This window comes from Undibacterium sp. GW821-FHT11H02 (genome assembly GCF_058808015.1).
Window position 1 is genome coordinate 57,672 of the sequence record NZ_JBXARG010000010.1, and the last position, 57,671, is coordinate 115,342.

Here is a 57,671-nt window from a genome sequence, read left to right on the forward strand (position 1 = left end):
AATTGGCGCTACAACGTACGCAAGGTGGCGGTCAACTTTTAGATTTAGGAACTGGTTCAGGTGCCATAGCGATCGCCATCGCCGCACAAGACCAGCAAATCAAGGTCAGCGCCACCGACATCAGTCCTGCAGCATTAGCCATAGCCCGCTTTAATGCAAGGCAACTGCTGGCAGCAGATACGGCCATCGAATTTCACTTAAGTGATTGGTATAGCGCAATCCCTGCACAAAAATTTCACGCTATCGTCAGCAATCCGCCTTACATCGTCAAAGGCGATAGCCATTTAAATCAGGGTGATTTACGTTTTGAACCTATCGACGCACTGACCGATCATAGCGATGGCCTGTCTGCCTATCGCAAAATCATAGACGGTGCGCCAGCCTACCTGCACGCAAACGCCTGGCTGTTGATGGAGCACGGCTATGACCAAAGCGATGCGGTGCAAGCCTTATTAAAGGCGGCGGGATTTATCGAAGTACAAAGCTGGGCCGATCTGGCAGGGATTTTGCGGGTCAGCGGCGGACGCTTGGGCAATTAAGCATTCAGGAAGTAAGCGACATGGAAATTTCAAACGACAAAACCAAGCTAGACATCGCCCTCATCCATCAGTTCTTATCTGAACAGAGCACTTGGGCTCTCCAAATCCCCAGAGCTTTGGTGGAAACCTCGATTCAACACTCCCTGTGTTTTGGCGGCTATGAGGACGGTAAGCAAATCGCCTTTGCCCGCGTGGTGAGCGACTATGCGACTTTTGCTTATTTGATGGATGTATTCGTCTTACCCGAACACCAAGGTCGTGGCCTGAGCAGAGTTTTAGTGCAAAGCATCATGGATCATCCTCAGCTACAAGGCCTGCGACGCTTTATGTTAGCCAGCGCCAATGCGCGTGGTCTGTATCAAAAATGGGGATTTCAAGCACTAGGGAAGCCCGAGATCATGATGGAAATTAACCATCCAGACATTTACAAGAACTCTAACTAGTAACAATTTAAGGTTAAATTAAACATTTTTAAGTGACGTTAAGAAAAGTACACCTATTTTTACGAAATTATCGGGATAAAACCCTCACGACTACCCTTTTTTCTCATCTGTCAAGACTGGCACAAACGCTCAAATTGCGTATGATCACGGGCTGATTGACCTGCATGGGCTGACCTTCATTCAGCTTAACTCGGCTTAACTGAGCTTAACTGAGCAACAACCCTAGCGATCAGCTTATTCCACTTTGAATTTTCTATATTGATTATTACCACCTATGTTGCCTTCCATTGAACAACGTCTTGCCGTAGAACTTGCCGCCAAACCCGTACAAATTGCTGCCGCAGTGGCACTTTTGGACGAAGGCGCAACCGTGCCTTTCATTTCCCGCTACCGTAAAGAAGCCACGGGCGGCTTGGACGATACACAATTGCGTTTATTAGAAGAGCGTTTGCGTTACTTGCGCGAATTGGAAGACCGGCGCGCTGCGATTATTTCTTCGATTGAAGAGCAAGGCAAAATGACACCCGTTTTGCTCGATGCAATTCATCATGCCGAAGATAAAACTCGTTTAGAAGATTTGTATTTGCCCTACAAACAAAAGCGCCGTACTAAGGCGCAAATCGCAGTCGAAGCTGGTTTGCAGCCACTGGCTGATGCATTGTTAGCAGATCCGAATTTAGTACCAGAAACAGTGGCCGAGGCTTATCTAAAACCTGCCTTCTCCACCGCTAATGGTGACAATCCCGGTGTCGCTGATGTCAAGGCCGCTTTGGATGGCGCACGCCAAATCTTGATGGAACGATTCGCCGAAGACGCGACGCTACTGCACGCTATCCGCGAATATCTACTCGACCACGGCATCGTTGAAACGGCCGTCGTCGCCGGCAAAGAAGAAGCTGGTGCTAAGTTCAGTGACTACTTTGCCTACTCAGAAACCTTGGGCACTATCCCTTCGCATCGCGCATTAGCGATCTTCCGTGGTCGTCGCGAAGAATTTTTGACGGTCAACCTACGCCTTGATACCGAAGAAGAAAAACCAAAATGGGATGCGCCTTTAAATCCTTGCGAAAGTCGTATCGCCGCCCATTTTGGTGTCAGTAATAAAGGTCGTGCCGCTGACAAATGGTTGAGCGATACCGTGCGTTGGGCCTGGCGCGTCAAAGTCTTCATGCATCTCGATACCGAACTCATGACGAATCTGCGTGAGACCGCCGAAGTCGAAGCAATTAATGTCTTTGCCCGCAATCTGAAAGCACTGTTACTCGCAGCGCCTGCGGGACCACGCGCTACCATGGGTCTCGATCCGGGATTGCGCACAGGCGTCAAGGTCGCGATAGTCGACGCGACTGGCAAAGTGGTGGAATATGCGACCATTTACCCGCATCAACCACGTAATGATTGGGACGGCTCTTTACATGTGTTGGCACAATTGGCTGCGAAACATAATGTCTCACTGATCTCTATCGGCAACGGTACGGCCTCACGCGAAACCGACAAACTGGCGCAAGATTTAATCAAGCTCAAACCAGAATTAAAACTGACCAAGATCGTGGTCTCGGAAGCGGGCGCTTCTGTCTATTCGGCCTCCGAATTTGCCTCGAAAGAATTACCTGATTTAGACGTCACTATCCGCGGCGCGGTCTCTATTGCGCGCCGCTTGCAAGACCCTTTGGCTGAGCTGGTGAAGATCGATCCCAAATCTATCGGCGTTGGTCAGTATCAGCATGACGTGAGCCAATCTCAATTGGCGCGCTCGCTCGATGCCGTCGTCGAGGATTGCGTGAATGCGGTCGGCGTTGACGTCAACACGGCGTCCGCGCCTTTGTTAGCACGCGTCTCTGGTTTATCGAGCAGCGTGGCGCAAAGCATAGTCAATTATCGCGATGCGAAGGGCATGTTTAAGTCACGTTCTGAATTACGCTCGGTACCACGCCTGGGTGATAAAACTTTTGAACAAGCGGCAGGTTTCTTGCGTGTCATGGGTGGCGACAATCCACTCGATGCGTCTGCGGTGCATCCCGAATCCTACCCACTGGTAGAAAAGATTCTGGCCGATATCAAGAAAGATGTGAAATCGATTATCGGAGACACCGGTTTGCTAAAAGCGATCAGTCCCGCCAAATACGCTGACGATAAATTTGGTATACCAACGATCTCAGATATTTTGAAAGAGTTAGAAAAACCGGGTCGCGATCCGCGTCCCGAATTCACCACCGCCACCTTTAAAGACGGCGTCGAAGAGATCAGAGATTTACGACCAGACATGATCTTAGAAGGCGTGATTACCAATGTGGCCGCATTCGGCGCCTTTGTTGATATCGGTGTGCATCAAGATGGCTTGGTGCATATTTCAGCGCTCTCGAATACTTTCGTTAAAGATCCACACACCGTCGTTAAAGCCGGCCAAGTGGTCAAAGTCAAAGTATTAGAAGTCGATGAAAAACGTAAGCGTATTGCATTGACCATGCGACTGACCGATTCCGCACCAGTAGCGGGGAGCAAGCCTGAGCAGCGCGCCGATCGTGATGATGCTAAGCGCTTGAATCAACACCGCAATCAGAGTCAACAGGCTGCGCCTGTGAATAGTGCGATGGCATCGGCATTTGCCAAGCTACGTTCTTAGGCTTAAGCTTAATTGACAAAAAGTAGGGCAAGCAGAATCTATACTGCTTGCCCTGTTTTTTTAATGGTGGGAAAACTTTTCCAAATCAGGTACTGGCGTAAAAATGTCCATGAAAACAATGCGGCAACCAATACGGTAAGTGCGCCAGCGCGACCGGCCCCGCCGCCAGATTCTGGGCGTCAAATACACTAGCAAAACTGGTTTGTCGCGGAATATCAAATCCCACGCCGACTAACCAGGCGTCGCCTTCTTTAGTCGAACCAGCTTTTGGTACCACAACATGTTCCTCCAGACGGCAATTGGCACCAAAACTAAAGCTATCTGTCTTGCCACTCTCAACATCCAAACGCATCACACCATTGAGCGCATTATTCATCGCATTTTCCACGGCAATCGGATAATAAATGTAGCGATTTCTTTGACCGACCACACGCGGATCAACGCGCGGAAATTCTAAGTTTTCACGGCGCTCGGTCAAGCTGGCTTTATTTCTATTCAGATCGATTTGTAAAAATGCAGGACTCGATGGTTCAGACACGACATCTTCGCCGCGCATGATTTTAGGCATCCAGGTATGGAAATTATCCAGATTGTCACTCTTCACAAAGTCGACATGAATCACATTATTTTCCTCCCAGGCATTTCCAAAATGGAACACCATCAAGGCAGGTATTTCTAAAATTCGAAAACGACTAAAATCGGCTTTCTCAACGATCATAATCTTGACCGATTCATTCGCCTTCCATTCCATCGCATCGACCATACTCTTGCCAGAACGAACGGCATCCATGTTTAAACTAATGGGCGAAAACAAAAAGATCATATGCTTTTGCGAAATAGCAAAATCATGCACCATGGCGCTAGTAGGCGCATTCATGATGTGATGTTTCAGCAATTTACCTTGTGGTGAAAAATGATACAAAACGATTTTTCCCATGATGGTGCCGAAATTCCATAAACTACCATCGGCTTCGATCTTAGGATGAGCGGAGAATGGCATACCAGCTAACTCGGGTGCCCAGTTCACGATACCTTGGGTTTCTAAACTTTGTGCATCCATCGCATGCGCCGAGCCACCTTCCCACAAGGCCAGCAGACGGCCATCCATACGAATAATATTGGTATTCGCGGTATTCATCGTGTCTGATGAGCGCATAGGAATCTTGGGCTTGATCGCGGTACCAAAGGCGGGCACCAAAAATTCACCGGCCTGTTGTTCCGCGGCGAATTTTTTAGTGCGTACAAAACGTGCCTGATGTGACACACCCTTATCACCAAAACGCCACGCATGTACCAAGCCATCGCCATCGAACCAGTGATGATAACGTTGTCCACCACGTTCAAACAAACCCGGGCCATTTCGATAAAAATCGCCGCGCAAATCAACCGGTAGCTTGCCCTCTATCCAAGCGGCATCACAGCTAATATCTTGGCCTTGAAATCCACGCAGGCAAGTCAGTTTAGGATTCGCTTTAAACAATTCGGGAGCGCGGCGATAATTCGTGCTGACAGCATCCGATTGTTGTGCCCAAGCAGCTACTGAGGCCGAAGATGCTGCCGATGCTGCCGATGCTGCCGTTGCTGCCGTTGCTGCCGTTACGCCTATGGATTGTAGGAAGTGGCGACGATTCATGGCGACCCTCCTTAGTTCACACGCACGCTAATGCTGTGCGGTGCTGGCGTCAAAGTGATTTTGGCACTATCGAAAGATGGTGGTCCAAAGTTTCCCGTAGCATCATTACTAAAACCATACGGTTCGGTTGGCATGCCGATAGGGTTGCTATCGAGGCGACCATTACTATTCAGATCATGTACCGCAGAAATCGCGTAGTCGCCATCGGGCAAACCATCAAACTGCACCACCACTTTATTACCGTTAGCAGTGACTTTCTTACTAATAAGCGCCTGCCTTAACCATTGTCCTTTTTGATTAAAGACTGCCACCATGACCTCGCCTTTGTTTTCGGTGATGCCATGCACTTCCACTTTTAAGTCGCCGGCCTGAGCCGCACCGCTTACCAGTGCAGAACATAAAGCCGCAAAACTAATGAATGTCGCTACGATTTTCATAAAACCTCCTGATTGATTGAGTAGGTCTGCATCGTAATCAATGCTTTTTGCGCTGAGTGTTTTTTGCGACGAAGCTGGAGCTTTTTGGCGTCAGTGGTATTTGCAAGACGCGAAATTTTGGACCTGTGAGAAATCATTTCCGCAATTTTTTATGGCATTTAGGCAATGCCATAAAAGCCATACAATGTATCCACCAGAGCTAGTTCTTCTGCCATCGCAGGGTTTCCGCAGTTTCCTTTATAATGGCGGCCATCGATCTATCTTTTAAGGAAATATCATGAGCGACGTTCAAACTTGGATTAAAGAAACCGTAACCACTAACCCTGTTGTACTGTTCATGAAGGGCACAGCACAATTTCCACAATGTGGCTTCTCCGGTCGTGCGATTCAATTATTAAAGGCCAGCGGTGCAGACAATCTGGTCACGATCAACGTCTTGGAAGACCCAGTCGTACGCCAAGGCATCAAAGACTATGCTAACTGGCCTACGATTCCCCAGTTGTATATCAACGGCGAATTCATAGGCGGCTCAGACATCATGAATGAAATGTTTGAAAGCGGCGAATTGCAAGCCCTGATCAAAGGCTAAGCACATTAGCCTATGAGCACGCCACTTGCACCGAAACGAATTATCGTCGCCATTACTGGTGCCACGGGTGCTATCTATGGCGTGCGCCTGCTCCAGCATTTACAAAACCTGCCTGGCATACAAAGTCATCTATTGATTTCGGATGCCGGGGTTTTGAATATTCATCAAGAATTAGATTTAAAACGCAAAGACGTAGAAGCGATGGCGCACGTCGTGCATGCCGTGCGCGATGTAGGAGCAACCATCGCCAGCGGCTCGTTTCAGTCAGATGGCATGGTGATTGCGCCCTGCTCCATGAAGACCTTAGCAGCAGTCGCACACGGCTTCGCCGACAATTTAATCACACGCGCTGCCGATGTGGTTTTGAAAGAACGCCGCCGCTTAGTATTAATGGTCAGAGAAACGCCGTTCAATCTGGCGCACCTGCGCAATATGACTGCCGTAACCGAAATGGGCGGCATCATCTTCCCACCGCTCCCGAATTTCTATCATCGACCTGCCACGATAGAAGAAATGGTTGATCACAGTCTAGCCAGAGTGCTGGACTTGTTCAGCATAGAACACCAACTCGCACCACGCTGGGCTGGCTTAAAAGGCGATAGCTAAGCCACTACTCGCGTAGACATTCACGTGAGTCAAAGAGCCGCAAGTGCTATTAACTGTCGCCCCTGCACAGGCACAGTTTTTCCGGAATAATTTTCTAAATAAATTAGTTTTCAAACTTCCTTCTCCCGCCAGCGGGAGAAGGGCCGGGGATGAGGGATTGTCAGATCTGGGAAACATTTTTAAATCCATAGAACCCATGAATGCGCCAATTTTTGTTTTATTTTTTGCCATCCAAGCACTTTGCTATCCCTGAACCACTCTCATCCTAGCCCGCTTATTGGAGAGGGCATATGCACACCCAGCAAAGCTGCCCGTGTCACAGGCGACTGCAATTGATCCAACCACCATTGCAAAGCCCGCCCTTGCTGTGACTTAGTTGACTGACGCCAGACATAATAGCTTTGCACGCGCTGCTGCGCCCTTTCGACTTTTTTCTCGACCAAACGACCGGTATCAATATAAGACTGCGCAACACAAGTCGGCAAAAATCCCACACCCAAACCACGCACTTGCGCATCCAGTTTCGCCGATAAATCGGCGACCGTAAACACATCTTGTCCGTTCAATAAACCTATAGACATGCTGGCACCACGCTGCACGCTATCCGCAATCGCCACTGCCCGATGCGCACGTATGGTTTGATCCGACAAAGGCTCACGCGCTTGTGCCAAAGCATGATGCGGTGCCACCGCAAACGCAAAATACACACTACCCAAAAGCTCGCGTTGCAAACCACCTTTGGCATGTGCATCCATCACCGCACCTATGGATAAATCGGCCTGCCCAGAAATCAAAGCTTCCAAAGTACCGGATAAAGTTTCCGCCCGCAGTTTCAGTTTAGTCGGTGGATTCAGTTTAAAAAATTCCTCACACAATTCCATCACCGTACTGCGATCAATAATGCTATCAATCGCAATCGTCAATTGCGGCTCCCAACCAGTCGCCACCCGCTTCACGCGATTCGCAATTGCATCCACTTCCAGCAACAAATTCTGCCCCTCACGCAACAACTCCGCACCGGCCTCAGTCAAGCGCGCCTGCCGCGAACTACGATCAAACAGCAAAACATCGAGCGCATCTTCAATCTGTCGAACTCTATAAGTCAGCGCACTAGGCACCATATTCAAACTACGCGCCGCTGCCGCAAAACTGCCGGTTTCGGCGATCACCTGTAGCATGGATAAGGAAGCTGGCGTTAAGACGTCGCGTGGGGTGCTTGTGTTCATGTTGATCGGTTTGATTCGAATTATTTGAATGATGCCATTGAAAGTTTGCGGTGGATAGGTTTTGTTTTGTCGTCGACGAGGCTGAAGCAATTGGCGATAGGGTAACAAGCAAATCAGCGCTTCCTTCTTAATTTGTTACACCTAGAATTTTAAATAGCTCAAGGAGAGAAACGAGATTCCAAGCTGCTTCTCATGAACGCAAAAATCTTCGTTGTTATTTCTTTACGTATATGTTAACTTTGGTTGCATTCACTTTAAAACAGGTTGAACATCATGCTTCGCTGGTCACGCAAGTATTTAGTTATTCCAACAGCGATAGGTATCGGAAATTTCTTCCTTGTAGCTTGGTTATTGCAACGAAATATAATTTGCTTTTACCATCCGAAGCAATGCGGTCTCTATCTATTAGCGGAGGAAAATATTTTTGTAATACTTTCATTTCCGACGATATATTTTTACTCCGGTATTTTCAACTGATTTTGAGGCTTTATTATTCAACGCGTTTTTGTGGGGATTAGCTACTTTTGCAGTCATACTTTTTTGGCCTAAATTTTCGGGCAGGCTGACGATATTCAGGCTGCAATTCAAACCGAGGAAAAACGATTTTTAAATTGATACGTGCCACGGAAACAAAATTTCGTGCACGTCCGCAGCACAACTCAAAGTTCAACTTTACAACATGCATGACACAGAAAACGATGATGTAGTGATTAGTGCCACCGATTACTTGATGTTGGTTCAACTTCTTTCTTGCAAATTTCAGTCGAAATTATCACTTATGGCTTCACTAGTTGGGGCGGGTGTCGCGGCATACGCTGCGAGATCATTTGGCATGCAAAGCGACGGTACGATGATGATAGGAATTTTTGTGGGATTTGTACTTGGAGCATTGATTGACTTAATACGACTTCGAATTCGCGTAGCAAAGGCATTAGCACTTGTGATGAAGAACAAAAATGATGCTTAACTTGGCATGAAACATCAGATGAATATAGCACTTGAAATTGCGGAGAACAAATGGGCATTCTATATTTAATAAAGAAGAACAATGAGTTCATTTCATTTTGCTCTTGTGAAGAGGGTCTAGTCGGTGATCCAGGTCAATTAGATTGCCCCTGGTGCGGTTGTGGCTGGTTGTTTTCTTGCACGAAATGTAGAAAAGCATTTTCTTTCGCTATAGCCGTTGAAATTGACAAAACATGGGAAGAAATAGCAAGCGAAGATCTTTATAGTTACAGTAAAAGACAAGCTACGCATGAAGAAATATCAGAATGGGTAGAAGCGATGAAGGCTATGCAAGGTGAAATTGAACTTGGAAGGACTTATGTTTATCTTGACGGTGTTTTCATACCAGCTGACGAAGAAAATTTTTCTATGGAAGGTTGTTACGCCAAACATGAATTTGAGCATGTGCCGCAGATAGCTGCTCTTAAGAACTCAGAAATAGAAAAGCAGGTTTTATCGAACCCAGAGTACTGGCGTAAAAACCAAATTTAACAAATCATATGGGCGGGTACAAACCACGCCAATTGGTCGTAAATATTCTTTTTTGAATGATAAAAAACTTTTTTATGTACGATCAATCGTTTAATCTCAGAAGAAACATAGTAGGGTCGCAACCTTAGCGATATTTCCTAAATTTTAGGATCACCCTCCACACGGTAACCAGTCAAACTTATGACCACCGACCACCACATCGATTTAGAAAAACGCCTTATAGCCAAGGCTTTGTATGAACTAAGAGTTCTGCTCGCGGGTCACCTAGAAACTGAAGATAAGAGTCCGGTGGCCGATGCGGCTTGGCTCGCCTATGCGTTACATAATCAAGCACTGTCAGTACTAGACGGGCACGCGTTTGATATTACTCAAGCATTAAGAACTGTTGACAAGCTTGAGTCTAGATTAGGGGCAAAGTGTGTTCAACAGTTTCGGCAGATTGTGCTCAATGAAGCATTGCAATATCTTTCTGGCGGAAACACGACCAATCTATAATTTCAAATAGCAATCCCTCCACCAAACTAAGGAAATCAAATGAAACGAGTCACTGGCATAGGCGGTATCTTTTTTAAGGCTAAAGATGCGCCCGCAATGCACGCTTGGTACAAAAAGCACTTGGGTATTGATGTTCAAGCTTGGGGCGGTGCTGCCTTTGATTGGACAGATGAGGATGGCAAACCAGTGGCGGGTACGACTGCTTGGTCTATTAATCCGCAAGAAAGCGATTACTTTGCGCCTAGCTCTGCGCCTTTTATGATCAACTATCGGGTGCAAGACTTGCATGCTTTGGTTCAGCTGTTGAAGGAAGAAGGCTGTAATGTACTCGATAAAATTGACGAGTCTGAGTACGGCAAGTTTGCCTGGGTGATCGATCCGGAAGGAAATAAGGTCGAGCTGTGGGAACCGCCAAAAGAGTAATGAAATAAATAAGCAATTTATGTGGCTATTTAGCCTTCGACGAAAACAGCTAAAACCTCTCAACACAGGTAAGCAGTATGCTGCGGCCAGAGGGCATGAAGAAAATCTTAAGCAGAAAAAAATAAGTCTTGTTTTCTCGCTTTTTTCTTTGTCTCTGTGTCTCAGTGTCTCAGTGTTGAGAGGTTTTTTGTAGCCTGTATCAACAGGCGATTGAAATCTTAAACACTTCCACTGCGGCGTGCATCCAAGCTCCAGCCGCCAGCGCCAAACGCTGCTAATGCCATCAAGCCACCCGCTACTGCTATGTTTTTAAAGAATAATAATTGCGTTACATAAGCTTGGTCCGTCGGTACTGCCCAATACGCATGAAAAATGAACGATGCGACTAGCGTGAAGAAGGCTAAAGCGAGCGCTGCGAAGCGTGTGCCTAAACCGATGATCAGTGCAATGCCACCCGCGATCTCGAGTATCAAAGCGGCAGCCGCGGCCAGCGTTGGTGCAGGCAAGCCGACAGAAGTGATATAGCCTACTGTGCCTTCAAAGCCAGTAAGTTTGGCGATGCCTGCTGGTAAAAATAAGGCGGCAAGCAATAAGCGGGCGACGAGTGAGAATGAATTTTGTAATTGCGTAAACATGGTGAATTCCTTTTTGATTAATAAAGTACTTCTTGTTTGTTAGTGACACTTTTTTGGGGGGCTTAATCTGGTGATGCCCTAGAGGAAATGCCACTGCCATTAAGTTAAAGCTGCAAGATCAAACACTAAAACTTCTGCATCTTGGCCATGACGCAAGGTCAGATGGCTTTCGTTTTCTATTCGTAAGGCATCACCACCACTCAAGCGTTGCCCGTTCACTTCCAACTCACCACGTATCAAATGGACATAGGCTTTACGAGCGGGATTGAGTGTCATTTCGGCTTGTTCATCGCCATCAAACAAACCTGCATACAAAGCGGCATCGGCTGTCATTGATACGGAATCACCCGCCCCGTCCGGAGAGGCAACTAGCGCCAATGCGCCGCGTTTGCTGGCGGGCGGTATGGTTTTTTGCTCGTAGCCTGGCTCTACGCCCTGGCGATTTGGCTGTATCCAGATTTGCAAAAAGTGCGTGTGCTGTCCTTCTGCGTGGTTGAACTCGCTGTGACGCACACCGGTACCAGCGCTCATACGTTGCACATCACCTGGTGGAATCGCTTTGATATGACCCATGCTATCTTTATGAGCTAGTTCGCCAGATAGGACGTAGCTGATAATTTCCATATCACGATGGCCATGGGTGCCAAAACCTGTGCCTGGAGCGATGCGGTCTTCGTTAATCACTAAGAGATTGCCCCAGCCTGTATGGTCGGGATCGTAGTAATTGGCGAATGAAAAGCTGTGCTGGCTTTTCAACCAGCCGTGATCGGCATGTCCGCGCTCTTGAGATTTTCTTAAAGTCAGCATTTCTCTCTCCTATTGAGTTAATCAAGGCATCCCGTTTTGTATCTGCGGCGTGATGCGATGAAAGAGATTATGCGGCTTTCATTCAGCGAAAGGGATGAACGGTTTTGATGACATCATTCAAAATTTTTGAATGAAGATAAAAATCCTATTGATTGGTTTTGTTTAATTGTATTTTTGCAGTAGCTTGACCACCTGATCGGCAGGCAAGGGTTTACTAAAGATATAACCCTGAAACTCATCACATCCTTGAGTCAATAGAAAATCGGATTGCGCCTGCGTTTCTACGCCTTCCGCGATAGTTTTAAAGCCTAGTCCCTTAGACATTTGGATGATGGCGGAGACAATTGCCCTATCGTCAGAATCGGTGGCGATATCACGGACGAAGGATTGATCAATTTTGAGCTTATAGACCTTGAATTTTTTCAAGTAACTAAGCGAAGAGTAACCGGTACCAAAATCATCAATCGCCAAGCGTATGCCTAGCGCGTGTAAATCATTCATCACTGCTATCGCATTGAGCGGATTATCAGTGGCGACGCTCTCGGTCAATTCGATTTCAAGAAATTCTGGCGGTATCGCGACTTCTGCTAAGACACTTGTCACCACGCCTTGCAAATTGGGATGACGGAATTGTATAGCCGATAAATTCACCGCCATGATGATAGGATGCAAGCCTGCTTCAATCCAAGCTTTAAGCTGCATCATCGCGGTCCTTAGCACCCAGGTACCGATAGGAATAATTTGTCCATTGCTTTCTGCCAGCGGGATAAATTCGGCCGGAGAAATCGAGCCTAGTTCGGGATGGGTCCAACGCAATAAGGCTTCAACGCCGATAATTTTTTTCCCGTCCATGGTCAGCTGCGGCTGATAGACTACTTGAAATTCGTTGCGTTCCAAGGCGTGATGCATGGCGCTTTCCAACAACAACATGCGGGTGGTACGAAGCTGCATTTCTTTGGCAAAAAAACGGAAATCATTGCGGCCATCTTGCTTGACTCTATTCATTGCCGCATCCGCACTTTGAAACAGACTTTCACCATCCGCGCCATCTTGCGGGAACATCGCCACACCTATCGATGGTGTTAAAACGATTTCATGACCTTCAAATAAAAACCCCTGCGAAACTTCTTCCAATACTTTACCTGCCATGCGCGCGACGTCATCCTCATTCACTTCTTCTAGCACCAAGGCAAACTCATCACCTGACACTCTCGCTACGGTGTCAGTATGTTTCACGATCTGCGCCAGCCGCTGCGCAATTTCTATTAACAAAGCATCGCCGGCGTTATGTCCCAAGGTTTCGTTGACGTGTTTAAACCTGTCTAGATTTAAGTACAGCAAAGCGAGACGAGAGCCTGAGCGTTGTGAGGCGGTCATGGCATGTTGCATGCGATCCATCATGAGCTGACGATTCGGTAATCCGGTCAGTAAATCGTAGTTGATTAATTTTTCTATGCGGCGCTCGGCTTCGATACGGGCGGTGATGTCAACCACCGATGCCATCACATAATTTCCATCCTGCGCGGTGATCGGGGTCAGACCAATTTCGACCCGAAACTCATCCCCATTGCGGCGCCGTGCAAACAACAGTCGCCCTTGTCCCATTGCTCGATCTGAAGGATTACTGATATAGCCTGAGAAATTACGTTGATGACTAGCGCGTGCGGCCTCGGGAATCAAATTATCCAGATGCAGTCCGACCATGCCACCCGCCTCATAATCAAACATCACTTCGGTTTGGGAGTTGGTTAAAACAATGATGCCTTGGGTGTTGACCATAATCATGGCATTCGGCGAAGCTTGCACCGCACTGCGGAAACGATCTTCTTCTAACTTTCGAGCGGTAATATCGGTGTGGGAACCGACCACGCGTTCCACTACACCATTCGCAGCTTTGATTCGTTCGCCACGCGAAAAGATCCAGCGATAACCGCCATCTTTGTGGCGGGCACGGAACTCATTCTCATAGACCTTCACATCAGGTGACTTAATAAAGGTCTGAAAAACATCAATCGCAGACTGACGGTCAGCTGGATGTAACAAAGCTATCCAAGTGTCGTAATGACCGGTCAGCTCATGCTCCTGATAACCTAATTGTTTCTTCCACACCGGCGACAGTGTCATCTCCATGGTCTGCAGATTTAAGTCCCACAATCCCGTATTAGAAGCTGCCACGGTCAGCTCTAAATTATGGCGTGATGCCTCCAGCTCTCGATAAGGACGTTCTATAGACTCGACCACCACGGCTCTATAGATCAAGACATAGGCGATCACTTTATACAGATGCCCAAGTACGTTATAAGCACCCGTTTTGGTGGTATATAAAGTGAAGAACAATTCGCCGATCGCCATCACGCAGACTGCACCCCAAATCAAAGGAATGTCCAGGACATGCCGTGACTTCAAGCGCTTCCATAAAATAATCGCGGTAACAATATTCAAGGCAATAATCAGGTATTCGAGATCCTTTTTCACGGTTGTCAAACCTGAACCTGGAATAAACCAAATCGGAAATAATTCTTGCCTTACGACCACCAGCCAGCTAAACAGCAGCGATAACAAGAGCATAGACAAAAACATCAAATATTTTTTGGCGCGGCTAGTCATGCGCTCAAATGACTGCAAGGCAAAAGTCAACAAACCCAAAGTCGCCATGAGTCGGGCTGCCATCCAAAAATTTAGATATTTATTGGTATCGTTTTCGGTAAAGAACTTTGCCATCCCGGGGTAGGACAGTGTGTGTGCAAAATCGAGTAGTGCGACCACAAAAAAGATGCTGGATAAAACGATCAGACTGTGCGGGTAATCATTTGAACGTGAATTCCAGGCCACGACAAAAACCATCATAGCAATAAAAATAGAAACGATTTCCATGGTCGAATGCAAGACCAGATAGTGTTCCATGCCGTAGTAATTTTCTGGCGTCGGTATCAGACAAAAAATAATTTGCACCGCAACCAGCAACGCTAACAAGCGCATCATTTGAGCCACGCCCTGCCGATGCGAATGATGAACCCCAAGTAGAATTCGCATCAGTATTGTCTTGCCTGAAGTCATTGCTTTACCTGTATTAAATTATTTTGCAATATGCACTGCGTCTTACTTCGACAAACTCACTGAGACGGTACGACCGCTCTGTCACGTCCACCAGTTTTTGCCTGATAGAGGAAATCATCGGCTTGTTTATAAGCCGCATCAAGCGTTATCCAATTATCGCTACAAATCATCGTCGCGCCTATAGAAATCGTCATAAAACCACAGGTATTTCCTACATGTGGCAATTGCAAATCCCGCACTGCCTGATTTAATTTTTCCATTAAAGCGCTGAGTTCTGCGAGATCTTTTAAAGGCATCAGCACCGCGAACTCTTCTCCGCCAACCCGGAATATCTGATCAGATCCGCGCCGCAATGCAGCCTTCATCGCCGCAGCCACCGCACGTAATGCTTTGTCGCCCTCCTGATGTCCGTAGTGATCATTATATTTCTTAAAAAAATCAATATCCATAATCGCCAAACCCATGCTCAAATGACGACGTTTGACCAGTTCAAACTGTTGCCGCGCAATCACATCAAAATAACGACGATTAAACAATCCGGTCAATCCATCCCTGATCGACAACTGGTGTATTTGACGACTCTTACGTGTCAGCAGAATGACAGCGACAAGCGTAATTGCTAGTACCAGCAAAGTAAGGATATGCCAACTGCGTCCCATCAAACTGCGCAGTAGCAAATCCGACTGATTCATATGCAATTCGAGTGTCCAAGGTGCACTTTTTAAAGCCAATTTAATGACGGTAAGTGCTTGCTCCTGACTAATTTCCTGATCCGATGTAGCCGCGATGATGGTGCCATGCGGATCCACCAGGCGTAGATGGGTATCAGAAATTGCTGTGGTGGATAATCTTCGTTGCAGACTCGACACCAACACATCTATGCTAAGGCTGCCACGAAATAAATGATCCTGATAGATAGCTTGAGTTACCGTTACAATATTGCCTTTGCCGGCGGCATCAGCATAGGGTTTACTCCAAAACACTTTACGTTGCGGATTCGCTTGAGGCGTAGCTAAGGCAAAATAATCTCGCTGCATTAAGTCTGGTTTGAAAAAAAATTGTTCCGAGCCACGATACGGAAAGATAAACATAAAACCACGCGCCGACGCATACTGAACCCAGGGCACGTCGCCACTGCGCTCACGAATCGCGCGCATCAAAGGCGTCAAACCTATCACCATCATCATTTCTTGAGCGACAGGATCGTTCTTATCAGGAATGGGCCCGAATCCGGTAAACCGACCCAAGTGTTCAAAGTTACCGAAATCGTTTGGCAAGACTGACTCATAGCCTTCATAGTCTTTGGTAGCTTGTAATCGCTGGATAGGATTCTCTACACCTACAGCACGACCGCTGAAATAACGTTCAGACACATACTTCATCGCGAGCAAGTTATAAATATGGATATCCAATTCATGATCCAATTCTTCTGCCAACAAGGTACCGCTTTTCTGTAGCTCTACTTTGGTCTCCGCGATCCCTTCGCTGACCCGGACATAAGTACCCCATATAGCGAGCAGAAAGCCTATCGAGAGTATCAGCAAAAAAATATTGCCGATTTGTTGACGCTGTCTATCGTTTAAAGAAATGAACATAGGATTTGATCGTTATAAAAACTAAGCACACCAACACACTGTACTTGCGCATCTCAGAATATTTAGCGAGGCGTAAGCCGATAGTCTGACTTTAAAGGCATTTTCTATTCAAGACCATTGCACTTTGGTGCAAAACAACAGCAGTTAGACTATCGACTGCTCAGACGGGACTTTTCCATCTCAGGCAAAAATATAAGCAAATAGACTTGCTGTTTTTTCAGTTACAGTAGCACCTCTACTTAAGGATGCTTAGATTGAAAATGCGTACCAGCGAAGCAATGGACCTGTAGGCTAAAATGTCTGGTCTACACACCCTGATAGCACTTTATTTCTCTATTCTTCTAGCGAGACTACTTGACTTCATATCCTGAACTTATTGATATTGTGTATTTATGGGTGGATGGTGCTGATCCCGCCTGGCATCACAAGCGGCAGCAAGCGATCACTCGCAAACAAGATTTTGACAGAGTTAATCTGGCAAAGCATGGTGATGTCGCGGGTCGCTATCGTGACAATCAAGAATTGAGATTTAATCTACGTGCCTTAGAAAAATTCTTCCCAGATCATGGTCATGTCTATCTCGTCACGGATGGACAGAAACCAGATTGGTTACAAGAGAGCTCAGGAATTACGTTGATCGATCACAGCAGTATTATTCCTGCGACCGCCTTACCTGTTTTCGATTCGGGTCATATCGAATCGTATTTGCATCACATACCTGGATTATCAGAACGATTTATCTATCTGAACGACGACGTATTTTTTGGCGCGCCTGTTAGGGCCTGTTAACATTTAAATCGGGAGATGCGTTCAAGCCAAAAGGTGGGATGGCAAGGCGTAGTTCGCCGCCGAGGCTGATGCCTCGGCAAGAGCTGCAACGCTGTCCATCGCGCCTTTTGGCTTGAACCCTTCGGGAATGGGTAAAACGGGCACATGGCGTTGTTGCAAGTCGCTTACAGTGCTCGCACTGCGGCGCGCCTTGACGCCTAGCCCTGTGCCCGTTTTTCCGCATTCGCACTCCCAATTTAAATGTTAACAGGCCCTAGTGTGGAGAACTGGTTTGGACAGCATGGTGTTGCTGTATTTAAGGAGCGAGAACAAGTCCCAGATTACAACACGCTACAGAAAGATGAGACAGCTTTGGTCAACGCCTCTATTTTATCCAAGCACTGGTTGCAGCAACGTTATCCGCTCTACCAACACGTGCATCGCATCTTTGCGCATGCACCGCGCCCTATGCTGAAAAGCGTTTTGTTAGAGTTAGAAAAAGAAGCACCCGACTTATTTGAACAAGTCAGGCAAACCGTGTTTCGCGATTGGCAGCGCCCACCTATCGTGCCCGATCTGGTGCCGCGCTGGATGTTACATCGTGGCCTCGCTGATTTACGAGAAATTGAGTATCACTACATCTGCAGTGGCGATAGCGACGCCGAACAACAATTTGCTGATTTAAGCGAACGTTTTGGTGAACTGGTGTTTTTCTGTATCAATGACACCAGCGATAATGCGGCATCGGATGATCCACAGCTATTACGAATTCGCGAGACTTTGCAGCGACTATTGCCTTTGCCTTCACGGTTTGAGACAGATGCCATAGGTTGGCGCTGAGCATAACGAAGCCCAACAATTTGAATTGAAACCGTCTTAAATTATTGGGCTTGGCATTTGTAGGGCGGGTGCAACCCGCGCCGCACGTAGGTCGGCTAGCGTTGTACCACGTGCTGGCGGCGCGGGTTGCACCCGCCTTACTTTTCGGTCTTTTCAACTACTCGAATCACACTAAATCAAAGCGGTCTGCATTCATGACTTTGTTCCAAGCGGCAATGAAATCATTCACAAATTTTTGCTGTGCATCGCTGCTTGCATAGACTTCCGCCAAGGCGCGTAATTGAGAATTGGAACCAAACACCAGATCAACCGTGGTGCCTGTCCATTTCACTTCACCATTGTGACGATCGCGGCCTTCGAGCACGCCCGCTGTATTCGATGGCTGCCACTTAGTGTTCATATCAAGCAGATTAACGAAGAAATCATTGCTCAAAGTTTCTGGACGCTGAGTGAAGACACCGTGCTGAGTCTTGCCCGTGTTCGCATTTAAAGCGCGCAAGCCCCCAACTAATACCGTCATTTCCGGCGCACTTAAATTGAGTAACTGCGCCTTATCAATCAAAAGCTCGGCCGCATGTTTTTCTAAACCTGCACGCACGTAGTTACGGAAGCCATCTGCTGCCGGCTCAAGAACTGCGAACGAATCAACATCAGTTTGCTCTTGCGATGCATCCATGCGACCTGGAGTAAAAGGAACTTGCACATCATGCCCTGCTTTTTTCGCTGCCGCTTCTATCGCTGCCGCACCCGCCAATACGATCAAATCAGCCAGAGAAATTTTCTTCCCACTGGTTTGCGCCGCATTAAACTCTTGTTGGATCGCTTCTAAGCTCGCCAATACTTTAGCTAGCTCCAATGGCTGATTCGCTTCCCAATCACGTTGCGGCGACAAACGGATACGCGCACCATTCGCGCCACCACGTTTATCGCTACCACGGAAGGTCGATGCAGATGACCATGCCGTGTTCACTAATTGCGCGATACTAAGACCTGATGCCAACAACTTTGCTTTCAATGTGGCGATATCATTGGCATCTACCAGCGCATGATTCAGCGCTGGAATCGGATCTTGCCAGATCAGTGTTTCGCTTGGCACCAAGGGTCCCAAGTAGCGCGCCACTGGTCCCATATCGCGATGGGTTAACTTGAACCAAGCGTGTGCAAATGCGTCGGCAAATTCGGCAGGATTTTGATGGAAACGACGCGCGATCTTTTCATACGCAGGATCAAAGCGTAGCGACAAATCAGCAGTCGTCATCATCGGTGGATGTTTCTTGCTCGGGTCGTGCGCATCAGGAATCAAGTGTTCAGGTTTGCAATCTTTCGCCACCCATTGTTTGGCACCCGCTGGGCTCTTAGTCAGTTCCCATTCGTAACCGAACAACATGTCAAAGTAGCCGTTATCCCAGGTCGTTGGATTTGGTTTCCAAGCCCCTTCAATTCCACTCGTGGTCGTATGTACGCCTTTGCCTGAGCCCAACTTATTAATCCAGCCTAAACCCTGCTCTTCTATCCCAGCTGCTTCTGGCTCTGGTCCAACCAACGATGGATCACCAGCCCCATGCGCCTTACCAAAAGTATGACCGCCAGCAACCAAGGCTACCGTTTCTTCATCATTCATCGCCATGCGTGCAAAGGTTTCGCGTACATCGCGACCAGACGCGACCGGATCAGGATTCCCATCAGGGCCTTCTGGATTCACATAGATTAAGCCCATTTGCACCGCTGCTAAGGGGTTCTCTAGTTCTCGCTTACCAGCGTCTGAACCGGCATAACGGCTATTCGCTTTGTCACTGGTTGCCAACCATTCGGTTTCTGAACCCCAGTAGATGTCTTCTTCAGGTTGATAAATATCCTCACGACCACCGGCGAAGCCAAAGGTCTTAAAGCCCATCGATTCGAGCGCCACGTTACCCGCTAAGATGAACAAATCTGCCCAGGAAATCTTGCGACCATATTTTTGCTTAATCGGCCATAACAAACGACGTGCTTTATCAAGATTGCCGTTATCTGGCCAGCTATTCAAAGGCGCAAAACGCTGATTACCTGTCCCTGCACCACCACGCCCATCAGATACCCGGTACGTACCGGCAGCATGCCATGCCATCCGTACCATCAACCCACCGTAGTGCCCCCAATCGGCTGGCCACCAGTCTTGCGAATCGGTCATCAATGCTTTGAGATCTTGCACCACCGCATTCAAATCTAGCGACTTGAATTCTTTCGCATAGTCAAAATCCTCATCCATAGGATTCGACTTAGGTGAGTGCTGATGCAAAATATTTAACTTGAGCTGATTCGGCCACCAAGTGGAATTAGTCGGCGCACCTGCCGCGACCGCATGTTTGGCGGCGCCATGGTGGAAAGGGCATTTTGCTTCGTTCGTCATATCAATCTCCTGGAATAGGTTAAAAACAAGCTCAACAGCAAGTTCAACAACAAGTTCAAAACTGCAATGGATTTGATTCTAGAGAGCAAAGATCGATAGATCAATGCAATTAAATTTATTGATTCGATAAATTTTAACTAAAAAGCGGTTGATGCTTCGCTCAGACAGCATAGTCCATGAACAAAATGTCCTAGGTGTGAAATATCAAGTCTCAGTGGAATTGGCTAAGGTCTGTTGAAAGATCACGCCAACTTAAGCGCGGCGTCGACCAAGTGCGTTTCATAAATCAAACGATGTTGAGCACTGAGCAACAAAAAGTGTTTGCCGCTGCAGCGTGCTAATAAGGCCATATCGAGTTTTTGTGCGACCATGTGCCCCATTTGCGTGGTGCCGGAGCGCGATAATAAAAATGGGATGCCCATTTGTGCGCCCTTAATTACCATCTCTGAAGTCAGACGCCCAGTGGTATAAAAAATTTTGTCACCGCCACTAAGCGCATCCAACCACATCAAACCGGCGATGGCATCGACGGCATTGTGCCGACCGACGTCTTCGATAAAGTACAACAATTCACCGCTATCTGAAAATAAAGCACAGCCATGCACCGAGCCTGCACGTTTGTAGACTGATTGCTGGGTACGTATGGTATCGACGATGCGATATAACACCGACTGTTTAAGTTTTGCTTCGGCTGGCAACACCAGGGTATCGACTTCATCCATCAAGCCGCCATACACCGAACCCTGACCGCAGCCTGTCGTGATCACTTTTTTGGCAGTGCGTTCTTGAATATCGGCGATGCCATGCCGTGTCACTACAGCCGCTGCATCAACAGACCAATCAACTTGGATAGAAACGATGTCGTCTAAGTTACGTACCAGTCGTTGATTGCGTAAATAACCGAGCACCAAGGCTTCAGGATTCGCGCCTAAAGTCATCAAGGTGACTAATTCACGTTTATCAACATAGATCGTTAACGGCCGCTCTGCCGGAATAGCAATCATAGAACTGCGCCCGCGCTCATCCATCACTTCGACATCGTGAGTGAGGTGGATGCTAGCGGAAGATAACAAGGGACTTTGCGCGCTATTCATTAAGTTGTCTTATGAATCTATGCAAGCAATTCAAGACCTTTTCTATCTATGAGATTTAATAATTTTAATGATGCGCCGTTTGGGTGTTTTTGGCCCTGCTCCCATTTTTGTACCGTTGATGGACTAGTATTCAAATAGGCAGCGAACACCGCTTGACTAGCCTTAAAACGCAAACGCAACTTCTTAATTTGTTCGGCGCTGTAATCTTGCACTGGCGTCAGGCACAGCGCATCAAATTCACGCATAGTCATCGCATCCATCGTACCTGCAGCATGCAAACCCTGTGCAGTGCCATGCAATACGTCCAATAACTTATCGTTTTTTGCCATGATTTACTCCCGTATCTATTTCAAGCAATTCTTGCGCAGTCTTTGCAAGCTCTAAGGCATAAGCGTCATACGCTAACAAATGTCTTGCTAAGAGTTTCAGGGCCTTCAATTCTTTGTCGTCAATATTGTCTTGTTGATTTTTCGCAAAACCGTATAAAAAGAAGGCCCTGTCTTTAAACTTAAAAGCAAGAATCGTTCTTAAGCCCGCACTTTTCCCGCGTCCCGCAATACCAACACGTTTCTTAACGACATTAGCGCCCAAATTTGCATCGATCAAACCTTGATCCAATTCGGCCACCGCATCAATTAGGACTAGATCCGAGATGCCCTCTTTTAGTGCCCAACGAGCAAACCACCTAGTCTTAAAAATTCGCATGCGTTTTCGGATCGTTTAGATTGGTTTATATCTGCTTAAATTGTAGCACTTAGTGCTATATTCGTACACCTCAATTATTGCTGCAATTTTGCCAGCACCTGTCCACCACCATAACTGCCCTGCACCGGCTCAGCGCCGCCGAGTATGAGCTTAATCGCGCAGTATTTAAACTCAGGAATTTTTCCATACGGATCGAGCGCGGCATTGGTGAGTTTATTGATCGCCGCTTCGTAGTAACAGAAAGGAACAAATACGGCACCGCGTGGCGAGCTGTCATCAGCGCGCGCATATAAGCTCACTTCGCCTCGACGTGAAGTAATTGTCACGATATCACCGGGCTGGGCGCCCATGTCTACCAAATCAAGCGGATGCACGAGTGCGACCGGATCAGGCTCAATCGCATCAAGCACGGTGGTACGGCGCGTCATACTGCCAGTATGCCAGTGTTCAAGTTGACGTCCGGTAATCAGCACCATCGGATATTCCGCATCGGGGCGTTCATTGGCTGGAATAATGTCCGCCGGGACAAATCGCGCACGTCCGGTCTCACGCGGGAACTCGTGGGTGAATACGACCGATTCCCCCGCATCGCCTTCATGTCGGCATGGATAAGTCACCGCATGTTCGCGCTCCAAACGCTCCCAGGTAATCCCAGCAATATTTGGCATGGTGTGACGCATTTCATCGAACACGGCGGCTACATTTGGATACTGCCAATCCAATCCAAGTTGTTGCGCCATTTGCTGAATGATCCACAAATCTTGTTTCGCTTGTCCCGGCGGATCTATGGCCTGACGTCCCATTTGCACTAAGCGATCTGTATTCGTGAAGCTACCCGTTTTTTCGGGGAAAGCAGAGGCTGGCAAAATCACGTCGGCTAAATACGCGGTCTCAGTCAAGAAAATATCTTGCACCACCAAATGATCAAGTGCGGCCAAGGATTCACGTGCATGATTCGCATCGGGGTCCGACATTGCTGGATTTTCCCCCATGATGTACATGCCATTGATTTCGCCACGCTTGATCGCATGCATAATCTCCACCACAGTCAAGCCCGGTTGCGGATCTAAAGTATCCGCTGACAATTGCCAAGCTTGTTCAAAGCGCGCACGTGCCGCCGCATTATCAACACGTTGATAGTCGGGATACATCATTGGTATCAAGCCCGCGTCAGATGCGCCTTGCACATTATTTTGCCCACGTAAAGGATGTAAGCCACTACCCGGCTTGCCGATCTGCCCTGTCATCAAAGCCAGTGCGATTAAGCAACGCGCATTGTCGGTGCCATGTACATGCTGCGACACGCCCATGCCCCACAAGATCATCGAGCCTTTTGAGGTCGCATATAAGCGTGCGACATCGCGGATAGTATCCGCGGCTATACCACAGATCGGTGCCATCAATTCTGGGCTGTAACCAGCCACATTTTTTTCTAATTCTGCGTAGCCTATGGTACGGCTATTGATGAAGTCTTTATCGACCAAATTTTCGTGCACGATCACATGCATCATAGCGTTGAGTAAGGCGACATCCGTATCCGGCTTAAACTGCAAATAGCGATGCGCCATGCGCGCCAAATCGGATTTGCGCGGGTCCATGACGACTAGCTTGGTACCATTTTCTATCGCATTTTTAATCCACGTAGCAGCAACCGGATGATTCACAGTCGGATTCGCACCGATCACGATAACGACTTCCGCTTTGGTGACATCCATCACGGGATTCGATACCGCGCCGGAACCTATGCCTTCTAACAAAGCCGTAACGGATGAGGCGTGACACAGGCGCGTGCAATGATCAACATTATTACTACCAAAGCCGACCCTCACCAATTTTTGAAATAAGTAAGCTTCTTCATTACTGCCTTTGGCAGAACCAAATCCGGCGAGCGCTTTTTTGCCCTTGGTATCGCGGATGTGCTTGAGTTTGCCGCCCGCCAAGGCGAGCGCCTCTTCCCAACTTGCTTCACGGAAGACCTCCATCACATGCGCGGGGTCCATCACAAAGTCACCGGTTCTCTTCGCTTCAGGGCGACGAATGAGCGGCACCGTTAACCGATGGGGGTGATGGGCATAATCAAATCCGTAGCGACCTTTCACACACAAACGTGCATGATTCGCCGGGCCATCGCGACCTTCTACAAACAGAATATGATTGTCTTTGACGTTGTAAGTAAGCTGACAGCCAACACCGCAATACGGACACACCGATTCCACTTGTTTATCGGGTACTGTCAAAGCCGCATCACGGGCTGGCATCAAAGCACCGGTAGGACATGCTTGCACACATTCGCCACATGCAACGCAAGTCGATGCCCCCATAGGGTCATCCATATCAAACACGATCTTCGCCGCATCACCGCGGAAAGCCATGCCGATCACATCATTCACTTGCTCATCGCGACAAGCGCGTAGGCAGCGCGTGCATTGTATGCAAGCATCGAGATTTACCGTGATCGCTGCATGCGAATTGTCTTGCGCAATTGGCTTGGCGGATGCAGCAAAGCGTGGTTTACCTACTTGCAATTTATCAGCCCATTGATCGACTTCATTGTGGCGGGTGTAACTGGTTTCTGGCATGTCGGCTTGCAGTAATTCCAGCACCATTTTTTGCGCATTAACTGCGCGTGGGCTATCGGTCACGACTTGCATACCGTTGGATGGATGACGGCAGCAGCTTGGTGCCAGCACGCGTTCGCCATTGATCTCTACCATACAAGCGCGGCAATTGCCGACGCTTTCCATGCCGGGGCGATAGCAGAGATGCGGAATCTCGACGCCTTCGCGTTTGGCGATCTCGATTAATAATTCATTGCTGCGTGCGGTGACTTCTTTGCCATTCAAACTGAAGTTCACGGTAGGAACATCCATCTGTGCCATCTGGCTACGGGTAATTGCATTCATGGTTTTATCACTCTTATGAAATTACTGATTGGCTTGGCGGAGTTCATGCGGAAAATACTTGACCACGCAATCGACAGGATTCGGAGCCGCTTGTCCCAAGCCGCAAATCGAAGCATCGCGCATCAGGGTCGAGAGCTCCGCTAACAAAGACAGATCCCACTGATCTTGCGCGATCAGTGCCGATGCTTTAGCTGTGCCGACCCGGCATGGCGTACATTGACCACAGGATTCGTGCTGGAAGAAATGCATTAAATTACGTGCCGCATTCACTGCACTATCACGCTCAGACAACACCACCACAGCAGCAGAACCAATGAAACATCCATACGGCTGCAAAGTATCAAAATCAAGTGGGATACTATTCAAGCTCGCGGGTAAAATGCCGCCAGACGCCCCCCCAGGTAAGTAGGCATAAAACACTTCGCCGTCTGCCATGCCACCGCAATATTCATCGATTAATTCTTGTATCGTAATGCCTGCTGGTGCCAATTTAACGCCAGGTTCGCGCACCCGTCCCGACACCGAAAATGAACGCAAACCCTTGCGACCATGACGCCCTTGCGCACTCAACCACGCACCACCTTTTTCTAGAATAGTGCGTACCCAGTACAAGGTTTCAAAATTATGTTCTAGTGTAGGCCGCCCGAATAAGCCAACTTGCGCCACATACGGTGGGCGCAAACGGGGAATGCCGCGCTTACCTTCGATCGACTCTATCATCGCCGATTCTTCACCGCAAATATAAGCACCAGCACCGCGTCGCAGATGGATCATCGGCAAATGCGCAATCGGCGGGCTTGCACGTAACGAGGCTAATTCTTGTTCTAAGATGGCGCGACCAGTATGGTATTCATCACGCAGATAAATATAGATATCCGCGATCCCAACCGCCCACGCGGCAATCAGCATGCCTTCCAGAAAACGATGCGGATCACTTTCCAAATAGAACCTATCTTTGAACGTGCCAGGTTCACCTTCATCAATATTGACCGCCATCAGGCGTGGCCCGGCTTCTGCACCGACGATGCGCCATTTGCGTCCGGCTGGAAAACCGGCACCGCCAAGGCCACGCAAGCCGGAGTCTTCCATGGTCTGCAATACGGTTTCCAATGCGCGTTTGCCGCTCGTGCATTCTTTCAACAGCGCATAACCACCTTGTGCCTGATAGGCGGCGTAATCTTGGTAACTAGCAACTTGTGCTGTCACCTGCCCGTTTTGCACCGCTGCTTCCACTTTGGCTAGATCTGCGTGCGCAATACCGTATTGCCCAACCACCACTGCCGGTGCTTGTTCGCAGCGGCCTATGCAAGGCGCAGCTAACACACGTACTTCGGTGCCGAGTATGGCGGGGAGTCGTTCTAATAAACTTTGCGCACCAGCCATTTCACACGACAAACTATTGCACACTCGAATCGTGAGAGGCGCTGGCATGGCATCGTTTTCTTTGACCACATCGAAATGATGATAGAAGGTGGCAACTTCATACACTTCGGTTTGCGCTAAGCGCAATTCTTGGGCGAGTGCCGCCAAATGCGCTGCAGATAAGGCTTTGTAGTGATCCTGAATTTTATGCAAATGCTCAATCAACAAATCGGCAGTACGTGGAGCATCGCCCAACAAAGCTCGCACCTCGGCTAAGGCTTGGGGATCAACTCGTCGTCCTTTCGGTGCTTCGCGCTTACGTTGTTTGCTGGGCCCTTGCATAGGCTGAGGCTGGACACGCATACTGTTAATGGTATTGATGGGGATTACCACTTTGTTCATCATTTCACCTGATCTTGAGTATTGCGAGCGTTTGTAGCAATCGCAAACATTTTTATAATGACCGCAAGTTTACACCAGCAACTGTCTTTCATCGTAGTGTACAAATTAGAGAATTTCCAAGCATTTGATGCGCTATGCAATCCTAACCTGCTGCATCAGCTCTATCAATTGCTGGCGCAACCAAGCGTTGGCGCTATCATTCTCGGCACTGGTATGCCAATAGAGATGCGCATCTATCGGTTGGGTTGCCAGCGGAAACGGATCAAGCCGATTCATAAATTGGGCATTCGCAATACTTGCATATTGTTCGGGCATGGTCAGTAACAAATCGGTTTCACTAACAACACGACAAGCGGCGAAATAGTGCTGGCAGCGCAAACTAATTTGGCGACGCAAGCCTTCGCGATTCAATTCAAAATCTTCCAGGCCCATACCTTGGCGACGCGAAGATACAAGCACATGCGCTTGCCGCAAATAGGTAGCAAGATCGAGTGCTGCGTTTTTCTTCTTCGGCATTTGTGGATGTCCCTTGCGCGACAACACAACTAAACGATCACGCGAAACGCGTTGCTGCCGGATATTACCTGCTAGCGGAATGGGTACATCTAACACCATGTCGAGATTACCGCTGCTTAATGCCGTTTCAATTTCCCGTCTATCTACCCGCACACTTGCGATACTGATACCTGGCGCTTGCTCGGCAATCCTTTTTAACAAGGGTGGCAAGATGGTGGCTTCAAACACGTCACGCAAACCCAAATGAAAACTACGCTGTGTCTGGGTAGGATTAAAATTTTGATCGGCTTGCAAACTCGCTTCAAATAGCTGCAAGCCCTGACGAACTTGCGTAATGATGCTGCGCGTAAATGGTGTCGGTACCATGACAGCACCCTGCCGTACAAATAAAGGGTCATCAAACATCGTTCGTAAACGAGCCAAAGCATGGCTGAGCGCTGGTTGACTGAGATGCAAAGTCTGACTAGCGCGCGTGATGTTGCCTTGACTATAAATCGCGTCAAGCACCACAAAGAGATTGAGGTCAGTTCTAGAGATATGCATGAAATGAATTATGGCACATTCAAATCATTCATTTGAATAATTGATAGCGAGATCGTATGCTGCTGCAACAAACTTTGCATTGGCTATTCATCTATACGAAAGCGCGCTATGAACTTTGCTCACTCCGACACCGCCACTAGCCTGATTGCGCGTATGCAGTCTTTCATGCAAGAACATGTCATTCCCGCCGAAAAAACCTACGCCGTCCAATTACGTGGTGGTGCGGATTGGACACGATGGCAACAACCGCCGGTGATGGAAGAATTGAAAGCAAAAGCACGAGCCGCTGGATTGTGGAATCTGTTTTTGCCAGAAGATGGTGCGCGTCTTTCCAATGTCGATTACGCACCTTTAGCGGAAATCACTGGTCGTTCCATGATTGCGCCCGAAGTCTTTAATTGCAACGCGCCGGATACCGGCAATATGGAGGTGTTGGTCAAATACGGTAGCGAAGAACAAAAACAAGGTTGGCTCAAGCCTTTGATGGCGGGCGAAATCCGCTCTGCCTTTTGCATGACGGAACCTGAAGTGGCTTCCAGTGACGCGACCAATATACAAGCGACCGCTATCTTGGAAGGTGATGAAGTCGTGCTCAACGGTCGCAAGTGGTGGAGTTCTGGCATCGGTCATCCGAATTGCAAGGTGCTCATTTTTATGGGACTTAGCGACACCAGTGCAGAGAAGCATCAACAGCATTCTATGATACTCGTCCCCTTAGACACACCCGGCGTTAAGATAGAACGCATGCTACCGGTATTCCATACACTCGATGAACCTTATGGACATGGCGAAGTCAGCTTTAACAATGTGCGCCTGCCTGTCTCATCCATCATTGGCGGTTTGGGACGTGGTTTTGAAATCGCCCAAGGGCGGTTGGGACCGGGACGGATTCATCACTGCATGCGTGCAATCGGCGCGGCAGAATTTGCTTTAGAGTTGCTGTGTGTACGCGCTATGGATCGCGTCGCCTTTGGCAAACCGTTAGCCAAACTCGGCGGCAATGCCGACATCATTGCAAATGCGCGCATGGCGATTGAACAAGCCCGACTCTTGACCTTGAAAGCGGCATGGATGATGGATACCGTTGGCGTTAAAGGCGCGATGAGCGAGATTTCACAGATCAAAGTGATTGCGCCAAATGTCGCTACCCAAATCATCGATGCTGCGATGCAGATTCACGGTGGTGCGGGTTTATCGGATGATTTCCCACTGACTGCTTTGTATGCTTATGCACGTGTCCTGCGCATTGCGGATGGTCCGGACGAAGTGCACCGCGGCTTAATCGCCAAACTCGAATTAAAACAACAAGCAAAACGCCTCGGCATTTCTTCATAGATGAAAATAAAATTACCATGAATAATTTATTAGATGCGGCGAGCGCAGTACGCGCTGGCGAAGAGCTTCATAGTGACAAAGTCAGCGCGTTTATTCGTCAGCATTTACCCAGCTTGGTAGGTGAACCAGAGATCGAACAATTTCCCGGTGGCGCATCGAATCTCACTTACTTATTACGTTATCCAGAACGTGATTTGATCTTACGCCGACCACCATTTGGACATCGTGCCAAATCTGCGCATGACATGCTACGCGAAGCAAACATCATGCGTGCACTCAAGCCTGTTTATCGCTATGTCCCAAGCGTGATTGCTACCTGCAATGATCCTGAGGTGATGGATTGCGACTTCTACGTGATGGAACGTCTGCACGGTATTATTCCGCGCCGAAACCTGCCCAAGGATTTAGTGCTGTCAGTCGACGAGACACGCCGTTTATGCCTCAACGTCATCGACAAAATGATAGAGCTGCATCAAATCAATTATCAGCAAGCGGGGCTAGCATCGATTGCGAAAGGTGCAGGTTATGTGGCGCGGCAAGTGTCAGGCTGGAGCGAGCGTTATCGTCAAGCAAAAACCGACGATGTCGGCGACTTTGAAAGCGTGATGCAATGGCTACACGACAAAATGCCCGCGCAAGATCTCGCCACCTGCCTGATTCACAATGACTTCCGTTTTGATAATGTCGTGCTCAATCCTGCAGATCCGACCGACGTGATCGGCGTACTCGATTGGGAAATGGCAACGCTGGGAGATCCTTTAATGGATTTAGGCAATACGCTCGCGTATTGGGTACAGGCGGATGACGATGCGGCATTTCAATCAGTACGCCGTCAACCAACGCATTTACCAGGCATGTTGACACGCCAAGAAGTGATCGCCTATTACGGCGAAAAAACTGGCTATCGCGTCGACAATTTTGATTTTTACTCGATCTTTGGGCTGTTCCGGTTAGCGGTGATTGTGCAGCAGATTTACTACCGCTACTTCCACGGACAAAGCACGAATCCTGCCTTTGCCGATTTTGGCAAGCTCAGCAATTACCTTGAAAAACGTTGCCTGCGCCTGATCAAGGCATCTCTTTTATAAACCACACCATGCGCCATATTTATTTAATTCGGCACGGTCAGGCTAGCTTTGACGCAGACGATTATGATCACCTTTCGCCACTTGGTGAGGAACAAGCTCGTCTATTGGGAGGCTGGTTGACACACTGTGGGCAAAGGCCCGATCAAATCGTGCTAGGTCGCAATCGTCGCCACCTGCAAACAGCACAACAATGCCTACAGCAATGTAGAAAAACAGCCGACGAATTCCCAGAAAATGATTGGCTGATTGACTCCGGCTTTGATGAGTTTAATCATGAGGAAGTGTTACTCCGCAATTATCCTGAATTTTCTGATTTTTCTGCACTAAAGCGTTCACTCAATAATCATCCAAATCCGCGCCGTGCGTTTCAGCATATGTTCATGGCGGCAATCAATCGCTGGATCAGTGGTGAATATGACGATTACCAAGAAAGCTGGATGCAATTTCAACAGCGTTGCCGACACGCTCTGCAGCGTCTGGTAGAGGCGAAAGATGACCGAGAAAATTTTTGGATCTTTACCTCGGGCGGCACCATCTCCGCTTTGCTGCAAGACCTGCTCGGCATCAGCGATCACCGACTTTTTGATTTGAATGCCAGCTTACTCAACAGTGGTGTGAGCAAACTACAGGTCGGCACTCAGCGCTTAGGCTTGGGCTACTTGAACAGTACGGCGCATCTAGAGATTCATCAGCGTCCAGAATTAATCAGCTTTCGATAATGACACAACAATAGCATCACAAAACCGGAGAACAGCATGCAAGAACTAAAGGGCAAAGTTGCCGTCATCACAGGCGCCGCAGAAGGTATAGGCAAGGCCATCGCGCTCGCTGCTGCTGCGGAAGGAATGAAATTGGTATTAGCCGATATCAGCGCCGAGATGCTGGACAAAACCGTGACAGAACTCCGTGATACTGGCACTGAAGTCATAGGCGTGGTCACCGATGTCGCTCAAGAAAGCGCCATTCTAACTTTGGCAGAAAAAGCGTTTACCCAATTTGGCAAGGTACATCTATTGGTGAATAACGCGGGTGTCGCTTTCACCAAATCCGCTTGGGAAACGACTGCTCAAGATTGGGAATGGATTATGGGGATCAATCTGTATGGCGTCACTCATGCCCTCAGAGCTTTCATCCCTCGTATGCTAGCCCAGGGAGAAGAGGGACACATCGTGAATACCGCTTCGCTGGCAGGCTTAATCGCTGAACCTGCATTGGCGGCCTACAATGTGAGTAAATTTGGTGTAGTAGCTCTGAGCGAAGGTTTGCATCACGACCTGACCTTACGCAAATCAAAAATTGGCGTTTCAGTGCTGTGCCCGAGTTGGGTCAAAACGCGCATTACCGATTCCGAACGTCACCGTGCTATCGAGGAACGCAGTAAGCCAGAGCAATTAGAAAATGTCAGCCTGAAAACTGGTGCAGCGATTACTAAGGCGGTCGAAGCGGGGATCGCTCCAGCGCAAGTTGCTGCCTCTGTAATGACAGCGATCAAAGCCAACACTTTTTACATCCTCACCCATCCTGAATCAAAAGCAGCAGTGCACATACGGACGGAAGATATTCTGCAAGGTCGTCCACCTACCCTGCTACCGATTTAGGGACAAGCTGTCACAGATTTTTCACCTCCGCTGGCACTCCATTTGTTTATAGTGATAATTTTGCTTTGCCAACTTAGATATCAATTAATGTTGATCATTAAGGTATTTCCAATGCCTTGCACTCAATTTATTTTTGCAAAATTTTACAAATACACCCTTGCATCCAGGTAAATATAAGCTAATGTTTAAAGCATATAGGGCTAGAAAATTCTTCTAATCCTATTTGTAATGATCAGATACACAAGCGTTTCAAGCAAAAGACGACAAACAGCAACAAACTGCAACAAACTGCAACAAATGGCAAAGTATTGCCCTAAAGTGCAATATACATGCACGTTTTTAACTTATAAAATTCCTTCAGAAATAAAGAACTTTATTTTTAAACTATTTAATTAGGATTCATTAAATTCTATGGCTAATATACTCGACATCCCGGATTCTGAAGAATTCCAATACGACCCGAATAATTTACTCGATACTTTGATTAAAACTTTGGGTATTCGAAACGATGCTGCTCTCTCTCGTGTGCTCGAAGTTGCACCGCCAGTCATCAGTAAGATCCGTCATAAGATCTTGCCCGTCGGACCTTCATTACTGATACGCATGCATGAAGAGTCAGGTATCAGTATTAAAGAAATACGTAGTTTAATGGGCGACCGCAGAGCAAAGTTTCGGATGCCGGATCAAGTATAGGCAAACTGAAGCACAGAGATCTCTGCACAAGGAATTGCGTCAGATTATCCCGATAATCTGACGCGCATTTCTTAACGAATGACACAGTTATTGTTGATGCTGACTACGCTCAGTTGCGTTCGTGACCTAGCCCCTCAGGCTATGTATTTCAGGTGGGCTCGAATTGACACATCGATTCCTCAGAGACCGATGATTTTGCCTACATGCTTCCCAATGATGCCTTAAGAAACTAATCTGCAGCATCCGCCGACCAAGGTTTGCCCAACAAATAGCTTTGCCATTTATGGCAACATCAAGACAACATCAAGACGACATCAAGACAACATCAAGGCAACATCGCTTTGCTTAGCCTTGCAGCAAGTCACATCACTTAAAACTTCGATTTCGCCGACTGCGCCAATTTAGCCGCAGCCGCTTCAAATTTAAGGAAGGCTAGATCCAGTTGACTCAATTGCTTCGTTTTATCAGTTGGACTCAGGAATGAATAACGAATGCTGTTATAAACCGTCTTCTTCAATGTGTCATAAGTAGGCGTATAGCGGCTGGCGAATAAGAAATATTCACGGCTTAAATTGCTGCGTGAAACGCCAGCGTCATCGCTGCTAATGACGAACGGTATATCGTGACGCAAGTACATCGCAACCGGGTGCTCTTGCTGTTTCAGGCCCAAAATGAAATCATTGCTGGTCAGATTAATTTCGACCGCCACATTACGCTGCTTCAATTCCGCCAATAACTGATCCGGATTCGCCTCGTGCATGATGTCGACGCCGTGGCCTATCCGTTCTGCGCCCGCAATCTGCAAGGCGCTGCGCATATGATGTTGTAAATGCTCAGGCGCTACTATGCCAAGTACCAGTTCACCCGCATGTAGAGACAAACGCACTTTAGGAAATCGTTGCTTCAAAAAGGCGAACATCTGCATGTGCAAATTGTAATCACGCACCGCAACCAAAGCATGCTCAGCGCCGACGATGTTGACACCAACGATCAAGGGATTATTGTGGCTGGCGGCAAATGCAGCATACAGACTAGAAAAAACCTTGGAAGGTGCGCTATTGCGTGATACATAAGTTTGAATCCGCAATGTAAAGTCTGCATCATCAATTCCTGCGGTATCGCTCACAGCTTCCTGGACATAATCGGCAATTTTCTTTTGCGCACTTGCATCTTGGCTCAAGAAATCAGCCAATTTAGTAAAGGCATCGATCATTTCTTCCTTGCTGCTAGTCGACTGCAAGGCATCGAGTTTGGCAGAAAACTCAGGATGATCCGTGATCGGCGCACTCTTCAGCATGGTTTCCAAATACTGTTGATTCTCGGCCTTAGCTTGTTGCTTTAATATTTTCAAACCCTGATTCGTCGAATACTTTGCGATACCAGAAAAATAGCCGAAAGTATTGAAGAAATGCTGATCAGGCGCGACCTGAGGATGGACATGATTAGCATAATCGACGACCGACCAGCTTGACATCAACTCGCGGTAAAAGACATTGTCTTTACGAATAGCATCGGCTTTGAGGCAAGATTTATTCTCATCCGTCAGAAAAGCAGCGCGCGACTCGACACGAAATTTGTCCTGTTTTTTTGTGCTATCACTTTCGCGATAAATACAAAAACCTTGCTGCCCCACCCAATCAAGATAGGTTTCGGCATACACAGAACCCGAATAATGATGATGAATATCGCCGCCCTTGGGCAACATCGTCATCAGCATGTTCAACTCAGCAAGACGTGGCTGCGCAGCCGGTGTCCCCGCGATCAGTTGCGCATAATATTGACGCGTACTTTGCAAATTTTGTTTAGCCTTAGCATCACCCTGCGCAGAGGCAGCCACGGCAGGAAGTGCGAGAGCACTAACACAAAGCGCTGCGATAACTCTCTTCATCATTTGCTTTCCCTATTCCGGTTCCTGAACTAAGTCCTAAGCAGAATGCTCGAGACATCAAGGCCAAATTTTTTGTAACAAAGCCGCCAAACGATAGCCCGCCAGCTTGAGCTGTTTCTGCGTAATCTCGGTACTAGTCTCGATGTAATTGGCTGGCAGGCGTGTGTACCAGGAAGAAAATTCCACACCACGACGGCTAGTGACCTTAATCCTGTCGGTTGCCACGATGTCGGCATAAGCAATTTTTGCATAAACCAAACCTTCATTGGCCCATTGTTCTGGCCAGGTAATTGGATCGCCACTATTTGCTGCTGTCACGGCTGAATTTGCCATCAATTTTTCAGTCAGTTCCTGCACTGAAAGCGCGCCCAAATTACGCATCACGTTTTCGACCACGGTCACATCCCAATACAAATGCAAGGGCTTTCCGACGCGCTTAGGCTTATCTGTATCGGCCGCACCAGTTGCATTACTCGCCGCTTTCGCTGCGGCTTCTTCACGTTTGTAATTCTCCTGATCACGCAAGGTCCAAGTCTTAGTATCTTCTAACAGCAAATTATTACCGCCTTGCAGATCAAATATCGTGACGCCATCGACTTGCTGCTTGCTGGTCGGCGTGACGAATTGATTATCGCTATTGATATACGCTGCACCTACATGCAGTGGTTGATGAATATCGCCTACCAAATGTGCAATCATCAAGAGTGCCTGGCGTTGCGAGAAACGATGTGGATTGGTGGTCTCATTATCGTTACCTTGTAACACGGCAATCGCTTGTTTCAAAGTTTGAACGATATCGTGATCCGTGGTACCCACGCCACCCGCGACATACATCTTATTTTGTACTGGTGTGTTCGTGTAGTGATAAGCCGAGTGCGCTGGATTTTGTATGCCGAATGCCACCATCTCCGGGGTTTGTGGGCCACAGAATGTGCCCTTGGCGCAATCCGCCCAAATCGAAATTGATTGCAGACTTTCACCCTGCTGCAACAGAGCTTGCACTTTGGCGCCGGCATTGGTGCCCTTCAATAAACGATCCGCAATAGCCCCAACAGTTTTATGCCCTTCGTCGCCAGAAGCCCTACTATTGAAGGAAGCAAGTGCAGCGCATAATAAGAAGAGCAATTTAATTTTTTTCATTTTGTGTGGCTTTCACATTTAATTAATACGTTTAACCCGTCCAGCAGCATTCTCGCTACCTACAGGTGAACCAGCTTGATCACGTGCTTTGATATAGTCCAAGAACACATCAAGATCTTTAATGCCCGTATCAAGCTTATTGGAAGCTTGCACCAATGCCGGTAATCGATCACCACCACCGGCGATAAAATTATTAGCAGCGATACGATATTCTTGCTTGTCATCAAGCGCCACGCCGTGCAATTTCACACTCTCAGGCAAAACTCTTTGCCCTAGAGGACGCTTTCTGTCCCATGTATAGGTGAATCCTTCAGACACTTGCAATACGTTTCTGCCGTCCTGTGACTCGTCATCAAGCCAAACTTGCTGCTCCAGTAAAGTCCGGATTTGCGCTCCTGTCAAGCTCATCAATACCAGCGTATTTCCAAAGGGCAGCACGGTAGAAATCTGTCCATAGGTACTGACATTATTGTTGCCTGTTTCCAGATTGGCGCGTATGCCTTTATTGTTCATGAACACGATTTGCACACCCAAGTGTTTCACTGCAGCTAGCTGTGCATCAGCGACCACATTACCTAATGGAGACTCGCCTGCTTCATTGAGCTTACGATTCAAAACCGGTACTGCCAAGCGAGCCACAGGCTTAGTGATGATGGCATGACTCCCCTCTCTCGCTTTGCTCATCAGCGTCGTCAATTTTTCTGGCACCGGTAGCGCTGGTGTTTCCATCACGATATTCCGCGCTTCAATGTTGGTCACTTGATGGCTGCTACCATCTACAGTTAATGCGATACGCGTCAACAGGTGACCGTACATCTGCGCCTGAGTGACCGTTCTGTCGCCGACCTTGCAAATAAATCCAGTATGACTATGACCACTGACGATTAACTTAATCGCCGGATCGAGGCGATTCACGATATTCACTATCGGGCCTTTTAATTGCGAACAAGCTGGTTGATCGAAGGCTTCTGTCGTAGTGCCGCCCTCATGGATCAAAACCACAAACACTTTCACACCTAATTCTTTCAAAGCAGGGATACTGCGATTAATCGCTTCCGCTTCGTCAATAAAATGCACACCCTTGACGTTATCACTGGCGACCATCATAGGCGTATCCCGCAATACCGCGCCGATAAAGCCTATCTTTACACCCTTCACTTGCTCGATATGGTAGGCCGGAAACAAGGGCGAGTTACTTGCCGTATCAATCACATTCGCGGCGATATAAGAGAATTTTGCACCAGTAAATTCACCATTGAATTTGCAAGCTTTATCAGGCCGAGGAGAATCGCAACCGCCATGAATCTGCCGCTTCAATTCCTTCAATCCACTATCGAATTCATGATTACCTAGTGCGCTGACGCGCAAGCCCATTTGACCCAAAGCGTCTATCGTAGGTTCATCCGCAAACAAAGACGAAATCCCCGGGCTGGCACCAATTAAATCGCCGCCACCGACGAACAACATATCTTTATCTTCTTTGCGCCAGGCTTGCAAATTGGCGCCTAACACCTCGATGCCACCGCCCAGCACCGTTTGTGCCTCAGTATCTTTGGCCCGCGTATAGGTAAATTTTTCTTTATCGATGTGACCGTGAAAATCATTAATCGCCACCATATTCACGACGATAGGTTGAACCTGTGGCGTAGCACATGCCAGCAGTCCTAGGCTAAGGCTCAGACTGATCACGTTTCGGGTCAGGGCATACCAAGATTTGTTAGATAGTCGCATAGTGTAAGGCGTGAATTTGAAGCGTGAATCTAAAGCGCAAATTTGAAAATTACTAAGGCGCTCATTTTTTCGTTCGTTGAACCGAGATCTTCCATTAGGATTTGAGATGACGAGGGATGCACTTTTCGAGGCAGTTTTGATGTGAATGAGGCACCAATAGCGAGCTATTGGCAACGAAGAGCAACAAAAATGACCGAAAATGCGCCCTCGGCGCTCAAATAGCGCCTTCGGCGCGCCTAATGGAAAATCTCGGTTAAAACTAAAAAGTCTGCAACATTCGTTGCAGACTAGTAAATTTAAAGCACAAAGCCAAGCGGAATTAAGCCCAGCTTTGTGCGTTTGGAAATTAGAAATCTCCGGAGAAAGTCACTGATGCAAAACGTGGTGAACCCATGTAGTAGAACACAGTCTTAGCATTAGCAGTTCCATAAGCTTTAGCATTGGTGATGTTAAAGCTTGATGGATTGCGATACTGTCTATTCGTCAGGTTACTGATGTTCAAACGTATCGTTGGCTTAGTAATCCAGCTAGTGTTCGGGAATTGATAACCCAAGTCCAGACCCAGCAGGGTATACGCTGGAACCAATTCATCATTGGTCATCGTCGCCCATTGTTCGCCTGTGTATTTGACTTTAGCACGCGCATAGAAGGCACCCGTTTCATACATCGCACTCAAGCCAGCTTTCCACTCTGGCGTCAAAGTCATTTGCTTGCCTTTCGTTGGCAAAGTCGCTGTTTTGCTAACGATCAGATCATCTTTGATTTCGCTGTTCGCATAACCAATAGAGCCATAGAAAGAGAAGCCGTTGACTGGTGTATTACCCATTTCGAGTTCCCAACCATAGGTCTTCACTTTACCGACGCTAGTCAAGCTGCTCAAGTTCGCTACTGGATCATACGCGGTTGCTTGACGATCACGGAAATCGACGGAATACACCGTCGCTTGCGCGGTCAATTTATCGCTTTGCAAACGATAGCCCAAATCGATGTTAGCGGAAGTTTCTGCTTTCACGTCCACTGGCAAAGTCGGCAAACCATTCACAATCACCACGTTGTTGGTTGTGGAATACACGAAGTTTGGTGGTGCTTTCATATTCTTCGCTAAGCTGAAGAAAATTTGATTGTTGTAATCGATCTGATAGCGTGCACCCAATTGCGGCAAGATTTCAGAGTAAGATTTTTCGATGCGATAATCGACACCAGAGTTCGTACCTTCATTGGCACGATTCGTGAAGTCACGTTTCATGTTAGGTGCACGTACACCGACATTAATCGTCAACTTGTCGTCCATCAGACTCACTGTGTCTTGCAAGAATACTTGGCTAGAAGCACTGATGGTCTTCCAGTCACGGGATTGGAATGGCGTGCCGTCCGGACGCATAATGCGGCCTTCTTTCAACCAACTATCCACTGGATTACCTGCGGCATCAACAGCGACCATAGGGCCGAATTGCTCGTGCGTTGCACGCTCATACCAGAAGCCACCCAAAATTTGATGGTCGCCGATAGTATGTGTAATCGAGGCTGTTACACCTGGACGTTTGGTGCGTGTGACACTACTATTTGCAACAATCACTTTATCCAAAGTATCGCCGTCACCATTCAAATCCACACCCGCTGTATTCTTGCCAGTGGCTTTATTTAAGAAAGCACTTTCTGTTTGCAGTCTTTGTTGATTGCCGCCAGTGCCGTAGCCATACCAGAAATAAGGAATAACTTTAATATCTGTGTTTTCGCCTATACGCATTTTGCCAGTTACGGAGGCGATCACGTTTTCAAATGGGTTCTGCGTCAAACGATAGTAAGAATCACCAAATGCAGAATTGGTATCACTACCTGCTTTGCCTGGCGTCGGTGCTGCATGGCCAACAAAGGTGGTGGCGTAGTCATAGTAGTAGCCGTTTTTTACCAAATCTGCCAAGCTAAAAGAACTGATATTTTGATTAATCGCGCGGTTATACAAAATCGTTCCGCTGATCGTATTGAATTTATCGAATTCAGTTTTGAAACCCATATCGACGTGATCGCGATTAGCACCGCCCTTACCTTTCCATTTATCTCCTTGTGCATGCGAGCCGGAGATGAAGAAACGGGTATTGAGTCCTGCTACCATACCTGTGTCATAGCGCATGTAAGTTTTAGACAAATTCAATTGGCCTAAAGTTTGCGCGATACGGATACGTTTTGTTTTGGAAGGATCACAAGTGGTGATACCAAAGTTACCGCCGGTAGCGCCGATTTGTGGCGAATCCACATCGGTAGAACCTTGCGTGACAAATTGTGTACAAGTATTTTCTTGATCAACATATTCTTGTGGGTACACAGCGAAACTACCCGAATCGTTGACCGGTACGCCATTGATAGTAGCACCGATTTGATCGCTGTTAAAACCGCGCAAAGTTAAACCACCACCGAATAAACCGGTCGCATCGTGATTATAACTATTCACCGCTGGCATCAATTCCAAAGCTTCATAAGCATTGCCGGTTGGACGTTGTTTTGCCAACTCTTCTGCAGTAATCGTGCTACGCGCTTTTGGTGTGTTTTCCTGCACCATCAAACCCATACCGACCTTTTTACCCGTGATCGTCACTTGAGTAGAACTGATAGGTTCATTGCCTTCAGTTTTCTCTTGTGTCTGTGATTGCGCATACGCACTAGACATGCCCAAGCAGGTCAATTGACAGGCGATCACGAGCATTTTCACGCGCGAAGGTATGACGTTGGATGATTTCTTGATTTGCTTCATTGATAGCTCCTAGCTAGTTTGTTAATTTAAAATCTGTATGTGCTTGGTATGTACGATTTGTGCGCCATTTAGGTGGCACTAATACATACCAAAAAATCTATTGCGTACTTCTATAAACTTTATTGCACCAGGATTGCACTCCGAATTTATTAGCGCAAACTTCGGCAAACTAAAGCATTTGAACTCACTTTTACTTCGACTCAATGACAGGCGCATTTCTTTTTTAGAGGAAGTGTTCGAATACAACAAGTCTGTGGTTTTCTTCACGAAAAATTTAAACTTTAGAATGCAATTCTTGTAAGCGCTCCGTTAAATACGAACCAGCGGTATGACGTTCTGATAAGACCACATCAGGTCGTGGATGCAAAAACAAAGGCAAAGATACGCGCGATTTTTTTGCTTCTTCACCCGTTGGATTCAGCACCCTATGTACGGTCGACGGATAGTATCCATCCGATGCTTCTTGCAACATGTCCCCGATATTCACAATCAACATACCGAAGTCGCAAGGTACATCAAACCATGCACCATCTTTACCTACCACTTGCAAACCCGCTGCCGTTGCTGCTGGCAAAATCGTGAGTAAATTAATGTCACCGTGGGCGGCGGCACGTACCGCACCCGGCTCTTCATCACCACGCAATGGTGGGTAGTGCAACACGCGTAATAAAGTCTGCTCACTGCCCGTAATCATGTGCGACAAAGGCATGGAATATTTAGCCTTCACTTCGGCTGGTGTATATTCTTCGACCCACTGCAGCAAAGTCGCGGCGAGGCTTGCGCCCTCGGCATAATATTGACGCGCCGCATCGGACACCTCGGTTGGATAACGTCCCCAAGGATAAATGTGATAAAACTCTTTCAAATCACGCTTAGTATTGCCCTTGGCCGTTTCTGACACTGAGGGTGAGAAATAACCATCATATTTTTGCGGATCAAAAGCGTAATTATGTTTCGCTTCATTTTGAAAAAACTGATACCACTCGGCGTACACGGTATTTAATAATTGCTGCGACAAAGGGTGATTAGTAAGCACACCAAAGCCCGTGTTATGCAAACTTTCTGCAAAATCCTTGGCCGCTGTTGGGCTGGTAAAATCGACAGGTGTAATCAACATAGCAAACTCCTTGCGCTCTCTATAATTGCGTCAATATAAAATCAGAAATCACGATACCAGTGGTGCACGCAACCAATTCACTTCCAGCGTACGTTCAATCAAAGCGAGACACTGTGCTGTATCAACCTGCAAGCACACGCGGGTCTCAGGGCGACGTGCTTCCCAACCGGGTTCAGCATAGCTCAAAGTCCCGTTAAGCCTGTCCATCATGGTTTGTCCATTGCCCATGCCATCGAGTTGCACCCGCACCCGACCGTCTTGCGTCTGGAACAGCTCTGGTGCGACCAGATATACAAACGCGAGGATGTCATGACCGTAGCAAGCATGGCCTAATTCCGGTCTAGCCTTAAGGTGGAAATCACAATAAAAATTCACTGCATGCAGCAAAGTGGCCATCGCCAAGTGCTGATGATGAAGTTGCGCCAAATGGGCAAAATAGCTGGACTGCATCACCACTCTATGCGTGACGTCCAGACCCACCATGGTCAAATTCCATCCCGCCGTAAACACCAGATCGGCCGAATGCGGATCGTTCCAGACATTGGCCTCGGCCACCGGTGACACATTGCCCGGTTCCACCACCGTGCCTGCCATCAAGATGACTTGTTTAATCAGTTTTGGTAATTGTGGTTCCAGCTTTAATGCCAGGCCCAAATTAATAAATGGCCCCACCGCTACTATCGTAATTTCGCCTGGAAATTGACGCGCCATTTTGACGATAAACTCCGCTGCAGATGCAGTCTCAGCTTGCCCGGAAACGGCCACGCGTGAGGGCAAATTACCTAAGCCGTCGTCACCATGAATAAAGCCTGGCGGTTTACCCGGCGCTTTCATCAAAGGCAATGCACCACCCTCTGCCACCGGAATTTCATAACCTGCGATACGCGTTAAATACAGCGCATTGGCAGTCGCTTGCGGCACGGTGACATTACCGAACGTGGTTGTGATACCGATGATGTCGATTTCAGGATGTGCCAGCGCAAAGTACAAAGCCATCGCATCATCAACGCCCGGATCGGTATCGAAAATTACTTTATGTGACATATTTAACTCGCTTAATAAACCTTGGTGACTGCTTATTCTTCAGCCCTCAATGAGATACCTCAAAGTAAACCTCTCAACACAGAGGCACAGGAATAATGAGGAAAAACAAAGTAGAGAAAAGCACCTATTTTTTCCTCCTGCTTTTCTCCTCTACTCTGTGCCTCTGTGTTGAGTGGTTTTGACTTTTTTCCGGATAAAACTAACCAGCATCAATTATGCCTAGCCTCATTATCAACGCGACTTCACAAACGGTACGCCCAATGCTTTCGGCCCCACTGATTTCGCCATCACACCCGCCAACACGACGACTGTCACGACAAAGGGCAACATCTGTATCAAAGAGCCAGGGATCTGACCGACAACTGGGAAAGCCACACCTTCCATTTGAATTTGCAGGGCAGCAAAGAAACCAAACATCAAACAACCTAAGGCTGTTTGCAAGGGCCTCCAATTACCAAATACCATCGCTGTCAGTGCTAAGAAACCATTGCCAGCCGACATATCGCGCAGGAAAAATCCACTTTGTACTATCGCTAAATAGGCACCGGAAAATGAACATAAAACGCCACCGCATAACAGTGCCAAATAACGAGTTTGAGCGACATTAATACCCGCCGCATCGGCGGCATGCGGATTCTCACCGACGGCGCGCAAACGCAGGCCAAAACGGCTGTGATAAATGAACCAATGCAAGAAAGGAATCAAGGCAAAAGCCAGATACACCAAAACAGTATGACCACCTAAGAATTTACCGAGTAACCAATTCAAAGCAGGTATGGTGGACCACCAGTCAGCGAAAGGAAAATTCCATACCGGGAAGCGCGCTGCACCGAGATCGGGACTACGACCACCTAGTTGAAAAAAGTATTGTGCCAAAACGAAAGTCAAACCGGACATGGCGATATTAATCGCAATCCCAAACACCAGTTGATTGCCTTTTTGATTAATTGCCACATAGCCTTGCAACAGCGCGATGCAGCATGAAACCAAGATGCCTGCGGCCACACCTACATAAGGATTTTGCGTAGCATAAGTACAGGCAGCAGCGACAAATGCCGATGCCAGCATTTTACCTTCTAAAGCCAAATCAATAATGCCGCTACGTTCTGCAAACACCCCCGCAAATGCCGCAAACAATAAAACGGGCGCACTGCGAATAGTCGCTACCAAAATACTGGAGACATGGAAGTCTTCAAACATGGCTTTCCCCTTTCGTCTTCAAGGTCCGTGACAGATTCAGCACACGTGACAATGCGGGTGCATACATATTTTCCATCGCGCCGCAGAATAAAATAATCAAGCCCTGAATGAAAACAAAGGTCTCGGGTGGAATATTCGATTTCTCCAAAGACAGATCAGAACCGCCTTGTATCAAGATACCGAACAACAATGCCGACATAAAAATACCGACCGGATGCTGACGTCCCATCAATGCCACGGCGATACCGATAAAACCAGCGCCGCTAGTGAAATTAAGGCTCAAATAATGCATAGAGCCGGCCAGGGTATTCATCGCTGCCACACCAGCTAATGCGCCGGATGCGAGCATCGTAACGATGATCACCGTGGAAATAGAAATACCTGCATATAGCGCAGCGTGCGAGCTCTTACCCGCCGCACGCAAGGCATAACCCCAACGGGTACGCCAAACCAAAACACCATAGGCAACTAAGCACAGCAGAGCAACTATAAAAGTCAGATTTAATGGCGTATCACCAAAGGCCGGTATCCAGGAATTCAAACGCGGCAACCAACCGGCTTCCGCAAATACACGGCTGGCAGGGTTTTGTTCACCGACCGGTATCATGTAAGTAATGATGATGAAGTTCATCAATGAGGCAGCGATGAAATTGAACATGATGGTTGTGACCACTACATGGCTACCACGTTTCGCTTGCAAGTAACCAGGAAGAAAAGCCCATGCCGCACCAAACAAAGCGGCGGCAGTTAATGCCAGCGGTATCAAAATCCAAGCTGGCAAGCTAGCATCAAATTGCAACATCACCAATGTTAAACCTAAGCCGCCCAAATACATCTGACCATCACTGCCGATATTAAACAGACCTGCCTGCATCGCGATCGACACCGACAGACCAGTAAAGATAAAAGTGGTGGCATAAAACAAGGTATAACCAAAGCCTTCAATATTCCCTAGAGCACTGTTAACCAGGATACCTAAGGCTTCCAGCGGACTTTCACCGAGCAGATAAATTACCCCAGCCGCGACCAGCATGGCTGAAAGTAAATTGAGCAATGGGAGAGCGACATTGGTCGCCCAACGAGGTAATTCAGAATTCATTTATGCAATCCACCCATCAATAGGCCTATGCGCGTGGTGTCGTAATCAGCGATATTCAATTCGCCTGTAATACGTCCACCCGACATCACTAAAATACGATCGGCCAAAGCGCGAATTTCTTCTAACTCGGCTGACACTAAAAGAATCGCTACACCAGCATCACGCAAAGCCAGCAACTCAGTATGAATACGTTGTATGGTGCCAATATCGACACCACGAGTTGGCTGTCCGACCAACATCAATTTAGGCCGCGCCGCAATCTCACGCGCTAAGACGATTTTTTGCTGATTGCCGCCAGACAGTTGTGACAGCCGCAAGTGCGAATCCAAAGGACGCACCTCAAATTGCTCAAGCAGGGCATCACTGGCAGCAAGGCATTTTTTCTTATCGAGATAAATCTGCTCACTCTGCTGACCGAGCAAAATATTTTCCCAAACCGAAAAATCTTTAATCACGCCATCACGTAAGCGGTCTTCGGGTACATGCGAGACGCCTAATTTGCGCAGCTTTGCCGCCAGCGTCGTATCTTTTTTATGATAGTTAGGCTTGTAATCGTTGATCTGCACAGCGCCAGACATTTTGTCACCCGCCACATTACGCATACCGGCCAGTATTTCTAACAACTCGGATTGGCCATTGCCGGAGACCCCCGCAATCGCAACGATTTCTCCTGCGCGCACGGAAAAGTTCAAACTACTCAACAGATGTACACCCGGTTCATTCTGCAAACACAGATTCTCAACTTGCAGTACGGTGTCACCCGTGGCTAAGGGCTTGCGTGGCAATTCAGTTGCGACACTACGGCCGACCATTTTGTGCGCCAAATCTTCTTGATTGGTGTCCGCTGTTTGCAAGGCGGCGACCACGCCACCCGCTCGCATCACAGTCACCTCATCGGTAATCGCCAGAATTTCGGCGAGTTTGTGGGTGATCAGGATAACGGTTTTGCCCTGCTGTTTAAACAGACGCAGGATCACAAATAAGGCTTCGGTTTCTTGTGGGGTCAAGACCGCCGTCGGTTCATCTAAAATCAGAATATTCGCATTGCGATAGAGCTGTTTCAGAATTTCCACACGCTGCTGCTCACCGACTGACAGGGTATTAATACGTGCATCAAGTTTGATCGCGAGTCCATAGTCTTCGCATAGTTTGACTAAGTCAGCGGCGATTCTGGCGCGGTGCGAACGCAGGCGAAATCCGCCTTCCATGCCCAGCATAATATTGTCCAACACCGTCATATCTTCGACCAGCATGAAGTGTTGGTGCACCATGCCTATGCCGAGTTGAATCGCTTCATGACTATTGCGTATGCTTTGCGCTGTGCCGTTGATCAGAATCTCGCCAGAATCAGCGTGATAATAACCATATAGAATACTCATCAGCGTCGATTTACCCGCGCCGTTTTCACCAATAATGCCGTGGATCGAGCCTTGCGCAATCGAAAAGCTGACGGCGTCATTCGCCAGTACTTTACCGAAGCGCTTTGATATGTGGCGAAATTCTACTGCTGTAGGCATGTTGTCAAATAGGGTTTAGGCGCTTCTGTCAATGATGCCTGTCAATGATGTCTGTCGACGATGACTATCGACAATTCACAACGATACCGGATGGCAGGCAGATGAAACGCAAATTCAGAGGAAATGGATACAGACAAAACAAAGCCGCAGCATCAAATAAGCTGCGGCTTGCTGAAATTTTATAGTGGGCAACGACTGGCTTCGCGGTAATCGACGACTTTGACCTTACCGTTCAAAATATCTTGTTTGGCGGCGTTCACGCGCTTTTCGATTTCGGGGGTAATCAGGCTGCGATTGTCTTTATCTAATGCCCAATCCACACCGCCTTCTTTCAGGCCCAGATTAGAGACGCCGGCTTTCCAAGTGCCGTTTTTCACTTGCATAAAGCTATCATAGATTGCATTGTCAACACGCTTCACCATGGAAGTTAGCATCACACCTGGGAACAAATAGTTTTGATTGGAATCGACACCAATCGCCATCTTGCCTTTTTCTTTCACTGCCTGCAGTGCGCCCATACCACTACCACCCGCCGCAGCGAAAATCACATCGACACCGCGCTCCATTTGCGCGCGTGCCAGTTCACCACCTTTAGCAGGATCATTCCACGCCGTTGCGGTGGTACCGACAATATTTTGTGCCACATCGACTTTGGCATCCACCGACTTTGCACCTTGTGTATAGCCACAAACAAAAGCACGAATTAAGGGAATATCAATACCGCCTATGAAGCCTAATTTTTTGGACTTGGATGCCAAAGCTGCTGCTACCCCAACCAGGTAGGAGCCTTCCTGTTCTTTAAATAAAATCGAACTCACGTTGGCCCCTGTCGCGCTGCCATCCACCAATACAAATTTGGTTTTTGGGAATTCTTTCGCAACGGTCTGCACTTGCTGTGCATGCGTGAAACCAATCGCCGCAATCAGGTCTACGCCTTTGCGTGCCAAGCTACGCAACACTTGTTCCCCTTGCGCATTGCTCATCACTTGCGCATCTATGTAGGAAATTTTGGTGTCTTTCTTAAAACGTTCCGCACCTTCATAAGCAGACTGATTAAATGAACGATCAAACTTACCACCGGCGTCATACACCAAAGCAAACTTAGGCTGGTCTGCGAATGCCGCTGCCGACATAGAAAGTAAAACACTGAAAAGTAGTGATGAACGCAGTTTCATTTTTGCTCGACTCCCAAAATACCCTGATTAGCTTGATTAGCTCGATTCACCATTTTGCTTTGTTAGCAATTCTGGTGGTTTTAGTTGGCTTAAAAGTGACTTAAAGTTTCAATTAGCGCGAAATTATAAAGGCATTCACTGTTTCTGTAACTGCCGCTCAACTGCATCCCGATACGGTATTGACGTTTGTGCACCAAGTTGGGTCACGGCCAATGCCGCCGCACTTTGTGCAAACAAGCATGCAGGACCTAACTCCATACCTTCAGCAATTGCCACCGCAAAACTGCCCACAAAGGTATCACCCGCAGCAGTGGTATCAACGACTTCCACCTTAAATGCGGGTAAAAAATAACTTTCATCACAGGCTGCCACCCACATCCCCATGGCACCCAAAGTGAGCAACACAATTTTGGCGCCACGAGCTCGCAACACCTCTGCTGCCGCCTTAGCACTCGTACTATCACTGACTTCCAAACCACTTAACAAAGCGGCTTCAGTTTCGTTCACCACCAGGTAATCAACTTGCGCCAAGACAGCATCGCTCAAGTTTTGAGCAGGCGCCGGATTCAATACCACTTTGACATTCGCCTGCCGTGCGCACTCAATCGCATACAAGACGGTTTCAACCGGTGTTTCCAATTGACATAGTAGCAGTTTAGCCTGAGCTATAGTGTTGCTCGCTTTGTCAATATCTGACGTGCACATTAGAGCATTTGCTCCATTCGTCAATACAATACAGTTTTCACCCGCATCATCCAACAAAATCCCGGCAACACCAGTCGCACTATCGGCCATCACGCTCACATGTTGTAAATTGATGCCATCTTGCGCCAGCGCTTGCAAACAACTTTTGCCATTCAAATCGTCGCCCACCTTCGCAACAAAATCGACCGCGCCACCCATGCGTGCCGCAGCGACCGCCTGATTTGCACCCTTGCCACCATGTACCTGGTGAAAGCTGTGTCCCATCAAGGTCTCACCTGGCATAGGCATACGCGGTGTTTTGAAGACCATGTCCATATTGATGCTGCCGACAACGGCGATACTTGGCTTCTTATTTTGCATAGGTGTCGAATTCACTCTGATTGAATCAAGGCGTGCCAATTTTTGATTTCAAAAAAACACTTAACATTTCCAAGCCTTTATCGAAACCGTGATTGTTTGGAATCACTAAATCGGCGTTGCTCCGGTGCGGCAAAATGTATTTTTCAAAAGCCGGTTGATGGTGTTTACTCAAGCGATATAAGACGTCATCCTGATCATAGCCACGCTCGACGGCATCGCGCTGAACGCGGCGATAACGGCGATGATGCTCTTCCGCATCGATAAACACTTTCAGATCGATGATGTCGTACAAAGCCGGTTTGTGTAAGGCATAAATGCCTTCTAGTAAAACGATAGGCGCAGCAGGGATATGGAAAATCTTGGGTTCAGCATCCGCATTATTGAAAGTATATTCAGTAATTTCCAAGCTCTGACCATCGCGTAATCGCAACACGTCTTGATAAAATTTATCCAGGTCTAAAGAGGATGGGATATCGAAGTTTTCGATCTTATTTTCATCTTGTGATTGCTGATCAATCGACTTGTAATAATTATCTTGCGACAACAAGGCAACACTGCCTGCTGGCATCGAGGCTAACAAGGAATTGATAAAAGTTGTTTTACCACTTCCGCTACCCCCGGTAATACCGACGAGATATGGTTTCATTAACGTTAACCCTAATCCGAATAAAAAAAATCAACCAAACGCGCAACGATCGCTTAGTTGATTACGATGATAATGACGATGCTATGGAGAACATCAATTGCCTTCATCAGAACACCGGCCGCAAATGCTCAGTCAAGCAAACTACTTTGGGTGGATCAGGCTAAATAAAGGCGAAAGTATAGCCGTTTTTCGACGATCTTTATATCATGCTCAAATTGAGTTTAGTTTTAAATAATATTTATACGCCAAGATTTTAATTGGCTAGGGCTTACACAACATTGCGCTGGCTAGACGTGGAGCCGAAGACAGTGCAATTGCACGGCGAGGCGAACACAACAACGCCAGCGTCTGTTTTGCGTCAGTCCTATTGGCAAGGGAAACAACACTGCTACTCTTAGACCAAGCTACACAGAGAGCTCAGACAAGCGCAGGCGCATGTTGTTTCTGATATCGCGTCCCTATTCTATACATGGCAATCGCCAGCAAGGCACAAGTAATTAAGAAAGCAAACATCACTTTGCCGGAAAAATGGCTCAATAAAAAAGCACAGACAATAGGATTAATGGCGGCACCAAATACTGACAGACTTTGCACGCCATAATAACTGCCGCGTTTTTCTGCAGGGGCGATCATATCAATGAACATATATTCAGAAGGAATTACGATCACCTCACCGATGGTGAAAATGACGGTGGCAATGACCCAAACTAAGTTCGACTGAGCAAACATGAATCCCAGCAAGCCTAGCGCATATAAGATCGCGCCCAAACTGACCCAAGCAAAGAGATTATTTTGTCGTAAGAATCGTCCCACCGGATACTGAAAACACACGACGCAAACTGCATTGGTAATTAATAAGTAAGGCGCCAGATTTGCCGCCGCTTGTACGCCTTGGGTTGCGATCAAGTATAAGGAGATATAGCCAGAAACAAAGCGACCAAATACCACCTGCGTCAACACGCTCCCCAAGGTGAAAAACACCAGACGCTTATCACTCTTTAAATCCATCAAAGTTTGCGCAAAATTCGGTGCTAACGCTTTACTCTTGCTTTCGCCGGCTTGATTTGATGGTGATGCATGGAGCCTATTTCCACTCGTAAGCAAAGGCGTCGCCATCAAAGCAAACAAGGCACACAACCAAAAAGGCGCAGCATGATTGTAGGCAAATGCCGCAGCGCCAAGCAGAGGGCCGATAGAGAATGCAACATTGATCAAGGTATAGTTCAATGAAAACGCGCTAGTGCGCTTTTCTACCGAAAGTAAATCTGCCAGCAAGGCTTTGAGCGCGACTGAGCGCACCGTCAATGCAGCATCGATCAACACCAAGAATACACACACCAACAGCAAGAGTGAACTCAAGGTCACCAGCAAAGCGCTAATCGAAATCACAAAGCAGGACAGCATCATCAACAAACGTTTATCTATGCGGTCAGCTAAAAAGCCACCGTACAGCCCTAGCAAAGTCGAGGTAAATAAACTACCGCCTAAAACCCAGCCCACCGTCTGCTGGCTCCAGTGCATGGCTTGGGTCATATACAGCGCCATAAACGGCAAAGCCGCCGCCCGTCCCATGATACAGATGAAGGAACTCAATAACAGGCGGATTACTGCAGGCGAAAAATCTTTCATACTCTTCCTAATTGGGGCGTAACTAAGCCGTACAAACTTACTAATTACGCAGTATCTTAAAAAAAGCAGAAACAAAAAACGGCTATAATTAAAAAAATTATTTCCGCTTTTATGCTTAGATTTTTAGGACTCTCTTAAACCTGTCGCAGTAGACATTCACTTTGAAACTACGAGATCAATATCGCCGTCTGCACATGTTCATTCAGTCTGTCGAACAACAGCCTGGCCTTCCTGCTTTAGCCCAAGCCTTACATTGCAGTGACCGCAATATGCGATTGCTGCTGGCCAAGATGCAAACTCAAGGCTGGCTCACTTGGCAAGCGGGACGTGGGCGCGGCAATTTATCGCAATTGCAATTGCATGTCACACCAGAGTCTCTGGCCTTAGATCATCTAAGCGGTTTATTAGCCAAAGGGGACTTGGAGCATGCGTTCGCCAGCCTGGATCGTAAGCAACGCGCGCAACTCGCTGCACGTTTGCCAGACTACTTAGGCGTGCCCGATCCCGCTTGCCGTCGTTTTCGTATGCCCACCTTTCGCCGCATAGAAAGTCTCGATCCACTGAAAGCCATTGGACGGCTGGAAGCGCATTTGGTGCGACAAATCTTTTCTCGTTTAACGACTTTCGATCCACAACAAAACAAATTGCTGCCAGCAATCGCGCATCATTGGGAGAGCAATAATCAGGCCACGGTCTGGCATTTTTGGCTGCGTCCGGGATTAAGTTTTCATGATGGCAGCGAACTCACAACGGAAGATGTGCGCGCCAGCTTTCAGCGACTACGCCAACAATCGAATCACTACCGCGCGCTGTATCAGCATTTGAATAAAATCGAACTTTCCAGCAACCAGCGAGTGAGCTTTCACCTGAGTCGACCCGACTATCTCTGGCCGCATTGTCTGGCGACGGCCAACTCCTCTATCGTGCCGCGCCACCGTCTAAATAATTTTGACCACATGCCAATCGGCAGCGGCACTTTTCGGGTGACACGTCACAATAATTATCAGCTCACACTCAGCACTTTTAAAGACTATTACAAAGAACGTCCCTTACTCGATGAAATTGATCTCTGGATGATAGACGCGCCAGAACATAAACTGGAGCTCGATTTGCAATTTGGTTTCGATAAAAAAAGTGGCGACGACAGAAAACAATGGCAAATCGCCGAGTCCGGTTGCAGCTTTATGATTTGCAATCCCAACAAATCGCGCTTTAAATCCTGTGAACAAAGACATGCATTCGCAGATTTTCTATCGCCGTTTCAGCTACTTAATCCAAACGATCCCGCACGCAGACCAGCCAGCGCAATGCTGGCGCAATGGTCGCATCGGCTACCGAAAAAAGTGCCCGATTGCCCAATTAAAAGTGGTACACGACTACGCATGGTCAGCGGCCAATCACCGGAGATTTTGCAACTGGGTGAACTCGTGTCGCAGCACCTGCTGCGCGCTGGCGTGAAACTCGAATGGCAGACACTGGCCTTCAAAGAACTCATTGCACGCGACTGGATGCACGATGCGGATTTTGTGATCGGCCGCGAAATTTTGCACGATGACATCGACTTTGGTTGTTTTGAATGGTTCTCCGCAGATACGATATTCAGGCGCTGGCTGCCGGAGATCAAACTCAAAGAACTCAATAACGAGTTACGGCGTATACAAACTATCGCCAATACCGATACGCGCATGCAGAGCTACGAAAACATCGCTCGAGGCTTAGTGCAAGAAGCCTGGATACTGCCGCTGTCACACGAGAATCAACAAGTCAACGTAGCCGCCCATGTCGCAGGTGTGCGCGCTACCGCGCTGGGCTTTGTTGCCTTCAATGAGCTATGGCTGCGTGGCGATTAGATATTTCATCAAACACATTCTTAAATAATCACTTGGCAAGCATTTTTTCTATGCGGCAGATAGAAAGCGGCGCTAAAGCGTGTTGACCTTGTGCCATCACCTCCGGGCTTCATGGCGCGTCGCTTGCGCACAGCAAAATGCTTGCGAGATTTGAGTCTAGGAACTAGAATCAATTTCCTCTTTGCAAGCTTTTTTTGTCAGCCTCAACCTTGGTAAAAGGTCGCACTATCCTCACTCATTTTTAAAAAAAGCCCATCATGCGACTCGACCAATTATTTCTGACTGACAGCCAATCATTGTCTTTACTGACTGGCGAATATGATCTGCCGCTGCTTGCGCTTTCCTTGTTTGTTGCGATTTTGGCCGGCATTATGGCATTTCAGTTAGCGGGGATGGCGCGCACTGAAAAACGGCCATTCAATCGACAAATTTACCTGCTATCAGGCGCTTTCGTCTTAGGCTCCGGCGTCTGGTCTATGCATTTCATAGGCATGCTGGCATTTAGCGTATGCAGCACCGCGCGCTATGACCGGGTGATCACGATCATGTCGATGCTACCGAGTTTTTTAGCATCGTGGGTTGCCCTGTTATTGATAGCCAAAGAACGCATTACGCGTTGGCAGTTAGTTGTCAGCGGCATCTTAGTCGGCGCTGGCATAGGGATCATGCACTACAGTGGCATGGCAGCGGTTCATAAGTCGCTGATCTTACGTTTTGACCCGATATTTTTTTGCATTTCTATTGTGGTGGCTGTGGCACTTTCGGTGGTCGCATTATGGTTGCGCTTCAGCCTGATTGATCAAAAACGTTGGAGCCAGGGACAAATCAATGTTTTTAGCGGAACGGTGCTCGGCGTCGCGATTTCAGGCATGCATTACACCGGTATGAAGGCGACGCATTTCATCGCGAATACCGCCTCAAACTTCGCCCCCACATCGAATTTTGATCTGGCGCTGAGCATCGCAGGCATCACCACGCTGGCGATACTGATTACTGTGGCGGGTAACATTTTACTGCGCTATCGCAGCATTTATCAGCGCATGGCGCAAACAGAAGCACGTACCCGCACCATCGTCGAAACTGCGGTCGATGGCATCATCACCATCGATAGCAAAGGTATTATTCGCGACTTCAACCATGCGGCTGAAAACATCTTTGGCTGGCAATCTGAAGAAGTGGTCGGCAACAATATCAAAATCTTGATGCCGGAGCCGCAACGTGGTCAACACGACAGCTATCTAAAAAATTATCTGCGTAGCGGCGATGCCAAAATTATAGGTAGTGGTCGTGAAGTAATGGGCTTGCGCAAAGATGGTAGCAGCTTCCCTTTGCGTCTCGCCATCGGCGAAGCCGCAATTCAAAATGACACGTTGTTTGTCGGCTTCATCACTGACATCAGTAAACGCAAGCAAATGGAAGAGGCGCTGCGCAACAGCGAACGGCAATACCGATCCCTAATTGGCAATCTACCCGGCATTGCTTTCCGCTGCCGTTTTGATAGCGAATGGAGCATGCTCTTTATCAGCGATGCGGTGGAACGCTTAACTGGTTGGTCACCTGACGATTTTACGCAAGGCAAAAAAACTTTCGCCCAACTTATACACCCTGAGGACCGAGCCTGGATCACAACGAAAGTAAGCGACATGCTGGCCGCTGATCGGGCCTATATGATTGAATACCGTATCGTGGATCGCTGCGGTAAAGAGCACTGGGTATCGGAGAACGCCAGTGGCGTACGCGGCGAAAATGGCGAGATAGAATGGATAGACGGTGTCATCATCGACATCACCGATAGCAAGCGACGCAATGCAGAATTTGAAGGGGTGGTCAATGCGATCAGCCGCTCTTTGACCGTCATAGAATTCGATCTGAATGGCATCATCCTCAATGCAAATCAAAACTTTCTCGACATCACGGGTTATAGCCTGGAAGAACTGGTAGGCCGCCATCACTCGCTACTCTGTCTACCAGAAGAAGCCGAATCCGAGGCCTATCAACATTTCTGGCACACCCTGCGGCAGGGTCTGCACAGCTCAGGTGATTTCCGCCGTTTCGGCAAACACGGTAAAGAGATCTGGATACATGGCAGTTATAACCCTATCTTTGATCCTGACGGGCATCCGTATAAGATCATCAAATTTGCCAGTGATCTGTCGGAGCGTCACGCGATGGAACAAGACTTACGCGAAGCCAAAGCCAAAGCAGAACATGCGGCCGAGGCGAAGAACACTTTCCTCGCCAATATGAGTCATGAGATCCGCACTCCCATGAATGCCATACTCGGTTTCACCGATGTGTTATTGAATGAGCCCGCCAGCGATACCCAGCGACGTCATTTGAATACTGTGCGCAATTCGGCCCGTTCATTGCTGACATTACTGAACGATATTTTGGATACCGCCAAACTAGAACGTGGTGCGGTCGAATTGGAAATTCAAGATTTTTCCTTGCGCGAAGTTTGTATGCAAGTGCTGGCAACTTTGCGCGTCAATGCGCAACGTAAGGGACTGCCACTAATCCTGAATTATGCAGAGAATGAGGCCGAATTTTTCAAAGGCGATGCCCTGCGCATACAGCAAATTTTGCTGAACATCGTCGGCAACGCCATCAAGTTCACCGAGCAAGGACAAGTTAGTCTTCACATTCGTAGGCAGCAAGGCAAAGTCCTGATGCTGATCCAAGACACGGGTATTGGCATTGCCGCAGACCGCATTAGCCACATCTTCGATCCATTCGCGCAAGCCGATGCCTCGATGAGCCGACGCTTTGGCGGCACGGGACTTGGCACTACCATCGCCCGACAATTAATTGAACTTATGGATGGTCGTATTTGGGTAGAAAGCGAAGTCGGCAACGGCAGCCGTTTCTTTATCGAACTCCCACTTCCCACCGGCGCAGCAGTGTTGGCCACGCAAGAACAGGCCATCATAGAACTTCCCGCACTGAACATACTCGCCGCCGATGACGTGCCACAAAATTTGGAGTTGTTACAACTGATTTTAGGTCGTCTCGGTCACACCTTGACCACGGCCACTAACGGTGAAGAAGCGGTGCACATTTTTACCACTGGCCGTTTCGATATTGTACTGATGGATGTACAGATGCCTGTCCTCAATGGACTCGAAGCCAGTCGCAAAATTCGCAGTTTGGAAGCCGATACCGGACGCACGCCAACACCCATCATCGCTTTCTCGGCGAGTGTGTTGGAGGCCGACATTAAAGCCGCGCATGCCGCGGGCATGGATGGTTTTGCCACTAAACCAATTGACCTCTACCGTCTGACACACGAGATGGCACGTTTGCTCAAAATACCGGTTCAGGTGCAAGACAGCGTGAGCCAACATCCCTCTAACGCAGCAAACGTTCATGGCTCCGTGATTGATTGGACGCGGGGGCAAAGCCTGTGGGGCAGCGCGCAACGGCACCACGATGCGATACGCCAGTTCATGCTGGACTTTACTGAAGCTGTCCCTCAACTACGTCAACTACTCAACACGCCCGAGGCATTCGCTGCGCAGATACACAAGATCAAAGGCGCGGCTGGCAATCTCGCATTGTCCCGCGTCAGCAATTTAAGCAGCACCATGGAACACGAACTGGCGGCCAACAATAGGCTAGAGATGCCGGCACTGCTAGATCGGCTGGCTGATGAATTGATGAATGTAGCCGAAACCCTCGGTCAACTCGATACCCAAGCACCGGTAAGCAACGATACGATGAGCGTAATTGACCCCAGCCGCTTAAGCCCTTTGCTGCAAGCCTTGGACGAAGCGCTGGCGCATGGCGAACTGGCCGAAGCGGAACTCGCAGAACTGTCTAGTCTGCTAGCAAAAAACGATGTCGATGCACTCGACCAAGCCATCAATTCTTTCGATTTTGATGCGGCAAGAGCGATAGTGAATACGCTACAAAACCGCTATCGTAAAACGGAGCAACCTAGTCAAGAAGGACTCGCGTCATGAAACAAGCAGATGAACGACCAAAAATTCTGATCGTTGATGATGCAGCCACCAATCTGCAAATCCTGCGGCAGGTACTGCATGAAGACTATCGCCTGCTATTTGCCCTCGATGGCGAAAAAGCGCTCAAACTCGCGCAAGACGAATTACCCAATCTGATTCTATTAGACGTCATGATGCCCGGCCTAACCGGACTGGAAACCTGCAAGCTGCTCAAAGCAAATCCTGTCACCCAAGCGATTCCGGTTATCTTTGTCACGGCGCTCAGTGAAGTCAGCGATGAGTCGGCTGGATTTGAAGCCGGAGCGGTAGACTACATCACCAAGCCTATCAGTCCACCTGTGGTTCGCGCCCGCGTTAAGACCCACCTCTCCTTGGTCGGCACCGACGAGCTACACAGAACGCGTTTGCAAATCATTCAATGTTTAGGCCGGGCCGCAGAATACCGCGACAATGAAACTGGCTTACACGTAATCCGCATGAGCCACTACTCGCGCATACTCGCCCTGGCAGCCGGCTGTAGCAAAAATTATGCAGAACAATTGTTCAACGCCGCCCCCATGCACGATATCGGCAAAATAGGCACGCCAGATACGGTTTTACTCAAGCCGGGTAAGCTAGATGAAGCAGAATGGATGCTGATGCAGCAACATGTCTTAATGGGTGCAGAAATTCTAGGCGAACACGACTCACCTCTACTACAAATGGCGCGCACGATCGCGCTCTGCCACCACGAGAAATACGACGGTAGTGGTTATCCGCACAAGATGGTCGGCACAGCCATACCTATCGAAGCCCGTATCGTCGCCATCGCTGATGTGTTCGATGCATTAACTTCGGTACGTCCTTACAAAAAAGCCTGGTCAGTCGAAGACGCGCTCGATCTACTGCGAAAGGAAAAGGGCAAACATTTTGATCCAGAACTGGTTGACCTGTTCATTGCGCAATTGCCTGCTGTGTTGGAGATTATGAATTTGTATGCGGAGAAAACAGAGACCTGAAGCAACACACTTGCGGTTCA

Annotated in this window: 46 protein-coding genes (1 of these 46 only partly in view); 19 read left to right on the forward strand and 27 right to left on the reverse strand. The window is 47.9% G+C overall.

Features of this window, described 5'->3' with window-relative positions:
* The 3 genes from prmC to AC1RR2_RS11680 all read left to right on the forward strand — a co-directional run.
* Positions 1-539 carry the 3' portion of a peptide chain release factor N(5)-glutamine methyltransferase gene (gene prmC, locus AC1RR2_RS11670; protein WP_493222429.1) on the forward strand. 298 nt of this gene lie to the left of the window's left edge, so 539 of the gene's 837 nt are visible here — the last part of the coding sequence; its start codon lies beyond the left edge, outside the window; it ends in the stop codon at positions 537-539.
* Between the two features lie 20 nt (positions 540-559).
* The gene (locus tag AC1RR2_RS11675) at positions 560-982 is read left to right on the forward strand and encodes a GNAT family N-acetyltransferase (protein ID WP_493222430.1); all 423 of its coding nucleotides are present in this window, start codon (positions 560-562) and stop codon (positions 980-982) included.
* A gap of 274 nt (positions 983-1,256) precedes the next feature.
* Positions 1,257-3,605, forward strand: coding sequence for a Tex family protein (locus AC1RR2_RS11680; protein ID WP_493222431.1), 2,349 nt, complete (start codon positions 1,257-1,259; stop codon positions 3,603-3,605).
* An 85-nt stretch (positions 3,606-3,690) separates the two neighbouring features.
* Here the strand turns inward: AC1RR2_RS11680 and AC1RR2_RS11685 are convergent, their stop codons facing one another.
* Positions 3,691-5,238, reverse strand: a complete 1,548-nt coding sequence (locus AC1RR2_RS11685; protein WP_493222432.1) for a carotenoid oxygenase family protein — start codon at positions 5,236-5,238, stop codon at positions 3,691-3,693.
* Positions 5,239-5,249: 11 nt separating this feature from the next.
* Positions 5,250-5,675, reverse strand: a complete 426-nt coding sequence (locus AC1RR2_RS11690; protein WP_493222433.1) for a DUF2141 domain-containing protein — start codon at positions 5,673-5,675, stop codon at positions 5,250-5,252.
* Positions 5,676-5,952: 277 nt separating this feature from the next.
* Here AC1RR2_RS11690 and grxD point away from each other — a divergent pair, with 277 nt between their 5' ends.
* Together grxD and AC1RR2_RS11700 are read left to right on the forward strand one after the other, a co-directional pair.
* Positions 5,953-6,264, forward strand: coding sequence for a Grx4 family monothiol glutaredoxin (gene grxD, locus AC1RR2_RS11695; protein WP_493222434.1), 312 nt, complete (start codon positions 5,953-5,955; stop codon positions 6,262-6,264).
* A gap of 12 nt (positions 6,265-6,276) precedes the next feature.
* Positions 6,277-6,870 carry a UbiX family flavin prenyltransferase gene (locus tag AC1RR2_RS11700; RefSeq protein WP_493222435.1) on the forward strand — a complete coding sequence of 198 codons (594 nt, stop codon included), beginning with the start codon at positions 6,277-6,279 and terminating at the stop codon, positions 6,868-6,870.
* A gap of 260 nt (positions 6,871-7,130) precedes the next feature.
* On the opposite strand, the gene AC1RR2_RS11705 is transcribed toward AC1RR2_RS11700, so the two are convergent.
* Entirely contained in the window at positions 7,131-8,096 is a 966-nt protein-coding gene (locus AC1RR2_RS11705; protein WP_493222436.1) for a LysR family transcriptional regulator, read from the reverse strand.
* Positions 8,097-8,874: 778 nt separating this feature from the next.
* Between AC1RR2_RS11705 and AC1RR2_RS11710 the strand changes: the two genes are divergently transcribed.
* From AC1RR2_RS11710 to AC1RR2_RS11725, 4 genes are all read left to right on the forward strand, one after another.
* Positions 8,875-9,063, forward strand: coding sequence for a hypothetical protein (locus AC1RR2_RS11710; RefSeq protein WP_493222437.1), 189 nt, complete (start codon positions 8,875-8,877; stop codon positions 9,061-9,063).
* A gap of 50 nt (positions 9,064-9,113) precedes the next feature.
* A complete protein-coding gene (locus AC1RR2_RS11715) occupies positions 9,114-9,593 on the forward strand; it encodes a hypothetical protein (protein WP_493222438.1) in 480 nt (159 codons plus the stop codon).
* A 180-nt stretch (positions 9,594-9,773) separates the two neighbouring features.
* Positions 9,774-10,088 carry a hypothetical protein gene (locus AC1RR2_RS11720; protein ID WP_493222439.1) on the forward strand — a complete coding sequence of 105 codons (315 nt, stop codon included), beginning with the start codon at positions 9,774-9,776 and terminating at the stop codon, positions 10,086-10,088.
* A 39-nt stretch (positions 10,089-10,127) separates the two neighbouring features.
* A complete protein-coding gene (locus AC1RR2_RS11725) occupies positions 10,128-10,511 on the forward strand; it encodes a VOC family protein (protein WP_493222440.1) in 384 nt (127 codons plus the stop codon).
* A gap of 218 nt (positions 10,512-10,729) precedes the next feature.
* Here the strand turns inward: AC1RR2_RS11725 and AC1RR2_RS11730 are convergent, their stop codons facing one another.
* The 4 genes from AC1RR2_RS11730 to AC1RR2_RS11745 all read right to left on the reverse strand — a co-directional run bounded on the left by AC1RR2_RS11730 (position 10,730) and on the right by AC1RR2_RS11745 (position 16,605).
* Positions 10,730-11,146, reverse strand: a complete 417-nt coding sequence (locus AC1RR2_RS11730) for a DoxX family protein (RefSeq protein ID WP_493222441.1) — start codon at positions 11,144-11,146, stop codon at positions 10,730-10,732.
* 99 nt (positions 11,147-11,245) lie between these two features.
* Complete coding sequence (locus AC1RR2_RS11735; protein ID WP_493222442.1) at positions 11,246-11,953, reverse strand: pirin family protein; 708 nt, start codon at positions 11,951-11,953, stop codon at positions 11,246-11,248.
* A 162-nt stretch (positions 11,954-12,115) separates the two neighbouring features.
* A complete protein-coding gene (locus AC1RR2_RS11740) occupies positions 12,116-15,010 on the reverse strand; it encodes a bifunctional diguanylate cyclase/phosphodiesterase (RefSeq protein WP_493222443.1) in 2,895 nt (964 codons plus the stop codon).
* Between the two features lie 56 nt (positions 15,011-15,066).
* Positions 15,067-16,605, reverse strand: a complete 1,539-nt coding sequence (locus AC1RR2_RS11745; protein WP_493222444.1) for a sensor domain-containing diguanylate cyclase — start codon at positions 16,603-16,605, stop codon at positions 15,067-15,069.
* Between the two features lie 354 nt (positions 16,606-16,959).
* Here AC1RR2_RS11745 and AC1RR2_RS11750 point away from each other — a divergent pair, with 354 nt between their 5' ends.
* Positions 16,960-17,394, forward strand: coding sequence for a stealth family protein (locus AC1RR2_RS11750; RefSeq protein WP_493222445.1), 435 nt, complete (start codon positions 16,960-16,962; stop codon positions 17,392-17,394).
* Positions 17,395-17,634: 240 nt separating this feature from the next.
* Positions 17,635-18,213: a hypothetical protein gene (locus AC1RR2_RS11755; protein WP_493222446.1), complete on the forward strand. Its 579-nt coding sequence runs from the start codon at positions 17,635-17,637 to the stop codon at positions 18,211-18,213.
* Between the two features lie 166 nt (positions 18,214-18,379).
* Here the strand turns inward: AC1RR2_RS11755 and katG are convergent, their stop codons facing one another.
* The 7 genes from katG to AC1RR2_RS11790 all read right to left on the reverse strand — a co-directional run bounded on the left by katG (position 18,380) and on the right by AC1RR2_RS11790 (position 28,127).
* Positions 18,380-20,602: a catalase/peroxidase HPI gene (katG, locus tag AC1RR2_RS11760; RefSeq protein WP_493222447.1), complete on the reverse strand. Its 2,223-nt coding sequence runs from the start codon at positions 20,600-20,602 to the stop codon at positions 18,380-18,382.
* Between the two features lie 242 nt (positions 20,603-20,844).
* On the reverse strand, positions 20,845-21,696 hold the full coding sequence (locus AC1RR2_RS11765; protein WP_493222448.1) for a formate dehydrogenase accessory sulfurtransferase FdhD: 852 nt from the start codon (positions 21,694-21,696) through the stop codon (positions 20,845-20,847).
* A gap of 17 nt (positions 21,697-21,713) precedes the next feature.
* A complete protein-coding gene (locus AC1RR2_RS11770; RefSeq protein ID WP_493222449.1) occupies positions 21,714-22,025 on the reverse strand; it encodes a helix-turn-helix domain-containing protein in 312 nt (103 codons plus the stop codon).
* The gene (locus AC1RR2_RS11775; RefSeq protein WP_493222450.1) at positions 22,009-22,401 is read right to left on the reverse strand and encodes a type II toxin-antitoxin system RelE/ParE family toxin; all 393 of its coding nucleotides are present in this window, start codon (positions 22,399-22,401) and stop codon (positions 22,009-22,011) included. The genes AC1RR2_RS11770 and AC1RR2_RS11775 overlap by 17 nt, the downstream gene beginning before the upstream one ends.
* A 74-nt stretch (positions 22,402-22,475) precedes the next feature.
* On the reverse strand, positions 22,476-25,304 hold the full coding sequence (gene fdhF, locus AC1RR2_RS11780) for a formate dehydrogenase subunit alpha (RefSeq protein ID WP_493222451.1): 2,829 nt from the start codon (positions 25,302-25,304) through the stop codon (positions 22,476-22,478).
* A 21-nt stretch (positions 25,305-25,325) separates the two neighbouring features.
* Positions 25,326-27,068 carry an NADH-ubiquinone oxidoreductase-F iron-sulfur binding region domain-containing protein gene (locus tag AC1RR2_RS11785; RefSeq protein ID WP_493222452.1) on the reverse strand — a complete coding sequence of 581 codons (1,743 nt, stop codon included), beginning with the start codon at positions 27,066-27,068 and terminating at the stop codon, positions 25,326-25,328.
* A 132-nt stretch (positions 27,069-27,200) separates the two neighbouring features.
* Entirely contained in the window at positions 27,201-28,127 is a 927-nt protein-coding gene (locus AC1RR2_RS11790) for a LysR family transcriptional regulator (protein WP_493222453.1), read from the reverse strand.
* Between the two features lie 108 nt (positions 28,128-28,235).
* Between AC1RR2_RS11790 and AC1RR2_RS11795 the strand changes: the two genes are divergently transcribed.
* The 5 genes from AC1RR2_RS11795 (at position 28,236) to AC1RR2_RS11815 (ending at position 32,841) form a co-directional block, all read left to right on the forward strand.
* A complete protein-coding gene (locus AC1RR2_RS11795) occupies positions 28,236-29,462 on the forward strand; it encodes an acyl-CoA dehydrogenase family protein (RefSeq protein WP_493222454.1) in 1,227 nt (408 codons plus the stop codon).
* Between the two features lie 17 nt (positions 29,463-29,479).
* Entirely contained in the window at positions 29,480-30,550 is a 1,071-nt protein-coding gene (locus tag AC1RR2_RS11800; RefSeq protein ID WP_493222455.1) for a phosphotransferase family protein, read from the forward strand.
* Positions 30,551-30,558: 8 nt separating this feature from the next.
* Positions 30,559-31,269: a histidine phosphatase family protein gene (locus AC1RR2_RS11805; protein WP_493222456.1), complete on the forward strand. Its 711-nt coding sequence runs from the start codon at positions 30,559-30,561 to the stop codon at positions 31,267-31,269.
* A gap of 36 nt (positions 31,270-31,305) precedes the next feature.
* On the forward strand, positions 31,306-32,148 hold the full coding sequence (locus AC1RR2_RS11810; protein WP_493222457.1) for an SDR family NAD(P)-dependent oxidoreductase: 843 nt from the start codon (positions 31,306-31,308) through the stop codon (positions 32,146-32,148).
* A gap of 411 nt (positions 32,149-32,559) precedes the next feature.
* Positions 32,560-32,841, forward strand: a complete 282-nt coding sequence (locus AC1RR2_RS11815; protein ID WP_493222458.1) for a hypothetical protein — start codon at positions 32,560-32,562, stop codon at positions 32,839-32,841.
* A gap of 370 nt (positions 32,842-33,211) precedes the next feature.
* On the opposite strand, the gene AC1RR2_RS11820 is transcribed toward AC1RR2_RS11815, so the two are convergent.
* The 13 genes from AC1RR2_RS11820 to AC1RR2_RS11880 form a co-directional block, all read right to left on the reverse strand.
* Positions 33,212-34,732, reverse strand: coding sequence for an adenosine deaminase (locus tag AC1RR2_RS11820; RefSeq protein WP_493222459.1), 1,521 nt, complete (start codon positions 34,730-34,732; stop codon positions 33,212-33,214).
* Between the two features lie 54 nt (positions 34,733-34,786).
* A complete protein-coding gene (locus AC1RR2_RS11825) occupies positions 34,787-35,869 on the reverse strand; it encodes a S1/P1 nuclease (RefSeq protein WP_493222460.1) in 1,083 nt (360 codons plus the stop codon).
* 18 nt (positions 35,870-35,887) lie between these two features.
* Positions 35,888-37,600 carry a bifunctional metallophosphatase/5'-nucleotidase gene (locus tag AC1RR2_RS11830; protein WP_493222461.1) on the reverse strand — a complete coding sequence of 571 codons (1,713 nt, stop codon included), beginning with the start codon at positions 37,598-37,600 and terminating at the stop codon, positions 35,888-35,890.
* Between the two features lie 346 nt (positions 37,601-37,946).
* A complete protein-coding gene (locus AC1RR2_RS11835) occupies positions 37,947-40,349 on the reverse strand; it encodes a TonB-dependent receptor (RefSeq protein WP_493222462.1) in 2,403 nt (800 codons plus the stop codon).
* Positions 40,350-40,623: 274 nt separating this feature from the next.
* Positions 40,624-41,466, reverse strand: a complete 843-nt coding sequence (locus AC1RR2_RS11840; protein ID WP_493222463.1) for an isopenicillin N synthase family dioxygenase — start codon at positions 41,464-41,466, stop codon at positions 40,624-40,626.
* Positions 41,467-41,514: 48 nt separating this feature from the next.
* Positions 41,515-42,510 carry a nucleoside hydrolase gene (locus AC1RR2_RS11845; protein WP_493222464.1) on the reverse strand — a complete coding sequence of 332 codons (996 nt, stop codon included), beginning with the start codon at positions 42,508-42,510 and terminating at the stop codon, positions 41,515-41,517.
* 231 nt (positions 42,511-42,741) lie between these two features.
* On the reverse strand, positions 42,742-43,710 hold the full coding sequence (locus AC1RR2_RS11850; protein WP_493222465.1) for an ABC transporter permease: 969 nt from the start codon (positions 43,708-43,710) through the stop codon (positions 42,742-42,744).
* Complete coding sequence (locus tag AC1RR2_RS11855) at positions 43,703-44,809, reverse strand: ABC transporter permease (RefSeq protein ID WP_493222466.1); 1,107 nt, start codon at positions 44,807-44,809, stop codon at positions 43,703-43,705. The genes AC1RR2_RS11850 and AC1RR2_RS11855 overlap by 8 nt, the downstream gene beginning before the upstream one ends.
* Positions 44,806-46,326 carry an ABC transporter ATP-binding protein gene (locus AC1RR2_RS11860; RefSeq protein ID WP_493222467.1) on the reverse strand — a complete coding sequence of 507 codons (1,521 nt, stop codon included), beginning with the start codon at positions 46,324-46,326 and terminating at the stop codon, positions 44,806-44,808. The genes AC1RR2_RS11855 and AC1RR2_RS11860 overlap by 4 nt, the downstream gene beginning before the upstream one ends.
* Positions 46,327-46,505: 179 nt before the next feature.
* A complete protein-coding gene (locus AC1RR2_RS11865) occupies positions 46,506-47,501 on the reverse strand; it encodes a BMP family lipoprotein (protein WP_493222468.1) in 996 nt (331 codons plus the stop codon).
* Positions 47,502-47,636: 135 nt separating this feature from the next.
* The gene (rbsK, locus tag AC1RR2_RS11870; RefSeq protein WP_493222469.1) at positions 47,637-48,566 is read right to left on the reverse strand and encodes a ribokinase; all 930 of its coding nucleotides are present in this window, start codon (positions 48,564-48,566) and stop codon (positions 47,637-47,639) included.
* A gap of 25 nt (positions 48,567-48,591) precedes the next feature.
* A complete protein-coding gene (locus AC1RR2_RS11875; RefSeq protein ID WP_493222470.1) occupies positions 48,592-49,212 on the reverse strand; it encodes a uridine kinase family protein in 621 nt (206 codons plus the stop codon).
* Between the two features lie 417 nt (positions 49,213-49,629).
* Positions 49,630-50,841 (reverse strand): MFS transporter, encoded by a 1,212-nt coding sequence (locus tag AC1RR2_RS11880; protein WP_493222471.1) that lies wholly within the window; start codon positions 50,839-50,841, stop codon positions 49,630-49,632.
* Positions 50,842-51,002: 161 nt separating this feature from the next.
* On the opposite strand from AC1RR2_RS11880, the gene AC1RR2_RS11885 reads away from it, so the two are divergent.
* The 3 genes from AC1RR2_RS11885 (at position 51,003) to AC1RR2_RS11895 (ending at position 57,651) form a co-directional block, all read left to right on the forward strand.
* Positions 51,003-52,691 carry an ABC transporter substrate-binding protein gene (locus tag AC1RR2_RS11885; protein WP_493222472.1) on the forward strand — a complete coding sequence of 563 codons (1,689 nt, stop codon included), beginning with the start codon at positions 51,003-51,005 and terminating at the stop codon, positions 52,689-52,691.
* 257 nt (positions 52,692-52,948) lie between these two features.
* Positions 52,949-56,653 (forward strand): PAS domain S-box protein, encoded by a 3,705-nt coding sequence (locus AC1RR2_RS11890; protein ID WP_493222473.1) that lies wholly within the window; start codon positions 52,949-52,951, stop codon positions 56,651-56,653.
* On the forward strand, positions 56,650-57,651 hold the full coding sequence (locus AC1RR2_RS11895; protein WP_493222474.1) for a response regulator: 1,002 nt from the start codon (positions 56,650-56,652) through the stop codon (positions 57,649-57,651). The genes AC1RR2_RS11890 and AC1RR2_RS11895 overlap by 4 nt, the downstream gene beginning before the upstream one ends.
* The last annotated feature ends 20 nt before the right edge of the window (positions 57,652-57,671 follow it).

What these genes read in the sequence shown, in the direction of transcription:
- AC1RR2_RS11675 (WP_493222430.1), top strand. Translation starts at nt 560, where the DNA reads ATGGAAATTTCAAACGACAAAACCAAGCTAGACATCGCCCTCATCCAT.
- AC1RR2_RS11680 (WP_493222431.1), top strand. Translation starts at nt 1,257, where the DNA reads ATGTTGCCTTCCATTGAACAACGTCTTGCCGTAGAACTTGCCGCCAAA.
- AC1RR2_RS11685 (WP_493222432.1), bottom strand. Translation starts at nt 5,238, where the DNA reads ATGAATCGTCGCCACTTCCTACAATCCATAGGCGTAACGGCAGCAACG.
- AC1RR2_RS11690 (WP_493222433.1), bottom strand. Translation starts at nt 5,675, where the DNA reads ATGAAAATCGTAGCGACATTCATTAGTTTTGCGGCTTTATGTTCTGCA.
- grxD (WP_493222434.1), top strand. Translation starts at nt 5,953, where the DNA reads ATGAGCGACGTTCAAACTTGGATTAAAGAAACCGTAACCACTAACCCT.
- AC1RR2_RS11700 (WP_493222435.1), top strand. Translation starts at nt 6,277, where the DNA reads ATGAGCACGCCACTTGCACCGAAACGAATTATCGTCGCCATTACTGGT.
- AC1RR2_RS11705 (WP_493222436.1), bottom strand. Translation starts at nt 8,096, where the DNA reads ATGAACACAAGCACCCCACGCGACGTCTTAACGCCAGCTTCCTTATCC.
- AC1RR2_RS11710 (WP_493222437.1), top strand. Translation starts at nt 8,875, where the DNA reads ATGGCTTCACTAGTTGGGGCGGGTGTCGCGGCATACGCTGCGAGATCA.
- AC1RR2_RS11715 (WP_493222438.1), top strand. Translation starts at nt 9,114, where the DNA reads ATGGGCATTCTATATTTAATAAAGAAGAACAATGAGTTCATTTCATTT.
- AC1RR2_RS11720 (WP_493222439.1), top strand. Translation starts at nt 9,774, where the DNA reads ATGACCACCGACCACCACATCGATTTAGAAAAACGCCTTATAGCCAAG.
- AC1RR2_RS11725 (WP_493222440.1), top strand. Translation starts at nt 10,128, where the DNA reads ATGAAACGAGTCACTGGCATAGGCGGTATCTTTTTTAAGGCTAAAGAT.
- AC1RR2_RS11730 (WP_493222441.1), bottom strand. Translation starts at nt 11,146, where the DNA reads ATGTTTACGCAATTACAAAATTCATTCTCACTCGTCGCCCGCTTATTG.
- AC1RR2_RS11735 (WP_493222442.1), bottom strand. Translation starts at nt 11,953, where the DNA reads ATGCTGACTTTAAGAAAATCTCAAGAGCGCGGACATGCCGATCACGGC.
- AC1RR2_RS11740 (WP_493222443.1), bottom strand. Translation starts at nt 15,010, where the DNA reads ATGACTTCAGGCAAGACAATACTGATGCGAATTCTACTTGGGGTTCAT.
- AC1RR2_RS11745 (WP_493222444.1), bottom strand. Translation starts at nt 16,605, where the DNA reads ATGTTCATTTCTTTAAACGATAGACAGCGTCAACAAATCGGCAATATT.
- AC1RR2_RS11755 (WP_493222446.1), top strand. Translation starts at nt 17,635, where the DNA reads ATGTTAACAGGCCCTAGTGTGGAGAACTGGTTTGGACAGCATGGTGTT.
- katG (WP_493222447.1), bottom strand. Translation starts at nt 20,602, where the DNA reads ATGACGAACGAAGCAAAATGCCCTTTCCACCATGGCGCCGCCAAACAT.
- AC1RR2_RS11765 (WP_493222448.1), bottom strand. Translation starts at nt 21,696, where the DNA reads ATGAATAGCGCGCAAAGTCCCTTGTTATCTTCCGCTAGCATCCACCTC.
- AC1RR2_RS11770 (WP_493222449.1), bottom strand. Translation starts at nt 22,025, where the DNA reads ATGGCAAAAAACGATAAGTTATTGGACGTATTGCATGGCACTGCACAG.
- AC1RR2_RS11775 (WP_493222450.1), bottom strand. Translation starts at nt 22,401, where the DNA reads ATGCGAATTTTTAAGACTAGGTGGTTTGCTCGTTGGGCACTAAAAGAG.
- fdhF (WP_493222451.1), bottom strand. Translation starts at nt 25,304, where the DNA reads ATGAATGCAATTACCCGTAGCCAGATGGCACAGATGGATGTTCCTACC.
- AC1RR2_RS11785 (WP_493222452.1), bottom strand. Translation starts at nt 27,068, where the DNA reads ATGAACAAAGTGGTAATCCCCATCAATACCATTAACAGTATGCGTGTC.
- AC1RR2_RS11790 (WP_493222453.1), bottom strand. Translation starts at nt 28,127, where the DNA reads ATGCATATCTCTAGAACTGACCTCAATCTCTTTGTGGTGCTTGACGCG.
- AC1RR2_RS11795 (WP_493222454.1), top strand. Translation starts at nt 28,236, where the DNA reads ATGAACTTTGCTCACTCCGACACCGCCACTAGCCTGATTGCGCGTATG.
- AC1RR2_RS11800 (WP_493222455.1), top strand. Translation starts at nt 29,480, where the DNA reads ATGAATAATTTATTAGATGCGGCGAGCGCAGTACGCGCTGGCGAAGAG.
- AC1RR2_RS11805 (WP_493222456.1), top strand. Translation starts at nt 30,559, where the DNA reads ATGCGCCATATTTATTTAATTCGGCACGGTCAGGCTAGCTTTGACGCA.
- AC1RR2_RS11810 (WP_493222457.1), top strand. Translation starts at nt 31,306, where the DNA reads ATGCAAGAACTAAAGGGCAAAGTTGCCGTCATCACAGGCGCCGCAGAA.
- AC1RR2_RS11815 (WP_493222458.1), top strand. Translation starts at nt 32,560, where the DNA reads ATGGCTAATATACTCGACATCCCGGATTCTGAAGAATTCCAATACGAC.
- AC1RR2_RS11820 (WP_493222459.1), bottom strand. Translation starts at nt 34,732, where the DNA reads ATGATGAAGAGAGTTATCGCAGCGCTTTGTGTTAGTGCTCTCGCACTT.
- AC1RR2_RS11825 (WP_493222460.1), bottom strand. Translation starts at nt 35,869, where the DNA reads ATGAAAAAAATTAAATTGCTCTTCTTATTATGCGCTGCACTTGCTTCC.
- AC1RR2_RS11830 (WP_493222461.1), bottom strand. Translation starts at nt 37,600, where the DNA reads ATGCGACTATCTAACAAATCTTGGTATGCCCTGACCCGAAACGTGATC.
- AC1RR2_RS11835 (WP_493222462.1), bottom strand. Translation starts at nt 40,349, where the DNA reads ATGAAGCAAATCAAGAAATCATCCAACGTCATACCTTCGCGCGTGAAA.
- AC1RR2_RS11840 (WP_493222463.1), bottom strand. Translation starts at nt 41,466, where the DNA reads ATGTTGATTACACCTGTCGATTTTACCAGCCCAACAGCGGCCAAGGAT.
- AC1RR2_RS11845 (WP_493222464.1), bottom strand. Translation starts at nt 42,510, where the DNA reads ATGTCACATAAAGTAATTTTCGATACCGATCCGGGCGTTGATGATGCG.
- AC1RR2_RS11850 (WP_493222465.1), bottom strand. Translation starts at nt 43,710, where the DNA reads ATGTTTGAAGACTTCCATGTCTCCAGTATTTTGGTAGCGACTATTCGC.
- AC1RR2_RS11855 (WP_493222466.1), bottom strand. Translation starts at nt 44,809, where the DNA reads ATGAATTCTGAATTACCTCGTTGGGCGACCAATGTCGCTCTCCCATTG.
- AC1RR2_RS11860 (WP_493222467.1), bottom strand. Translation starts at nt 46,326, where the DNA reads ATGCCTACAGCAGTAGAATTTCGCCACATATCAAAGCGCTTCGGTAAA.
- AC1RR2_RS11865 (WP_493222468.1), bottom strand. Translation starts at nt 47,501, where the DNA reads ATGAAACTGCGTTCATCACTACTTTTCAGTGTTTTACTTTCTATGTCG.
- rbsK (WP_493222469.1), bottom strand. Translation starts at nt 48,566, where the DNA reads ATGCAAAATAAGAAGCCAAGTATCGCCGTTGTCGGCAGCATCAATATG.
- AC1RR2_RS11875 (WP_493222470.1), bottom strand. Translation starts at nt 49,212, where the DNA reads ATGAAACCATATCTCGTCGGTATTACCGGGGGTAGCGGAAGTGGTAAA.
- AC1RR2_RS11880 (WP_493222471.1), bottom strand. Translation starts at nt 50,841, where the DNA reads ATGAAAGATTTTTCGCCTGCAGTAATCCGCCTGTTATTGAGTTCCTTC.
- AC1RR2_RS11890 (WP_493222473.1), top strand. Translation starts at nt 52,949, where the DNA reads ATGCGACTCGACCAATTATTTCTGACTGACAGCCAATCATTGTCTTTA.
- AC1RR2_RS11895 (WP_493222474.1), top strand. Translation starts at nt 56,650, where the DNA reads ATGAAACAAGCAGATGAACGACCAAAAATTCTGATCGTTGATGATGCA.